General features: G+C 64.5%; 50 protein-coding genes (1 of these 50 only partly in view). 29 read left to right on the top strand and 21 right to left on the bottom strand.

Annotated elements, in window-relative coordinates; genetic code table 11:
* Positions 1 to 303: 303 nt before the first annotated feature.
* From ACTIFE_RS00005 to msrB, 5 genes are all read right to left on the bottom strand, one after another.
* Positions 304 to 810 carry a cation:proton antiporter domain-containing protein gene (locus tag ACTIFE_RS00005; protein ID WP_439527362.1) on the bottom strand — a complete coding sequence of 169 codons (507 nt, stop codon included), beginning with the start codon at positions 808 to 810 and terminating at the stop codon, positions 304 to 306.
* Between the two features lie 81 nt (positions 811 to 891).
* Complete coding sequence (locus ACTIFE_RS00010; RefSeq protein ID WP_439527111.1) at positions 892 to 2184, bottom strand: SH3 domain-containing protein; 1293 nt, start codon at positions 2182 to 2184, stop codon at positions 892 to 894.
* A 132-nt stretch (positions 2185 to 2316) separates the two neighbouring features.
* Entirely contained in the window at positions 2317 to 3813 is a 1497-nt protein-coding gene (locus ACTIFE_RS00015; protein WP_439527112.1) for a protein adenylyltransferase SelO, read from the bottom strand.
* Positions 3814 to 3969: 156 nt separating this feature from the next.
* On the bottom strand, positions 3970 to 4479 hold the full coding sequence (gene msrA, locus ACTIFE_RS00020) for a peptide-methionine (S)-S-oxide reductase MsrA (RefSeq protein WP_439527113.1): 510 nt from the start codon (positions 4477 to 4479) through the stop codon (positions 3970 to 3972).
* 1 nt (position 4480) lies between these two features.
* On the bottom strand, positions 4481 to 4927 hold the full coding sequence (gene msrB / locus ACTIFE_RS00025; protein WP_439527114.1) for a peptide-methionine (R)-S-oxide reductase MsrB: 447 nt from the start codon (positions 4925 to 4927) through the stop codon (positions 4481 to 4483).
* 144 nt (positions 4928 to 5071) lie between these two features.
* Between msrB and ACTIFE_RS00030 the strand changes: the two genes are divergently transcribed.
* From ACTIFE_RS00030 to modC, 4 genes are all read left to right on the top strand, one after another.
* Positions 5072 to 5494, top strand: a complete 423-nt coding sequence (locus ACTIFE_RS00030) for a winged helix-turn-helix domain-containing protein (RefSeq protein ID WP_439527115.1) — start codon at positions 5072 to 5074, stop codon at positions 5492 to 5494.
* 64 nt (positions 5495 to 5558) lie between these two features.
* Positions 5559 to 6368 carry a molybdate ABC transporter substrate-binding protein gene (modA, locus tag ACTIFE_RS00035; RefSeq protein ID WP_439527116.1) on the top strand — a complete coding sequence of 270 codons (810 nt, stop codon included), beginning with the start codon at positions 5559 to 5561 and terminating at the stop codon, positions 6366 to 6368.
* A 15-nt stretch (positions 6369 to 6383) separates the two neighbouring features.
* Positions 6384 to 7085 (top strand): molybdate ABC transporter permease subunit, encoded by a 702-nt coding sequence (gene modB, locus ACTIFE_RS00040; RefSeq protein ID WP_439527117.1) that lies wholly within the window; start codon positions 6384 to 6386, stop codon positions 7083 to 7085.
* On the top strand, positions 7082 to 8167 hold the full coding sequence (modC, locus tag ACTIFE_RS00045) for a molybdenum ABC transporter ATP-binding protein (protein ID WP_439527118.1): 1086 nt from the start codon (positions 7082 to 7084) through the stop codon (positions 8165 to 8167). The genes modB and modC overlap by 4 nt, the downstream gene beginning before the upstream one ends.
* Before the next feature lie 19 nt (positions 8168 to 8186).
* Here the strand turns inward: modC and ACTIFE_RS00050 are convergent, their stop codons facing one another.
* The 4 genes from ACTIFE_RS00050 to ACTIFE_RS00065 are packed head-to-tail and all read right to left on the bottom strand — an operon-like array spanning position 8187 to position 12191.
* Positions 8187 to 9317 carry a DmpA family aminopeptidase gene (locus tag ACTIFE_RS00050; RefSeq protein ID WP_439527119.1) on the bottom strand — a complete coding sequence of 377 codons (1131 nt, stop codon included), beginning with the start codon at positions 9315 to 9317 and terminating at the stop codon, positions 8187 to 8189.
* Between the two features lie 31 nt (positions 9318 to 9348).
* Entirely contained in the window at positions 9349 to 10173 is an 825-nt protein-coding gene (locus ACTIFE_RS00055; protein WP_439527120.1) for an ABC transporter permease, read from the bottom strand.
* A gap of 12 nt (positions 10174 to 10185) precedes the next feature.
* Complete coding sequence (locus ACTIFE_RS00060) at positions 10186 to 11085, bottom strand: ABC transporter permease (protein WP_439527121.1); 900 nt, start codon at positions 11083 to 11085, stop codon at positions 10186 to 10188.
* Positions 11082 to 12191 (bottom strand): ABC transporter ATP-binding protein, encoded by a 1110-nt coding sequence (locus tag ACTIFE_RS00065; protein WP_439527122.1) that lies wholly within the window; start codon positions 12189 to 12191, stop codon positions 11082 to 11084. The genes ACTIFE_RS00060 and ACTIFE_RS00065 overlap by 4 nt, the downstream gene beginning before the upstream one ends.
* Positions 12192 to 12382: 191 nt before the next feature.
* Here ACTIFE_RS00065 and ACTIFE_RS00070 point away from each other — a divergent pair, with 191 nt between their 5' ends.
* Positions 12383 to 13444 (top strand): polyamine ABC transporter substrate-binding protein, encoded by a 1062-nt coding sequence (locus ACTIFE_RS00070; protein WP_439527123.1) that lies wholly within the window; start codon positions 12383 to 12385, stop codon positions 13442 to 13444.
* Positions 13445 to 13525: 81 nt separating this feature from the next.
* Entirely contained in the window at positions 13526 to 14380 is an 855-nt protein-coding gene (locus ACTIFE_RS00075; RefSeq protein WP_439527124.1) for a MurR/RpiR family transcriptional regulator, read from the top strand.
* A gap of 39 nt (positions 14381 to 14419) precedes the next feature.
* On the opposite strand, the gene ACTIFE_RS00080 is transcribed toward ACTIFE_RS00075, so the two are convergent.
* Genes ACTIFE_RS00080 through ACTIFE_RS00095 form a run of 4 tightly spaced genes read right to left on the bottom strand, consistent with a single transcriptional unit; the run spans position 14420 to position 18512 of the window.
* On the bottom strand, positions 14420 to 15769 hold the full coding sequence (locus ACTIFE_RS00080) for an aspartate aminotransferase family protein (protein ID WP_439527125.1): 1350 nt from the start codon (positions 15767 to 15769) through the stop codon (positions 14420 to 14422).
* A 20-nt stretch (positions 15770 to 15789) separates the two neighbouring features.
* Positions 15790 to 16461, bottom strand: coding sequence for an HAD family hydrolase (locus ACTIFE_RS00085; protein WP_439527126.1), 672 nt, complete (start codon positions 16459 to 16461; stop codon positions 15790 to 15792).
* Positions 16458 to 17732, bottom strand: coding sequence for a Tm-1-like ATP-binding domain-containing protein (locus ACTIFE_RS00090; RefSeq protein WP_439527127.1), 1275 nt, complete (start codon positions 17730 to 17732; stop codon positions 16458 to 16460). Before ACTIFE_RS00090 ends, ACTIFE_RS00085 begins: the two co-directional genes overlap by 4 nt.
* A gap of 18 nt (positions 17733 to 17750) precedes the next feature.
* On the bottom strand, positions 17751 to 18512 hold the full coding sequence (locus tag ACTIFE_RS00095; RefSeq protein ID WP_439527128.1) for an IclR family transcriptional regulator: 762 nt from the start codon (positions 18510 to 18512) through the stop codon (positions 17751 to 17753).
* 140 nt (positions 18513 to 18652) lie between these two features.
* Here ACTIFE_RS00095 and ACTIFE_RS00100 point away from each other — a divergent pair, with 140 nt between their 5' ends.
* The 15 genes from ACTIFE_RS00100 (at position 18653) to ACTIFE_RS00170 (ending at position 35872) form a co-directional block, all read left to right on the top strand.
* Positions 18653 to 19609: a tripartite tricarboxylate transporter substrate-binding protein gene (locus ACTIFE_RS00100; RefSeq protein ID WP_439527129.1), complete on the top strand. Its 957-nt coding sequence runs from the start codon at positions 18653 to 18655 to the stop codon at positions 19607 to 19609.
* Between the two features lie 76 nt (positions 19610 to 19685).
* Entirely contained in the window at positions 19686 to 20225 is a 540-nt protein-coding gene (locus ACTIFE_RS00105; protein ID WP_439527130.1) for a tripartite tricarboxylate transporter TctB family protein, read from the top strand.
* 13 nt (positions 20226 to 20238) lie between these two features.
* Positions 20239 to 21726 (top strand): tripartite tricarboxylate transporter permease, encoded by a 1488-nt coding sequence (locus ACTIFE_RS00110; protein ID WP_439527131.1) that lies wholly within the window; start codon positions 20239 to 20241, stop codon positions 21724 to 21726.
* The gene (locus tag ACTIFE_RS00115) at positions 21719 to 23209 is read left to right on the top strand and encodes an aldehyde dehydrogenase (RefSeq protein ID WP_439527132.1); all 1491 of its coding nucleotides are present in this window, start codon (positions 21719 to 21721) and stop codon (positions 23207 to 23209) included. Before ACTIFE_RS00110 ends, ACTIFE_RS00115 begins: the two co-directional genes overlap by 8 nt.
* Positions 23206 to 24615 carry a transaminase gene (locus ACTIFE_RS00120; RefSeq protein WP_439527133.1) on the top strand — a complete coding sequence of 470 codons (1410 nt, stop codon included), beginning with the start codon at positions 23206 to 23208 and terminating at the stop codon, positions 24613 to 24615. The genes ACTIFE_RS00115 and ACTIFE_RS00120 overlap by 4 nt, the downstream gene beginning before the upstream one ends.
* Positions 24612 to 25424, top strand: coding sequence for an SDR family NAD(P)-dependent oxidoreductase (locus ACTIFE_RS00125; RefSeq protein WP_439527134.1), 813 nt, complete (start codon positions 24612 to 24614; stop codon positions 25422 to 25424). Before ACTIFE_RS00120 ends, ACTIFE_RS00125 begins: the two co-directional genes overlap by 4 nt.
* Entirely contained in the window at positions 25421 to 26194 is a 774-nt protein-coding gene (locus ACTIFE_RS00130; protein WP_439527135.1) for an SDR family NAD(P)-dependent oxidoreductase, read from the top strand. The genes ACTIFE_RS00125 and ACTIFE_RS00130 overlap by 4 nt, the downstream gene beginning before the upstream one ends.
* Before the next feature lie 289 nt (positions 26195 to 26483).
* On the top strand, positions 26484 to 28163 hold the full coding sequence (locus ACTIFE_RS00135; RefSeq protein ID WP_439527136.1) for an amidohydrolase: 1680 nt from the start codon (positions 26484 to 26486) through the stop codon (positions 28161 to 28163).
* Positions 28160 to 29302, top strand: coding sequence for a CobW family GTP-binding protein (locus ACTIFE_RS00140; protein WP_439527137.1), 1143 nt, complete (start codon positions 28160 to 28162; stop codon positions 29300 to 29302). The genes ACTIFE_RS00135 and ACTIFE_RS00140 overlap by 4 nt, the downstream gene beginning before the upstream one ends.
* Positions 29303 to 29352: 50 nt before the next feature.
* Complete coding sequence (locus ACTIFE_RS00145) at positions 29353 to 30540, top strand: ABC transporter substrate-binding protein (RefSeq protein WP_439527138.1); 1188 nt, start codon at positions 29353 to 29355, stop codon at positions 30538 to 30540.
* A gap of 57 nt (positions 30541 to 30597) precedes the next feature.
* Complete coding sequence (locus tag ACTIFE_RS00150; RefSeq protein ID WP_439527139.1) at positions 30598 to 31467, top strand: branched-chain amino acid ABC transporter permease; 870 nt, start codon at positions 30598 to 30600, stop codon at positions 31465 to 31467.
* Positions 31454 to 33187, top strand: a complete 1734-nt coding sequence (locus tag ACTIFE_RS00155; protein WP_439527140.1) for a branched-chain amino acid ABC transporter ATP-binding protein/permease — start codon at positions 31454 to 31456, stop codon at positions 33185 to 33187. The genes ACTIFE_RS00150 and ACTIFE_RS00155 overlap by 14 nt, the downstream gene beginning before the upstream one ends.
* Entirely contained in the window at positions 33184 to 33891 is a 708-nt protein-coding gene (locus ACTIFE_RS00160; protein ID WP_439527141.1) for an ABC transporter ATP-binding protein, read from the top strand. Before ACTIFE_RS00155 ends, ACTIFE_RS00160 begins: the two co-directional genes overlap by 4 nt.
* Before the next feature lie 60 nt (positions 33892 to 33951).
* Positions 33952 to 34929, top strand: a complete 978-nt coding sequence (locus tag ACTIFE_RS00165) for an NAD(P)/FAD-dependent oxidoreductase (protein WP_439527142.1) — start codon at positions 33952 to 33954, stop codon at positions 34927 to 34929.
* Positions 34930 to 35005: 76 nt separating this feature from the next.
* Positions 35006 to 35872, top strand: coding sequence for an aminoglycoside phosphotransferase family protein (locus tag ACTIFE_RS00170; protein WP_439527143.1), 867 nt, complete (start codon positions 35006 to 35008; stop codon positions 35870 to 35872).
* Between the two features lie 7 nt (positions 35873 to 35879).
* Here ACTIFE_RS00170 and ACTIFE_RS00175 read toward each other — a convergent pair whose 3' ends face one another.
* Complete coding sequence (locus tag ACTIFE_RS00175) at positions 35880 to 36680, bottom strand: DeoR/GlpR family DNA-binding transcription regulator (protein ID WP_439527144.1); 801 nt, start codon at positions 36678 to 36680, stop codon at positions 35880 to 35882.
* Between the two features lie 593 nt (positions 36681 to 37273).
* Here ACTIFE_RS00175 and ACTIFE_RS00180 point away from each other — a divergent pair.
* Entirely contained in the window at positions 37274 to 38230 is a 957-nt protein-coding gene (locus ACTIFE_RS00180; RefSeq protein WP_439527363.1) for an ABC transporter substrate-binding protein, read from the top strand.
* Positions 38231 to 38501: 271 nt separating this feature from the next.
* Here ACTIFE_RS00180 and xylA read toward each other — a convergent pair whose 3' ends face one another.
* From xylA to xylF, 5 genes are all read right to left on the bottom strand, one after another.
* Positions 38502 to 39818 (bottom strand): xylose isomerase, encoded by a 1317-nt coding sequence (gene xylA / locus ACTIFE_RS00185; protein WP_439527145.1) that lies wholly within the window; start codon positions 39816 to 39818, stop codon positions 38502 to 38504.
* 1 nt (position 39819) lies between these two features.
* Positions 39820 to 41265 carry a xylulokinase gene (gene xylB / locus ACTIFE_RS00190; protein WP_439527146.1) on the bottom strand — a complete coding sequence of 482 codons (1446 nt, stop codon included), beginning with the start codon at positions 41263 to 41265 and terminating at the stop codon, positions 39820 to 39822.
* A gap of 137 nt (positions 41266 to 41402) precedes the next feature.
* On the bottom strand, positions 41403 to 42191 hold the full coding sequence (locus tag ACTIFE_RS00195) for an ATP-binding cassette domain-containing protein (protein ID WP_439527147.1): 789 nt from the start codon (positions 42189 to 42191) through the stop codon (positions 41403 to 41405).
* 3 nt (positions 42192 to 42194) lie between these two features.
* Entirely contained in the window at positions 42195 to 43490 is a 1296-nt protein-coding gene (locus tag ACTIFE_RS00200) for a sugar ABC transporter permease (RefSeq protein WP_439527148.1), read from the bottom strand.
* Between the two features lie 154 nt (positions 43491 to 43644).
* Complete coding sequence (gene xylF / locus ACTIFE_RS00205) at positions 43645 to 44676, bottom strand: D-xylose ABC transporter substrate-binding protein (protein WP_439527149.1); 1032 nt, start codon at positions 44674 to 44676, stop codon at positions 43645 to 43647.
* A 334-nt stretch (positions 44677 to 45010) separates the two neighbouring features.
* On the opposite strand from xylF, the gene ACTIFE_RS00210 reads away from it, so the two are divergent.
* The 5 genes from ACTIFE_RS00210 (at position 45011) to preA (ending at position 52315) form a co-directional block, all read left to right on the top strand.
* The gene (locus tag ACTIFE_RS00210; RefSeq protein ID WP_439527150.1) at positions 45011 to 46180 is read left to right on the top strand and encodes an ROK family protein; all 1170 of its coding nucleotides are present in this window, start codon (positions 45011 to 45013) and stop codon (positions 46178 to 46180) included.
* Positions 46181 to 46239: 59 nt separating this feature from the next.
* Positions 46240 to 47709, top strand: a complete 1470-nt coding sequence (locus tag ACTIFE_RS00215) for a di-heme oxidoredictase family protein (RefSeq protein ID WP_439527151.1) — start codon at positions 46240 to 46242, stop codon at positions 47707 to 47709.
* Positions 47706 to 49352: a CRTAC1 family protein gene (locus ACTIFE_RS00220; RefSeq protein WP_439527152.1), complete on the top strand. Its 1647-nt coding sequence runs from the start codon at positions 47706 to 47708 to the stop codon at positions 49350 to 49352. The genes ACTIFE_RS00215 and ACTIFE_RS00220 overlap by 4 nt, the downstream gene beginning before the upstream one ends.
* Before the next feature lie 266 nt (positions 49353 to 49618).
* On the top strand, positions 49619 to 50977 hold the full coding sequence (locus tag ACTIFE_RS00225; RefSeq protein WP_439527153.1) for an NAD(P)-dependent oxidoreductase: 1359 nt from the start codon (positions 49619 to 49621) through the stop codon (positions 50975 to 50977).
* 27 nt (positions 50978 to 51004) lie between these two features.
* Complete coding sequence (gene preA / locus ACTIFE_RS00230; RefSeq protein ID WP_439527154.1) at positions 51005 to 52315, top strand: NAD-dependent dihydropyrimidine dehydrogenase subunit PreA; 1311 nt, start codon at positions 51005 to 51007, stop codon at positions 52313 to 52315.
* A 272-nt stretch (positions 52316 to 52587) separates the two neighbouring features.
* Here preA and ACTIFE_RS00235 read toward each other — a convergent pair whose 3' ends face one another.
* Together ACTIFE_RS00235 and hppD are read right to left on the bottom strand one after the other, a co-directional pair.
* Positions 52588 to 54891, bottom strand: coding sequence for a putative bifunctional diguanylate cyclase/phosphodiesterase (locus ACTIFE_RS00235; RefSeq protein WP_439527155.1), 2304 nt, complete (start codon positions 54889 to 54891; stop codon positions 52588 to 52590).
* A 189-nt stretch (positions 54892 to 55080) separates the two neighbouring features.
* Positions 55081 to 56193 (bottom strand): 4-hydroxyphenylpyruvate dioxygenase, encoded by a 1113-nt coding sequence (gene hppD, locus ACTIFE_RS00240; protein WP_439527156.1) that lies wholly within the window; start codon positions 56191 to 56193, stop codon positions 55081 to 55083.
* Positions 56194 to 56318: 125 nt separating this feature from the next.
* Here hppD and ACTIFE_RS00245 point away from each other — a divergent pair, with 125 nt between their 5' ends.
* Positions 56319 to 56792: an Lrp/AsnC family transcriptional regulator gene (locus tag ACTIFE_RS00245; RefSeq protein WP_439527157.1), complete on the top strand. Its 474-nt coding sequence runs from the start codon at positions 56319 to 56321 to the stop codon at positions 56790 to 56792.
* A 106-nt stretch (positions 56793 to 56898) separates the two neighbouring features.
* A protein-coding gene (locus ACTIFE_RS00250) for a tellurite resistance TerB family protein (protein WP_439527158.1) crosses the window boundary here: on the top strand, positions 56899 to 57120 show its start. The gene runs 588 nt beyond the window's last position; 222 of the gene's 810 nt are visible here — the first part of the coding sequence; its start codon is at positions 56899 to 56901; the stop codon falls past the right edge of the window.

Genomic DNA, 57120 nt, shown 5'->3' on the forward strand with positions numbered 1-57120 from the left:
AGCCCGGTAGCTCGTCAGGCTCATAACCTGAAGGTCGCAGGTTCAAATCCTGCCCCCGCAACCAAATCTCCCCAAAACAACCAAACACAAAAACCAACGCATCGACCCACCCAAACCTCATCAGAAAAAGAACAAAACAAGAACAAAGAAACAGCGCTAAAACAACAGGCCAATAAAAACACCCCGCCCCCTGTTGCCATGCCGGCGTCTCCAATGCCCTCGCAGGCAAACGCTCACCTCGAAAAAATGCGCCAAAAGGACAGGAACCACCGCTCGATGGTGCCAAACCCCAGCGCATTCGGCTCAGACCCGGCCCTCCTGCACGCCAAGCGGCCGATCAACCACGGCACACCCCTCCAATCCAACATCATCCCCCGACTTGCTGCCGATGCTGCGGTACCGCAAAAGCAGAGGCCCAACCATGGGCATCGTCAGCATCGTCGATCCAACCGCCATCAGCAAAAGAGCCGTGAACGTGCCCGGCGTGATGATCGCCTTGTCGAGCAGGATGTTCGCAAAAATAATCATGATCAATGCCTTCGTCTGAAGCAGCCACCCAATGATCAAAGCCTCGCCTCGTTCCCACCCCAGAAGCCGGCCCGCAATCTGAACACCAAGAAGCTTGCCGGACACCGAGGCAACAAGCAGGAAGCCACCCGCCGCTAGAACCCCAACGCCACCCATGTCCCAACTCGTCCGTAAACCCGTCGACAAGAAGAACACAGGCATCACGGTCATCAGCACCGTGCCGCGAAACGCATCCATCCGCTCAAGATTGTACCAGCGGCTGTCCAAAACAGAGCCGGACAGAAAGGCGACCGGTCGCTTCCGCCGAACCTGGCCCGGCCGTGTGCCGGGCCTTCCTTTTGGGCAGGTGCCAAATTGGCTTGTTCAGCCGCCGAAGGGCAGGGCGTCGGCGATTTCATAGCGTTCGCCGCCAATCCGGACCAACGTCAGGCCTCCGACCCGTTCGGCCGCGAAACTCAGTCCGGGATCTGTCGCCACGACCCGGCCGCCACGAAACTCGATGAAACGTTCACGCCCCGATGGCAGCGCGATCCAGACTGCCGCGTTGCCGGGTTCTCCGCGCTGCGCCCGGAACGGACAGGTTCCCGTTGGCTGGCCGAGGGTCGTTGCGCAGGGCAACAGGCCGGTGATCTCTTGCGGCGGTCGCGGGCGTTGTGGCTGCACAGGCACTGGCGCACCGGGGGCTACCGGAGACCCGGCTTCGACGAGAAAGCGCCCGCTGACCCAGCCGGTCATCCGTTCGTTCAGGCCCGTCGCAATCTGGCACCAGCGTCCACCACCGGCCATCCGGCACCCCAGGTTGCGCACCACCATGCCGTTGGCAAGCTTGCCGACGACAGGATTGCCCGCGCCCGGCGCGCTGCGCATGTTCAGCATGTCTGCGCCGGACAGACCAGTCACCATCCAGTAGTCGGGGCCTCCAGCCAGACCGTCGGCGAAGTCCGGTTGCGGTGCCGGTGCCGATGGCTGTGGCTGTGGCTGACCCGGCGCGTTGCGGATTTCGGCAATGAAGCGCCGGTTCACCCAGCCACTGATGCCTTGTTCATTGCCCAGTGAGACCTTGCACCATTCTGACTGGCCGCCGGCCTCGCAGCCGAGGTTGTGCAGCAGGGTTCCGTTCGGCACAGCGTCAATGATGCCAAAGCGTTGGCCTGGCCCGGCGCGCAGGTTCAGCCTGTCGCCTGGCTGCAGGCCCGTTACCATCCAGTTGCCGCGTCCGCCGATTCCCGGGGATGGACGGACCGGGCCGTCGCCGCGCACCGCCACCGCAAGGGTGAACCGGGAGCTTTCGCCGCGCCGGGCCGCGTTGCGCATCAGGTAGACCTGAATGCGGTACTCGCCACTCTGGCGCAGCAGGCCGGAGAACCGGTTGCCATCCGACGAACCGATGAAGATCGCGGTGTCGCCGCGTGGCGGCAGGATGTTGAAATAGGTCGACCCGTTGTCCGCACTGAGGTCGACATTGAGCCGTTGTCCGCCACGGGCGCTCAGAACGTAGTCGACGCTTTCCCGGCCACGCAGGCGCCCGGCAAACTCGGCCGAGGACTGGCCACGGGCAAACTCGACCCGCACGCTCCGTGTGTCTTGCGCCGTCGCGGCGGAAAAGGGCGCCATCAGCAGACAGGCGAGACCAAGAAGAATTGCGGCACGTGTCACGTCAGTCGCTCCGTTGCGCGATGGGAAAGGCGGTCAGGGAAGCTTACGCGAACGACCAGGTTGCAGCATGTCGGTTTTATCACAAATCATCGGCAGAATGCCGCGACGGTCATCATCCCCGGGTGTCCCCGGTCACGTGCCGCAAAACGTGCGATATGGCCCGAAGGTCATAGGTGCTGGTTCTGCATATGCCTCAAGACCGGCGCGCTCGGTAAAGGGATCGGACAGAACGTCCAGCAGGCGGTTGAACGGAGCCAAATCTCCCGCAACCGCTGCGGCCAGAGCTTCCTCGACCTTGTGATTGCGCGGGATATACAGCGGGTTGACCGCAAGCATTGCCGCCATGCGCCGTTCTGCCGGCATGGCGTCCCGGTCAAGCCGCGCCTTGTAGACCTGCGTGAAGGCTTTGAAGCGCTCGCTGTCTTCGCCTGCTGGACCGGGGTGCTCGGCCAGTCCGCCGGCCACGGCGGCGAGCTGGCGGAACGCCAGCGTGTAGTCGAGCGCTGGAGCCTGATCTGCCGCCTGCAGGCTTGCCAACAACTCCGCGCCCAGCGTTGCATCGCCGTCTTCCGCGCTTTCCAGCCCCATCTTGGCGCGCATGCCTTCTGCCCAGGCCGCTTCGAAACGCTCCGGAAACCCGTTGATCGCTTCGCTTGCCCGCTCGATAGCGGCGGACTCGTTGTCGTCGATCAGAGGCAGCAATGCCTCGGCAAGCCGGGCAAGGTTCCACTGAGCAATGGCCGGCTGGTTGCCGAAGGCATAGCGGCCGTGGGTGTCGATCGAGCTGAAGACGGTTCTCGGATCATAGGCGTCCATGAAGGCGCAGGGGCCATAGTCGATGGTTTCGCCGGAGACAGTCATGTTGTCCGTGTTCATCACGCCGTGGATGAAACCGGTCAGCATCCACTGCGCCACCAGTTTCGCCTGCCGGTCGATCACCCTGGACAGGAACCCGAGCACCGCCGCTCCCGTGATGTCGCCGTTCTCCAGAAGGTCGGGATCGTGGCGGGCAATCGTGTAGAGGGTCAGCTGGCGCAGACGGCTCACTTCGGATCTGGCCGCAAAGAACTGGAACGTGCCGACGCGGATGTGGCTGGACGCCACCCGGGCCAATACAGCCCCAGGCAGGATCGTGTCGCGCAGCACCTGTTCTCCCGTAGCAACCGCCGCCAGCGCCCGCGTCGTCGGAATGCCGAGCGCATGCATGGCTTCGCCGATAATGTATTCGCGCAGCACCGGCCCGATGGTTGCCTTGCCGTCGCCGCCGCGGGAAAACGGTGTGCGGCCCGAGCCCTTCAGATGAATGTCGCGCCGGTGTCCGTTGCGGTCGATGACCTCGCCGATCAGCAAGGCCCTGCCATCGCCGAGCTGAGGAGAAAAGCCGCCAAACTGGTGGCCAGCATAGGCCTGTGCCAGCGGAGCTGCGCCCTCAGGCATCTGGCTGCCGGAGAACAGCCGCGCCGCCTGATCGTCGTTCAGTTTGTCCGGGTCGATACCCAGTTCCAGCGCGAGGGCGCGATTGAGCTTCAGAAGGCGCGGAGCCGGGGCGACATCGCCTCGCCACGACACGTAGAAACCGTCGAGATCACGGGCGTAGCTGTTGTCGAAGACGAGTATGGCCTGCGTCATGCGGATGATCCGCTCCTTAAAATTCTCATCAAATCTAAGGCTTCTTTGCCGGCCGGTCACGCCTGCAAGTCCACATCGCGCCACCAGCGCACCCGCAATCGGTTGCGCTGATGAACGCCGTGTTAATTCACTCAGCTAAACTCGCCGTCCGCAAGGTCACTCGGCGGCTGCGTTTCGCTTGGGCAAGACCCAGCCCGGCCTGGGGAAATGGCAGGTGTAGCCATTGGGGTACCGCAGCAGGTAATCCTGATGTTCCGGCTCGGCCTGCCAGAAGGGGCCAGCCGGTTCGACTTCCGTCACCACCTTGCCGGGCCAGATCCCGGAGCCATCGACATCGGCGATGGTGTCCAGCGCGACCTGTTTCTGCGTCTCGTCGACGTAGTAGATCGCCGAGCGGTAGGACAGGCCGATGTCGTTGCCCTGGCGGTTCCGCGTGGTGGGGTCGTGGATCTGGAAGAAGAATTCGAGCAGGCGGCGGTAGCTGATCACAGCCGGGTCGAACACGATCTCGATTCCCTCGGCATGGGTGCCGTGGTTGCGGTAGGTCGCATTGGGCACGTCGCCCCCCGTATAGCCGACGCGGGTCGCGAGCACGCCGGGCAGCTTGCGGATCAGGTCCTGCATGCCCCAGAAGCAGCCGCCGGCGAGAATTGCAGTTTCGCGCATGTCAGATGTCCTCCACCTGGTCGAGATAGGCACCATAGCCCTCGCGGTCCATGTCATCGCGGTGAATGAAGCGCAAAGCAGCAGAATTGATACAGTAGCGCAGGCCACCCCTGTCACGCGGGCCGTCCGGGAACACGTGGCCGAGATGACTGTCGCCATGGGTCGACCGCACTTCCGTGCGGATCATGCCATGGGTCGTATCGGTAAGTTCGGTCACATGCGCGGGCTCGATCGGCTTGGTGAAGCTCGGCCAGCCGCAACCGGACTCATACTTGTCTGAGGAGGCAAAAAGTGGTTCGCCCGAGACGATATCGACGTAGATCCCTGGCTCCTTGTTGTAGAGATATTCACCGGTGCCGGGACGCTCGGTTCCACTTTGCTGTGTGACCCGGAATTGTTCGGCATTCAGGCGGGCAATGGCTTCTTCGGACTTTCTGTAGGACGTCATCGTCAAACCTCCGTCATCATGCCGCAAGATATGGTGCATTCGCGCTGCTTTGCCCAGATCCGGCGGAAACACCTCCGTGTGAGAGGCAGGTGAGCGTGATTTTCTCTTGCAAACCGCACCTTCTGCGGCAAAGGCTTCGGACCCATGACTGACCCTTATGCCCCTTCTTCCCTGCCGCCAGCCTACCACCTGGAAGAGGCTCCCGATGTGCCATGGCCGAAACTGCGACTGCGGCTGGTGTTTGGCAATGATGCCATGCTGGGCCCGGGGAAGGTTGAACTGCTTGAGTTCATCCGTGAAGAAGGCTCGATCGCGGGGGCTGGCCGGCGCATGAAGATGAGCTACAAGCGGGCGTGGATGCTGGTGGAGCATCTCAACGCCGCCTTCCGGGAGCCGCTGGTTGACAGCTCCCGCGGAGGCGCAAAAGGCGGGGGCGCACAACTGACACCCACAGGTGAGCGCATCCTTGCCGAGTACCGCAAGCTGGAAGACCGGATCGCGGAAGCCGGGTCCTCCGAAATCGATACGATCCGCTCGTTGTTGCGGGATATGTCCGATCAGAAATAACGCTTGCGAAGCTGCGATCAGCTTGCGATATTTCCAGGCGGATATAACGCATGCGGAGGATTTCATGCGCCCGCTCTCTGACGTCACCTCGTTCTTTGGCCGGAAGACGCTCACTTCCGTCTTCGCAGCAGCCCTTGCCGTCGCGATCAACTTCGCGCCCGTTGCCCCCGCGCAGGCGGCTGAAACCACTGTCTTTGCGGCTGCGTCGCTGAAAACGGCGCTGGATGACATCGTCACGGCGTATCAGGGAGCCGGCGCCGACAAGGTGACCGTGTCCTATGGCGGCAGCTCAGCGCTGGCCAAGCAGATCGAACAAGGCGCGCCGGCAGACATTTTCATCTCGGCCAGCACCGACTGGATGGACAAGCTCGCCAAGGCAAAGCTGATCAAGGAGGACAGCCGCGTCGATCTTCTCGGCAACACGCTGGTTCTCGTGGCCCATGGCACCGATGCGCCGAAGTTTGAGATCACTGGCAAGCTCGACCTCGCCGCTCTCCTGGGTAACAACAGGCTGGCAATGGCGCTGGTCGACAGCGTCCCGGCGGGTGTCTATGGCAAGGCCGCGCTGACGTCGCTCGGCCTCTGGCCGTCGGTTGAGGCCACGGTGGCGCAGTCAGATAACGTCCGAGCGGCCCTGGCGCTGGTTGCGACGGGCGAAGCGCCTTTTGGCATTGTCTATGCGACAGATGCGGTTGCGGAAAAGAACGTCAGCGTCGTTGGCACCTTTCCAGCTGGCAGCCATGACCCTGTCGTCTATCCGGCAGCCCTGACCGCCGAGGCACGCGACGGCGCTGCGGCGTTCCTTGCCTATCTCCAGGGGGAAGCCGCAAGGTCCGCCTTCGAACGGCAGGGCTTCAAGGTTCTGGGCAAGTGAGGGTCTGACAGGCGTATGGAACCGGGGTGGCTGAGTGCGGAGGAATGGCAGGCGGTGGTCCTGTCGCTCCGGGTATCGTTCTGGGCCACGCTGGTCAGCCTGCCGCTGGGCGTTCTCGTTGCTCTGGCGCTGGCACGCGGCCGATTTCCCGGGCGCCAGCTGCTCAACGGCCTCGTCCATCTGCCGCTGATCCTGCCGCCAGTTGTGACCGGCTATCTGCTGCTGCTGACCTTCGGACGCAAGGCACCGGTTGGCTCATTCCTCTACGAGGCCTTCGGCATCGTCTTTGCCTTTCGCTGGACCGGCGCGGCGCTGGCTGCCGGGGTGATGGCGTTTCCCTTGATGGTCCGGGCCATCCGGCTGTCCATCGAGGCGGTGGATCCGAAGCTGGAACAGGCGGCGGCTACCCTCGGTGCCTCGCGGATCTGGGTGTTCCTGACTGTCACCCTGCCGCTGATCCTGCCGGGCATCGTTGCTGGCTCCATTCTCGCTTTTGCCAAGGCGATGGGCGAGTTCGGCGCCACCATCACCTTTGTGTCCAACATTCCCGGTGAAACCCAGACCTTGCCCTCCGCCATCTATTCCTTCCTTCAGGTTCCTGACGGCGATGCGGCGGCCTTCCGGCTGGTGCTGATTTCTGTGGCCATCGCCATGCTGGCGCTGCTCCTGTCGGAAGTGGTTGCCCAGCGTGTGGCGCGGAGGATATCCGGACGATGACGCTCGATGTCCGCCTCAGACACCGCTTTGCCGGATTTGATCTCGATGTCGCCTTCCGCAGCCCGGGTGGTGTGACCGCCCTGTTCGGCCGTTCGGGCTGCGGCAAGACCAGCATCGTGCAGGCCGTTGCCGGTTTGCTAAGACCGGATGAGGGCGAGATCACGCTCGGACCGGTGCGGCTGCTCGACACGGTGAAACGCATCGAGGTTCCGGTGCATCGGCGGCGCATGGGCTATGTGTTCCAGGAAGGCCGCCTGTTTCCCCATCTCTCCGTGCGCCAGAACCTCCTGTACGGCCATTGGTTTACCGGCGGCGGCACGGCGACAGAGCTGTCGCGGGTGGTCGACCTTCTCGGGATTGCAGCCCTTCTTGACCGGACGCCGGCAAGTCTGTCCGGTGGCGAGAAGCAGCGGGTGGCCATTGGTCGGGCCTTGCTCGCGCGCCCGCGTCTCCTCCTGATGGATGAGCCGCTTGCCGCGCTGGACGAGGCGCGCAAGGCGGAGATCCTGCCTTATCTCGAACACCTTGTCCGCGAAAGCGCGGTGCCGATCCTCTATGTCAGCCACTCGCTGGCCGAAGTCGCGCGTCTTGCGGCGCATGTGGTGGTGCTGGATGCGGGCCGTGTGGTTCGCGCAGGGCCTGCAGCGGCAGTCCTCTCCGATCCGCTGGCAGCCGGAACGTTGGGCGCCGCCGGGAGTGGCGCATTGCTGGAAGGCGTCATCCAGTCACACACAGTCGACGGCTTGACCGAAGTCCGCATCGCGGCGGGGACCCTGCTGCTGCCGCAAATGACTGCCGCCCCCGGTTCTGCCGTGCGCCTGCGAATCTCGGCTGAAGACGTGATCCTGTCGCGGCAGGCACCCGTTGGCCTGTCGGCGCTCAACATCCTGTTGGCGGAAGTCCTGCGGCTTGAGCCCGCCGGGCCAGGCCGCGTTCTGGTGCAACTGCAGCTCGGGTCCGACCGGCTGCTTGCGTCCCTGACCGAGCGCTCCGCCCTTGCGCTGGGCCTTGCAAGCGGCGAGGCCTGCCACGTGGTGCTGAAGTCTGTCGCGCTGGCTTCGTCCGGTGATGCTTCGGGCTAGAACCCCGATTGGGCGGATGTCAGTCCTTCACCCGGCCATAGCGGCGCATGATCTCCACCAGGGCACCGTGGTCGATGGCTTTCACCAGCGCGATGTCATGCTCGGTGCCGCCCAGGTCTCGCGCTGCGATCATGGAGTTGAGCACGGCCTCTTCCACGCCTTCCACTGCTGCCTGATAGACGGGATCGAGCAGGTCGTCGTTCACCATCTCCAGCGCGTAGCGGGCAGGGGCCTTGTGCGGCAGCGGCCGGGCATTGGCCGTGGAGAAGGCGAGGAAGATGTCGCCGGAGGAGTTGCCGCCGGCGGTGCCGCCGCGCGCGATGCCGAGCGCCCCGCGCCGGGCCAGACGCTTCAGCTGATGCGGCGCGAGTGGCAGGTCCGTGGCGATGATGATGATGATCGAGCCACGTTCATGGTCGTCCGGCCCGTCGCTGTCTGCCATCGGCATGTGCCGGCCAACGGGCACGCCGAGCGGGGAAAACCACTCGCGGATGCCATGGTTGGCCTGCACCAGCACGCCGACGGTGAACTCGCTGCCGTCAAAGGTCACCTTGCGCGAGGCGGTGCCGGTTCCGGCCTTGAAGCGATAGGCGATCATGCCCGTGCCGCCGCCGACATTGCCTTCGGCGACCGGACCAGGCTGCGCCGCGTCCAGCGCCGCCCGGGCATCGGCCTCGGTCAGAGGCAGCCCGTTGATGTCGTTGAGCACGCCGTCATAGGTCTCGGCGACGACGGGCATCAGCCAGAGATGGTCACCGGCGTTGTAGGTTTCGGGATGGCTTTCCAGCATCCAGCGGATCGCGGCCTGATGGCACGCGCCGACCGCATGGGTGTTGGTGATCAGCACCGGACCGACAAAGAAACCACCGTCCTCGATCCAGTGGCTGCCGGTCATCTCGCCATTGCCGTTGAAGCGGTGAATGCCGGCATAGACCGGGGACGGATCGGCCCCGCGCGGGCGTGGCAGGATTGCGGTCACGCCGCTGCGCACCGGCCGGCGGCGTCCGGGACGCGGGACATCCTCGATCACGGTGCGGAACCCGACCTCGACGCCCGGCACATCGGTGATGGCGTTGAAGGGGCCAGGCGTGCCGGGCAGGTCGAGGCCAAGATCGCGCGCGCGGGGGCTGTGGGGCGCGGATTGGGACATGGGGCGTTTCCTTCCGGTTCTTCTTGTTGTCTCAGCGCCTGCGGTTGCGCAGATACAGCCCTGCAAAGGCCACGGCAAAGGAGAAGGTGAGCATCATCACCGCCAGCGCGTTGACCTCCGGCTTGATGCCCCGTCGCAGCATGCCGAAGATGTAGATCGGCAGGGTCTGCGTGTTGGTGCCGGAGATGAAATAGGTGATCACCAGATCGTCCATCGAGATGATGAAGGCGAGCAGCGCACCGCCCAGGATGCCCGGCATCAACTGCGGCAAGAGGATGCGGCGGAAGGTGGTCCATTCGCTGGCACCGAGGTCCGCCGATGCCTGTTCGAGGCTCCGGTCCATGCCGGCCAGCCGGGCCGAGACAACGATGAAGACATAGGACGTCAGAAACGTTGTCTGGCCGGTGATGATCGTGCCGAGCCCGAGTTGGGCGCCGGCACCGACAAAGAAGATCAGCAGGGCGATCCCGAGAACGATGTCAGGCATCAGTATCGGGACAAACAGCAGCACCCGGTAGAGCCGCTGCGCTGCAAAGGGATGCCGGTAAAGCGCCAGCGCGGCGCTGGTGCCGAAAAAGGTCGAAAGCGCCGTGGTTGAAAAGGCGACGATGAAGCTGTTCTTCACGGCCGCCAGCAGTTGTTCCGTTGTCTCGATGTAGAGCGCTGCCTCCGAGGCGACGTTGCGCAAGCCCAGGATCTGCCGGTACCAGTCCAGCGTGAAGCCGGACCAGCGCATCATGTTCACCGGATCCGAGTTGAACGAGTAGATGACGATCAGAGCGATCGGAACATAGATGAAGGCGAAGAAGAGGATTGTGAAAGCCAGAAGCGCCTTCGTGCCAAGATGTCTGAACATGGGTCCCCTCCCTCACGCGTGGCCAGGGCCGGCCGGATCGGATCGGTCCTGGCGAACGGCGATGAACAGGAGCACCAGCACCACAGCCATCACCAGCATGGCGAGCGCCGAGCCAAACGGCCAGTTGCGGGCGGCCAGGAACTGTTGCTCGATGAGATTGCCGAGCATCAGCGACTTGGCCCCGCCCAGCACCGCCGGGACGATGAAGTTTCCGAGCGCCGGGATGAAGACGATGATGCAGCCGGCGGCGATGCCCGGCAGCGTCAGCGGCAGGATGATGCGACGAAACGTGTCGAAGCTGCCGGCACCGAGGTCTTGCGAGGCGCGGATCAGGGTCCAGTCCAGTTTCTCGACGCTGGCATAAAGCGGCAGGAACATGAAGGGGATGAAGATATAGACCATCCCGAGGATCACGGCGCCTTCCGTGTAGAGCAGGTCAAGGGGGCGGTCGATCAGTCCCAGGGCCCCTAGTGTTTCATTGATGAATCCGGTCGGGCGAAGGATCAGCACCCAGATGAACAGGCGCACGATCAGGCTGGCGAAGAACGGCAATGTGATCAGGAACAGCGCAAAGTTCTTCCAGCGTTCGGGCAAGGCAGCGATCTGGAAGGCGGCCGGATAGCAGACCAGCAGCGTCACTGCGACCGTGATCAGCGCGATCGACACCGAACGGGCGAAGATTGCCAGGTAGACCGGGTCGAAATCCTCGAACTCGGGATCGGCAAAGCCGAGGATGCGGCCATAATTGTGCGGGTAATATGTCCATTCAACCCCGCCATAGAGACCAGGGGCGAGGAAGCTGTAAGTGACCATGATCGCCAGCGGTAAGAGCAGGAAAATGGCGAGAAACAGCGTGACCGGCCCGAGCAACAGCGCAAGCTGCTGCCGTTTGCGGGCCTTCAGCGTGCTCATGCCGCCTCGCTGACGGCTGGGAACAGATGCACCGATGCCGGGTCATAGGTCAGCACCGCGCTGCGCCGGCTTTCGGCTTCCGCGATCCGCGACTGCTGCGAGGCGGGCAGCGTCGCGACCACCTTCTGGCCATCGTCCGTGCGGCCGTGGATTTCGAACACCATGCCCATGAACACCACCTGGTCGATGCTCACCGGCAGTTCGGACAGGCCGTGGGTGCCGGTGTCCGGTGCCAGTGCAAACTGTTCCGGACGGATCAGCGCCGTCACCGGTCCGCTCGAGGGCAGGGCCATGCGGGCATGGACCGTCAGGCCGGCGCTGGTGCGCACGATGGTCTCGGCCCCGCTTCCCGATCCGCTGCCGGTGAAGAGATTGCTGGCGCCGATGAAGGAGGCGACAAATCCGTTGGCCGGGCGATTGTAGACCTCCCCGGGACTGGCCAGCTGCTGGATCTCGCCGCCATTCAGCACCGCGATACGGTCCGACATGGTCAGCGCCTCCTCCTGGTCATGTGTGACGAAGACGAAGGCGATGCCCAGTTCGTGCTGCAGGGTCTTCAGCTCGATCTGCATGGCCTGCCGCAGCTTGCGGTCCAGCGCTGACAGGGGCTCATCAAGCAGCAGCAGCTTCGGCCGGGCGACGATGGCCCTTGCGAGGGCGACGCGCTGCTGCTGGCCGCCGGACAGCTGGCGCGGCAGCCGCTTTTCCAGCCCGCCAAGGCCGACCATCTCCAGCGCTGCCCCGACGCGGGCGTTGCGTTCGAGCCGTGCAACACGGGCGATATCGAGGGCGTAGCCGACGTTGTCGCCGACACTCATGTGCGGAAACAGCGCGTAGCTCTGGAACACGGTGTTCACTGGCCGCTTGTTCGGCGGCCTGTGCGTCATGTCCTCGCCATCGATGAAGATGCGCCCGGCGTCCAGCTCGACGAAGCCGGAGATGGCATGCAGCAAGGTGGTCTTGCCGCAGCCAGAGGGGCCGAGGAGGGTCAGGAATTCACTTGGCTGGACGGCAAGGTCAATGCCGGCCAAGGCCGTGACTGTTGTTCCTTCAGGCGAGGCAAAACTCTTTCGTGCCCCGTCAAGCCTGACGCTGCTGTGGTCCATGGTCCGGACTCCGCCACTGATGTTCCCCTGGACAGGTTTTGTTATCGAAGTACCTGTTCCATATTTTAGTTATCATGATATCGTTTAGGTGCGGATGTCAATGCAGCGAGTTCGGTGAACCGGACCGCTGGCCCACCGGGGAACAGGGGCGGCACCCGCGACCGCTGACACCAACAGGGGAGTTTTACACCATGACCATGAACCGCCGCAGGTCCAGAAGCCTGCTCGCCTGTACCGCGCTTGGCCTCGGATTTGTTTTTGCCGGCACGGTTGCCACTGCCGCGCAAGGCGTGCTGAACGTCTACAACTGGGGTGAGTATATCAACCCGGAAGTGCTGAAAGCCTTCGAGGCGGAGACGGGCACTAAGGTCAATCTCGACACCTATGGCTCCAACGAGGAAATGCTGGCCAAGATCCAGGCCGGCGGCACGACCTATGACATCGTGTTCCCGTCCGTGCACATGCAGGACATCATGGCCAAGCTCGACCTGCTCGAGAAGACCGACATCAATACCTATGAGGGCTTCAGGAACATCGAGCCGTCGTTTCTGCGGGCAAAGTCCGACCCCAAGGGCGAATATTGCATGCCCTATGCCTGGGGCAGCGTTGGCATCGTCTACAACCGTGAGGTTCTCGGCAAGGACGTGACCGGCTGGAAGGATCTGATCGACACCGTCAGCGCCAAGAACCTCAAGTTCACGCTGCTCGATGACATGCGCGAAGTGCTGGGCGTCGGTCTCATCCTCAATGGCAAGTCGGTGAATTCCACCGATCCTGCCGATCTCAAGGCGGCGGCGGATGCGGTCATTGCCATGAAGCCGCATGTGGCGGCCTTTACCTATGATGCCCGTCCGATGGTCCAGGCTGGTGACGTCGCTGCCGGGCATTTCTTCGTGGGCGCGATGGTGGACGTCTTTGGCGCGCCGGAGAAGCTCGGCTACGTCATTCCCGAGGAAGGCGCGACCATGTACCAGGAGAACATCTGCGTCCTGAAGAGCGCGCCCAACAAGGAGAATGCGCGCCGGTTCCTCGAATTCTATACCAGGCCGGAAATCGTGGCGCTCAATATTGCCCAGCAGACCAACGGTACCGCCAATGGGCCGGCGCGGGCGCTGACGCCGGACAACATCAAGAACTCCAAGGAAATAAACCCGCCGGCCGAGGTGATGGCGAAGCTGCAGATCTTCGAGGATCTGGGGGCTGACCTGCGCAAGGTCGATCGGGTGTGGACGCAGGTGAAGACGGCGCAATAGTCTTTCGCCAAGGATGCAACATGTCAGCCGCGGCGGCGCGTCTGCCGTGGCTGACCTTTCAGGCAAGATCGAGAGTAGCCCATGACACCGGTCGTTCTGACAAGGCTGAGATCGCCCGACGCGCGTCAGACCAAGTCGGACATTCTCATTGCCAACTATCTGGAGCGGAACCTTGCCGAGGTTCCGTTCGAAACGGCCAAGTCGATTGCCGAGCGCGTCGGCGTCAGCCAGATGACCGTTGGCCGGTTCCTGCGCCGCCTCGGCTACAGCGGCCTTGAAGACCTGAAGCAGGATCTGCGCGAAGGCTCCGCCCGCACCGCCTGGGATGTGCGCGGTGGCTTTGACCGGCTGAAGGAGGACGCCCGCGATGGCCGGCTTCTGGCGCAGCTGATCCAGCAGCAGGTCGACGATCTCACCCGCATGTACGAGATCACCACCGCGCCGCAATGGCAGCAGGCGATTGAGGCCATTGTCGCGGCCGAAGAGATTTACGTCGCGGCCTATCAGAATGTGCGCGGCGTCGCCCAGTATTTCGCCGCGCAGCTGTCCTATGCCCGGCCACGCGTACAGTTCGTCGACGGGCTCAATGGCACCTATGCCGAGCTGCTGGATGGCAGCGTGCCGAACCGGCTGCTGATCCTCGCCGATGTTCGCCGCTTTGCCGCCAAGGCCCAGCCTTTGGCCCGCGCGGCGCGGGAGGCGGGCGTGACGGTCCTGCTCATTTCCGACGACGCCTGCACCTTTGCCGACGACTGCGCCGATATCCCGATCATCATGCCCGGCGCGCGCGGACCGCTCTGGGACGGCGCCGTGATGATGGTCGCCGTGTTTGATCTTCTCATCGCCAATCTGATCGTCGCCCTTGGCGACAGCGTCAACGCACGGGTCGACAGGCTGACCGCGCTGCAGGACACATTCGGCGATTTCGAGGATTGAGCCCGGGAGATCCGGGCTCTTGTTGCGCCAGCATGCCGCTCAGGCCTTGGAAAGGCCGGCCGCCAGACCTTCCGCGATCTGGGCGACATCGGCGGAGGTGATCACCAGCGGGGGCGACAGGATGATGTTGTTGCCCGACACGCGGATCATGATCCCCGCCTCGTAGGCCCCGTCTGCGACAGCGGCCATCACCTTCTTGTCAACCGGCTTCTTGCTGGCGCGGTCGCTGACCAGTTCGAGCGCCGCCATCAGACCCTTGCTGCGCACATCGCCGACCACGTCGTAGCGCGTCTTGAGGTCGGCGAGAACGGCGGCCAGTTCCTCGCCCCGGGCTGCTGCATTGCCGGCGAGGTCCAGGCGCTTCGTCTCAGCAAGGGCGGCAAGCCCTGCCGCGCAGCCGACCGGATGACCGGAATAGGTGTAGCCGTGACCGATGGCGCCGAAGGAGGTGCGGTCCGCCTCGAAGACGTCGGCGACCTTCTGGCTGATCAGGGTGGCGCCGAGCGGGAAGTAGCCGGAGGTGATGGCCTTGGCGATGGTCATCATGTCCGGCTTCACGCCCCACAGGCGCGAGCCCGACCAGGCACCGGTGCGGCCGAAGCCGGTGACCACCTCGTCGGCGATCAGCAGGATGCCGTGCCGGTCGAGCACCTCGCGCAACATCGGCATGAAGCTCTCGTGCGGGACGATGACGCCGCCCGCGCCCAGCACCGGTTCCATGATGAAGGCGGCAATCGTGTCGCCACCCTGGAAGGCGATCTCGTCCTCCAGTGCGCGGATGCAGAGCCTGGCGAGCTTCGCCGGATCGGTCTCGTCAAAGGGATTGCGATAGGTCCAGGGGGCGGGGATGTGGAAGCAGCCCGGCAGCAGCGGCTCGTAGTTGCGGCGGAAATTGGCGTTGCCGTTGACGGAGGCACCACCGAAATGGGTGCCGTGATAGCCCTTCTTCAGCGCCAGGAACTTGGTCCGGTCGGCCTCGCCCTTGATCTTCCAGTACTGGCGGGCAAGACGCAGGGCGGATTCCACCGAATCCGAGCCGCCGGAGGTGAAGAAGCTGCGCACCATGCCTTCGGGGGCGAAGAATTCCGCCAGCTCATAGGCGAGTTCAATTGAAGGGCCGGTCGAGGTGCCGCGGAAACCGGAGTAGTAGGGCAGTTCCGCGAGCTGGCGGGCAATTGCCTCCTTCACCGGATCGCTGGAATAGCCGAGATTGACGTTCCACAGGCCGCCGACCGCATCCAGCACTGACCGGCCGTCAAGGTCGGTCACGGTGACACCCTCGCCCTTCATGATGACGCGGGGCGGATTGGCCTGCATCTCGGCCGGATGGGCCATCGGATGCCAGATCGAGCGGGCGTTGTTTTCCGTCAGGAAGTTCATGTCGCGCATGGCGCACTCCTCTTGGAGGATCAGAAGGGGGAAGGGACGCCGAGGTGGCGAAGCGCCTCGGCGTAGGACTGGTCAGGGCGGGTGACATCGAAGTGCACGCAGATCATGCCGGCCGCCTCGCCGCCACGGATGTTGCGAAGCTGGTCATCGACGAAAACGCACTCGCCGGCCGGCAGCTGCAGCGCGTCCGTGACAGCGGCATAGGCGCGGGGATCGGGCTTCAGGATGCCGCTGTAGGTCGCGTCGACGATCACCTCGAAGTCGGCGAGGAACGGCAGCTTCTGCCGGAAGTCCGCGCCATAGAAGAGGTCCAGCTCGTTCGACAGGATGGCGAGCCGCTTGCCGGCCGCCTTGGCAAGGGCGATGGATTTCAGGGCCTCCGGCCGCATGACGGCTTCGGGATCGGCTCCTCGGGCGCGTTGGACGAAGGTTTCCATCTTCGTCCAGGTCTCACCCAGCAAGGCGCCGGTCTCGCGGGTGCGCGTCATCCAGTAGTCGCGTTCGGAAATCTCGTCGCGCTGCATCGCCTGCCACAGCGCATCGGCACGCGGCCCTTCGGCGGGGGCAAAGGGGCCGCGCCAGGTCAGGGTGCCAGATGGCAGGCCCAGAGCGCTTTCAGAGAGGTCATGCGTCTCGAACAGGGTGCGTGTGACGACGCCGCCGAAGTCGAGCACGAGAGCTTTTGCGCTCATGCTGCCGCCCCCTCTGCTGCCGGGGTTCCCGGCGCGATGACACCTGCCTCGACCCATCGATCAAACTGGGCGAGGGCTGTGCTGGTGAATTCTGCGCTGTTGATATGCCCGTCGATCTCGACAAGTGCCGCGTTGGCCGGAATAACCTTGCGCATTTCGTCGAGGAACGCGGCGAGGTTCTCAGGGTCGTGCAGCGGCTCACCTTCCTGGTCCCATTGCTGGATCCCGCCGTTCGGCAGCAGGAACGTGACCGGTCCGGTTGCCTTCGCCAGCTTGCGGGCAATCTCCCGGGCCACCTCCCGCCGGCCCTCAGGCCCGGTAGTGACGGAGGCCAGCAGGCGGTTGTGGGCATGGTAGGGCCTGTCATTGAACTGGCTCGGCACCGGTTGCCAGGTCGGGAAGTCGACCATGTCGATGGCGCCGGGGGCGACAATCTGCGGAATGCCAGCGAGCCCCGCATTTTCCAGCCGGTCGGCCCCGGATGTCACGACGGAACCGTTGAGGTGATTGGCGACTTCCTGCAGGCTGAAGTCGAGCACGGCGGCGAAGCGCTTTTGCGCAGCAAGGGCCTCCAGGGCGCGGCCGCCCATGCCTGTTGTGTGAAAGACGACGACTTCGTAACCACGCTTCTCCAGTTCGGGACGCAGGTGCACCATGTATTTCAGGCAGCTTTTGCCAAGCGAGGACAAGGCCACGACCGGACGGGCCTGTTGGGGAGGCTGGCTGCTTCTGGCCGCGCCCACCACGGCGCCGCACGCCTGCGAGAGCACCGCACGGCAGGTCTCGTTGAGACCATAGAGCCCGCCGGCCCAGAGAATCATCATCAGGTCGGCGGCCACCCGCTCCGGTGGGACGAGATGCGAATACGAAATGGTGGAGACAACAAACTTCGGCACCCCGAGCGGCAGGGCAAGGGCCACATCCAGCGCGAGGTCCGTCCCCATCGTGCCGCCAAGAATTAGCGCACCGTCGATCTCACCTTGATCATGAAGCTGCCGTGCCAGGGTGGACGCGCCGAGTGCCATGGCGGCCATCGCCGTGTTCTCGTCACCACTTGCGGCAATCGCCTCGATTGTAGTGGACGCGGCGGCGGCGACTGCGTGCTTGTCGAACTCGGGAATATAGGGCGGGTCCCCCAGGATGCTGACATCCATCAGAACGGCCCGGCCGCCTGCGTCCTGGATCCGCTCGGCCATGTAGCTGAGTTCTTCAGCCTTGGTGTCGCCGGTTCCGATCAACAGGATCGCGGGCGGTTTATCGCCTGTGGTCATGGTTCTAGGTCCCTCTGGTTACTTCTTTTGGCGGATGTCCAGTCCGTAAAGGGCCGCCGACAAGCGGCTGGCGGCATGGCGTGCTGCGGCATTGAGCTCTGTCAGACGCGCGTCATCGACGCGCACTTCCGGCGCGGCGATGGAAATGGTCCCGACCGGCAATCCGTCGGGGGATAGGATGGGGGCGGCGGTGCTGATCACGCCGGGCTCAAGGCCGTTGCGACTGATCGAAGTGCCGCGGGCACGGGTCTCGGTAATGCGGGCACGCAGTGCTGCGGGATCCGTAACGGTTTGTGCCGTAAAGGCTTTCAGCGGCTGCGCCAGGAAGGTTTCGCGCTGGTCTTCCGGCAGGAACGCAAGGAGGGCCAAGCCCGATGCGGTCGCATGCAGCGGATAACAGGAGCCAACCTCCACGATAACCCTGTTGGCGCGGGGTGATGTTTCCACATGGACGGTCCACAATTCGTGGCCTGAAAACTCGCTGAGGTGACAGGTCTCTCCCGTCTCCTCGTTGAGTGCCTTCACAATGGGAACGGCAGTGCGCAGGAAGGGGAACCGCGCTTCGCGGATGCGGGCGAGGCGCACCGGCGCCGCGCCGATGCGGTACCGCTTGGTCGCCTTGTCCTGCTCGATGAAGCCATGCGCCTCAAGATCGACAAGCAGCCGCCGGGCGGTCGCCTTGTCGAGGCCGGCCAGCCGGGCGATCTCCGTCAGGCCGGTGTCCTCGCTCAGCGAAGCCACAAGGTTCAGGAGCGTCAGCGCCTTGCCCACCGTACTCACATGGATCCTCCCAGATCAATAACATCGCAATTAACTTGACAGCGACCGCATTCCTTTGCAAGTCTATATTTGAAATGAAGGTTCGAATAATGAACCAATAAGGCCAAAGGCCATCGGGAACAGCAGAAGAGGACGGAACCATGCAGAAGGCATTTCTCGCCGCGCTCGCAGCGGCTGTGACTTTTTCAAGCTCAGCAATCTTCACCAGTGCCGCCCAGGCCGAGTATCCGGAGAAGCCGGTCAGCTTCGTCGTTCCCTTCCCTCCCGGGGACCTTGAAGACGTGCTGACCCGGATGATCGCCGAGGACTTCCAGGCGCAATACGGCGTCGCGGCAGCCGTCATCAACAAACCCAGCGACGGCGGCCCATTCCCGGGTGCGGTCGATGTGGCCGGAACCAAGCCGGATGGCAGCACCATCGGGTCGTTCGTCGTGGACATTCCGGTCATCGGGCCGGAGGTCGGCATTCCGGCGCTCAACCCGAACCCGTTCGAGCCGGTCGGCATCTTTCTGACCTATCCTTTCGTCATCGCGACGCTCAAGGATGCGCCCTATGACACGATGGAAGAGCTGGCCAAGCACGTGAAAGACACGGGCGACAGCGTTGCTCTCGGGCACTTCGGCTCGTTCCTTCTGCCGACCCAGGCAACACTGGCCGCAGCAAAGGTGATGGGTTTCGAGTGGGGCGCGGAAGCAGCCAATGATGCGCTCGATTGCAACACGCTTGCCTCGGGCGACTTCGATGTCGTCACCACCACCATGCAGCAGATCCTGCCCTGCCTCGACAAGGTGCAGATCCTCGCCACCCTCACGGACAGCCCCATCCCGGTCATCCCGGATGCCCCGCAACTGGCATCCGTTGCGCCGGAGTTGAAGCTGTCGCTGTGGAACGGCCTGTTCGTGTCCAAGGGCACGCCACAGGAGATCAAGGACAAGATTGCCGCCGTCGCCAAGGAGACCATGGTGTCTGAACGGGCGCGCAAGCTTTCTGCGGACACGGGTGCGATCCTGTACTGGAAGGACGCAGCTGCCTCCGAGGCGCAGATTGAGGCAGACAAGGCCGTCGTTGTGCGCGTCAACGGCCTTCTCGGTCAGTAAAGCGATCGGGCCGGCGGTCTGAATACTGTCCGGCCCGTCTCTTCGAACGCTCCCAAACCTCAGGGAAGGCCAGCTCATGCAGCCGGACGATCCGACCCCGCATGTCTTTCCAACGGCCCGCCGTCCCGGCGAGTTGCTGTTTGCGATGTTGTTCCTCGGACTGTCGGTTCTGCTCCTGGCGCAGATCGGATGGCAGACTGACTGGCTGCCGGGCAAGGGGCTGGCGGCCCAGCCGCGCACCTGGCCGTTCATTGGCCTTGCCGGGATGGTGCTGTTCGGGACGCTGCATCTGATTGCCACCAACCGGGTCCGGCGCACGCCGGGACGCTGGCAGGAGGCTGTGCTCTGGCTCCGCTCGCTCGAGTTCGTGGGCTGGTATCTCGTCTATGTCTTCAGCGTGCCCTACCTCGGCTATCTGCCGGCAACGCTTGTCTTCTGCCTCAGCCTCACTTGGCGATGCGGATATCGCAGCCGGATCGCACTGCTGGCTGCAGCGGGCTTCGGCCTGGGGGTCGTCCTGTTTTTCCGCACGCTCCTGTCGGTAAAAATCCCGGGAGGTGCGCTCTATGACGCGCTGCCGGCCCCCTTCGACGTTTTTTTCCTGACCTATTTCTGACCTGGGGCGGATCATGGACCTGTTTCTTGCCAGTCTTGATATTCTCGCCCGGTGGGATGTTGTCGCGGCGCTTGTTGTGGGCTCGGTCGGTGGCGTCATCGTCGGTGCGATGCCGGGTGTTGGCGCCGCAGTGGCCATCGCGATCCTGCTGCCTGCAACCTTTTCGCTGGAGCCGATTGTCGGCCTGACGGCGCTCCTCGGCATCTATGGTTCATCGATGTTCGGCGGGGCTATCCCGGCGATCCTGATCAACACGCCAGGAACCCCCGTCAACGCACTGACCACCTATGACGGCTATCCGATGACCCGGCGCGGCGAGGCGCGGCGGGCGCTCAGCCTTGCCTATTCGGCCAGCTTCTTTGGCGGCGTCTTTTCAATCCTTTGCCTGATGGCGCTTGCGCCCGTGCTGGCCTCCATCGCGCCGATGTTCGGCGCCCGGGAAATCTTCCTCGCCGCCCTCCTCGGCATTGTTCTCGTTGTGCTGACCCATCGCGGACAGATCCTGGCAGCCGCCATGCTGGTCTGTCTCGGGATCTTCCTCAAGACCGTCGGGCTCGAGGGGACCGCCTACACCCAGCGTTTCACGTTCGGCCAGACCTGGCTGGCTTCGGGCATCGACCTGATCGTTGTCGTGCTTGGGCTGTTTGCCCTGTCCCAGGCCTTCCTGCTCCTCACCCAGCGCGATACGACCTATGACCTGCCGCCGGTCACGGGCAAGTTCCTTCAGGGTCTGTCGGAGCTCTTCAAATACAAGCGCCTCGCCACTGTCGGCTCCAGTTTCGGCGTCCTCTGCGGCATGATCCCGGGTGTTGGCGAGTTCATGTCGCAGTTTTTGTCTTACAGCTATGCGCAGAAGACGTCCAAGACACCGGAGCTGTTCGGCAAGGGCAATCCGGAGGGCATCGTCGCCTCGGAAGCGGCCAACAATTCGGTGCCGCCGGCCGCCATGATCCCGTTGCTGGCGCTGGGCATTCCGGGCGAGGAACTGACCGCCATGATGCTGGCGGTGTTCTATGTCCATAATGTCATCCCTGGCCCGCAGCTGTTCCGGGACCAGATGGACTTCGTGCTGGCGCTCTATATCGCGCTGCTGGCGCTCAATGTTCTCGTCATCCTGTTCCTGATGTCGTCCACCAACATCCTGATGCAGGTGATGCGGATCCCCAGCCGGTTCCTCGGCATGATGATCCTGACGTTCAGCCTGATCGGGGTCTATTCCTTGCGCAATTCCCTGACGGATTGCGCAGTCGCCGCTGGCTTCGGCGTCTTTGGCTTCATCCTCAAGCGACTGGAACTGCCGACATCGCCCGTCATCCTCGGCATTGTCCTTGGCGGGCTGATGGAAACCAAGCTGCGAACGGCGATGGCACGCGTGAAGTCGCCATTCGATTTCATCGATCGTCCCATCGCGTTCATTCTGTTCGCGATGATCCTCCTCGCCATCGGGCTGCACATCACCGCCCATCTGCGCAACCGCGCCAAGGACAAGTCCCATGCTTGATCAGGCCCACATCGACGCCCTGAGACATCGCCCCGTTGCTCCGCAGCAGCTGTTCATTGACGGCCGCGAGGAAGTGGCCGTCGATGGCCGGCGGATGGACGTTGTGTCCCCGCTTGATGGAAAGGTCTTCACCAGTCTGGCGCTGGCTGGCGCGGCCGATGTCAACCGGGCCGTCGCCAGCGCCCGCGCCGCCTTCGAGCGTGGCAGCTGGTCGCGCGCGGCGCCGTCCGAGCGCAAGAAGGTGATGCTGCGCATCGCGGAGGCCATCGAGCGCGACGCGCTGGAGCTGGCCGTCCTTGGCGTGCGCGACAACGGCACCGAGATTTCCATGGCGCTGAAGGCCGAGCCGCTGTCGGCCGCCGCCACCTTCCGCTACTACGGCGAGGCCATCGACAAGGTCTATGGCGAGATCGCGCCGACGGCCGAGGGTGTTCTGGGCCTGGTCCGGCGCGAGGCGCTGGGCGTCGTCGGGGCCATCGTGCCCTGGAACTTCCCGATGATGATCGGGGCGTGGAAACTGGCGCCTGCGCTTGCTGCCGGCAATTCCGTCGTGCTGAAGCCGGCCGAAAGCGCGTCGCTGACGCTGCTCCGCCTTGCCCGCATCTGCGTCGAGGCCGGGCTGCCGGAGGGCGTGCTCAATGTGGTCACCGGCGAGGGGGCGGTCGCCGGCGAGGCGCTGGGTCTCAGCATGGACGTGGACGCACTAGCCTTCACCGGGTCGGGCGGCGTCGGCCGCCGGCTCATGGGCTATGCGGCGCGCTCCAACCTGAAACGGGTGCATCTGGAGCTGGGCGGCAAGTCGCCCAACATCGTCTTCGCCGATGCGCCGGATCTCGGCAAGGCGGCGAAGGCCGCCGCCAATGCGATCTTCCGCAATGCTGGTCAGGTCTGCGTCGCCGGTTCGCGGCTTCTGGTGGAGAACAGCGTGCGCGAGGACTTCCTGGCTGAGCTGGTGAAGGCGACCGAGGCCCTGCGCGTCGATGATCCGCTCGCCGTGACCACCGACATTGGTGCCCTGTCGAGTGCCGAGCATCTTGCCCGCGTCGAGGCGCATCTGGCTCGCGCCACGCAGGAGGGCGCTGAATGCCTCACCGGCGGGACGCGCATCAGGACAGAGACGGGCGGCTATTTCCTGTCGCCGGCGGTGTTTGCCGGCGTCACGCCCGTCATGTCGCTGGCCAGGGCCGAGGTCTTCGGGCCCGTGCTGGCCGTGCAGGGCTTTGACAGCGAGGACGAGGCCGTGCGGCTTGCCAATGACACCGACTATGGCCTCGCTGCAGGGGTCTGGACGGCCAACCTCGGCCGGGCACACCGGATGATTGCCCGGGTCCGTGCCGGGCTCGTGCATGTGAACACCTATGGCGGCTCGGACCTGACCGTGCCGCTCGGCGGCTTCCGCCAGTCCGGCTTTGGCCGGGACAAGTCGCTGCACGCCTTTGACAGCTACACCGATCTCAAGAGCGCCTGGATTTCCCTGACATGACCACCGATCTTGCCTCAACGGCCTTTGCCGCCGACCGCGCTGCCACCATTGACCGCCTGATCGAGGCGGAGCAGGCCCGTTTTGCTGCCCGGCATCCGAAGTCTGCCGCCGCCTGGGCCAGGGGGAGGGAGCACTATCTCTATGGCGGCCCCTCGCACTGGATGCGCCGCTGGGCCGGCGGCTTTCCGGTCTATGCTGAGGCGGCCAGCGGCGCGCGCATCCGGGACATCGATGGTCACGACTATGTCGACTTCTGTCTGGGCGACACCGGCGGCATGTGCGGCCATGCGCCGGAGCCGGTGACCCGGGCCGCCCTGCACCAGCTGCAACGCGGCACCACCATGATGCTGCCGACGCTGGACAGTCTCTGGGTCGGCGAGGAACTTACCCGCCGCTTCGGTCTGCCTTACTGGACGCTGACCACCTCGGCAACCGATGCCAACCGCGGCGCGATCCGCATCGCCCGCATGATCACCGGCCGCGACAAGGTGCTTGTCTTCTCCGGCTGCTATCACGGCGGCGTCGAGGAGGCCCATGTCGAGATCCGCAACGGCAAGATCGGCATGCGCAACATGATCCATCCGAATGCGGTCGACCATGCGGCCGTGTCGCGGGTGGTGGAGTTCAACGATGTCGCGGCGCTGGAACAGGCGCTGAAGGCCGGTGACGTCGCCTGCGTGCTGACCGAGCCGCTGATGACGAATTTCGGCATGATCCCGGTCGAACCCGGTTTCCATGACGCGCTGCGGCGGCGGACGCGCGAGACCGGCACGCTGCTGGTGATCGACGAGACGCACACCATCTCCTGCGGCCCCGGCGGCTACACCGCGCTGCACGGCCTTGAGCCCGACATGCTCGTGGCCGGCAAGGCCATCGCCGGCGGCATTCCGGCCGGGATCTTCGGCCTGAGCCAGGCGGTTGCCGAGCGCATGTGGCAGATCGTGCCCCACGCCAATCCGAAGCTGCGCCAGTCGGCGCATCTGGGCATCGGTGGCACGCTGGCCGGCAATGCGCTGACCGTCGCCACCATGAAGGCGGTGCTGGAAGAAGTGCTCACCGAGGCGAACTACGCCCGCATGATCGCGCTGGCAACGCGGCTGGCCGACGAGGCGCGGGCGTTGATCACGCGCAGCGGCCGGCCCTGGCACGTGACCCAGATCGGCGCGCGCGCGGAGATCATGTTCACGCCGAAGGTGCCGCGTTGCGGTGCCGATGTGATCGCCACGCGGCAGGGCGATCTGGAGACGCTGCTGCATGCCTTCTACATGAACGAGGGCATCCTGGTGACGCCGTTCCACACCATGTTCCTGATGTGCCCGGCCAGCACCGACGAGGATGTGGCGCGGCACACCGAGGTGTTCGCCCGCTTCATCGAGCTCCTTGACCGGGAGGGCATTGCCGGATGACGACGCCCCCCTTCCGCCTCGACGGACAGGTCGCGCTGGTCACCGGCGGCGCGCGCGGCATCGGCGCGGCCATCGTCACGCGACTGGCCGAGGCCGGGGCGCGGGTCATTCTTGCCAATCGCACGCTTGATGTCGCCGAAGAGCTGGCCCGGACGCTCGGCGGACGGGGCCTTTCCGCCGCCGCCGTGCCACTTGCCAACCTGTCGCGGGCCGGGCTCGCCCGGCTCGTGCAGGAGACCGCAGCGCGCGAGGGCCGGCTCGACATCCTGGTGCACAATGCCGGCGGTTGTCCCTGGGCGGGCATCGAGGAGATGACCGAGGATCAGCTGGACGAAGCGCTCGACATCAACCTGAAGGCGGCCGTGTGGCTGACCCAGGCGGCCGTGCCGGGGATGCGGGCGGCCGGCCATGGCCGGCTCCTGTTCACCTCGTCCGTGTCCGCGCGGGTGGCCATGGCCGGCGGGGCGCATTACTCGGCGGCCAAGGCCGGGCTCAATGCCTTCATCCGGGGTGCGGCCTTCGAGCTGGCGCGCAGCGGCATCACGGTGAACGGCGTCGAGCCGGGCTTCATCGCCAAGCCGGGGCGCGGCACGCTGAGCACGCCGGAAAAGCAGGCCGAGATCGGCGCCGCGATCCCCATGGGCCGCATGGGCGAGGCCGACGACATCGCCTGCGCCATGCTCTATCTCGCCTCGCGCGAGGCCAAATACATCACCGGCCAGACCATCGTCGTCGACGGCGGTTCCACCCTGCCGGAGACCGGCTATGCGGTGACGAGCCATTTCGCGGCAGGGGAGGGCGCGGCATGAGCGGCGCATTGTCAGGTCTCACCGCCCTGATCACGGGGGCTGCCACCGGCATGGGGGCGGCAACGGCCGAGCGCTTTGCCGCCGAGGGCGCGCGGCTCGTGCTGTTCGGGCTCGGCGGCAACGCGCTCGACCGGATGGCGGCAACGACCGGCGGCGTTGCCGTGCATGGCGACGTGACCAGCACCGCCGACATCGAGAGGGCGATTGCGGCCTGCGGCGGGCGGCTCGACTGCCTCGTCAATGCCGCCGGCCTCATCGTGCCGGACCGGCCGGACAGCATCGAGGATGCGGTCTGGGAGAGCACGCTTTCGGTAAATCTCACCGGCACCATGATGGTCTGCCGCGCGGCGCTGCCCCTTCTGAAAAGACAAGGCGGCACCATCGTCAACATCGCATCGGTCGCCGCCTTCAACGCCAGCCCGGACAGCGCCAGCTATGCCGCCAGCAAGGCGGGCGTCGTCGCCCTGACCCGGTCGCTTGCCTATGCCCATGGCAGCGACGGCATCCGGGTGAATGCCATCGCGCCGGGCTGGGTGCGCACGCCGATGAGCGAGATGGAGATGGACCTTGCGGCCAGGGCCGCCGGGACCACGCGGGAGGAGGAGTTTGCCGCGCTCACCCGCCGGATCGCGCTTGGCCGCATTGCCGAGCCGGAGGAGATCGCGGCCTGCTGCCTGTTCCTTGCCAGCGCCCAGTCGTCCTTCGTCACGGGCACCGTGCTCGTGGCGGATGGCGGCGGCCGCTCGCCGACCCAGAACAGGGCCGTCTGATGCGTCCGCCGCGTCTCTTCCGGCTGGAGGGGACGGGACGGATCCGGCCCTTGATGCCGGATGAACTTTTGTTTGATCCAGCGTGTAAGGCTCTCAAGCCTGCCTTGAGCTGGACGAGCACCACAAATACGGCTGGGCTGGGGTCTTTTACCCTCGGCCCCCAAGAGCGAAAACCATCCTGGCCACCACTGACGCTGGCCTTCCAAAATCAAGACCAAGTCGCGGCGTCGCTGCCGCCCCAGGGATCTGTCCGGGCCTGTTTCATCTTCAAGTGGGGGGAGGATCACCCATGTCCGTAGTTCACGCCGTCGCCGATCTGGTTCTGACCAACGGCCGCATCTACACGATTGACCCGGCGCGCAGCACTGCTGCGGCGCTGGCCGTGCGCAATGGCCGGATCATCGCCGTCGGCACCGAGGCGGACGTGCGCCCGCACATGGGGCCTGAGACGCAGGTCGTCGATCTCGGCGGCCGTCTGGCGATGCCCGGCATTGTTGACATCCACACGCACATGATGATGGGCGGTCAGGCGGAGCTGTTCGAGCTGCGCTTCGGCAACACGCTGCGCCGCGAGGCCATTCTGGATCAGGTGCGCGCGGCGGCGGAGACGACGCCCGAGGGCAAGTGGATCATCGGCGCGCAATGGGGCAGCGATCTCCTCGCCCTGTTCAACAGCGACGAGTCCCTCGCCCTGCTGGACGCGGCCAGCCTTGGCCGTCCGGTCATGCTGCGCGACGACACCTATCACAACCGCTGGGTCAACACGGCGGCCCTGCGGCTGGCCGGGATCACTGCGGACACCCCCGATCCGGACCAGGGCAGCTTCGGCCGCGACCCGTCGTCCGGCCGCCTCACGGGCATCATGATCGAAGCCGCAGCCGGCCTGATCGAGCGCACCATCGTCGCCAGCGGCCATTACACCGAGGACATGGACCGGGCCGCCGTTGCCCATTCCATCGCCACGCTCAATCAGCATGGCGTGACGGCCTTCCTCGATGCGGCGGCGATGCAGCCCGTGCTGGCGGCGCTGAAGGGACTGGACGATCGCGGCCTGCTGACCGCCTGGGCCAGCGGGGCGATGCCGGTCACCGAACCGTCCTTCCTGTTCGGCGTGGCGGGCGAGGAGCTGTTTGCCCTGCGCGACACGTTCCGCAGTCGGCACGTGCGGCCCGATTTCACCAAGATCTTCCTCGACGGCGTGCCCGGTGCGCGCACCGCGGCCTTCCACGAACCCTACACGCCCGATGCGGTCTTCGGCTGCTGTTTCCGCGGCACGACGCTGGCGACCGTGCCGGAACTGGTGCGCTGGATCGGCCGCTGCGAGGAACTTGGCTTGTCGGTCAAGATCCACTGTGCGGGCGATGCCGCCGTGACCATGGCACTGGACGCGCTGGACGTGGTGCGTTCCTTCAACGGCCCGACGCGGCTGACGCATCACATCGCCCATGCCAGCTACATCCGGGACGCGGACATCCCCCGCTTCCGCGAGCTGGGGATGGGGGCCGACCTGTCGCCCTTCATCTGGTTCCCGACGGCCTTCCTCGAGGGCCACAAGCAGACCATGGGCGTTGAACGCGCCACCCGCTTCTGGCCCAACCGTGACCTGCTCGACGCCGGTGCCCTGATGGCCGGCGGCAGCGACTGGCCGGTGATCCCGAACCCGAACCCCTGGACCGGCATTGAGGGGCTGGTGACGCGCCAGAACCCGCATGGCGATTTCCCGGGCGAGAGCCTGTGGCCGGAGCAGGCGCTCGATATCGCCACCGTGCTGGAGATCTTCACCATCAACTCGGCCCGCATGATGGGTCTGGGCGATGTGGTCGGCTCACTGGAGATCGGCAAGTCGGCTGACATCATTGTCCTCGACCGGGATGTGCTGAGTTGCCCGCCGCGAGAAATCGGCAAGACGCGGGTGCTGCAGACCTGGTTCGAGGGGCGGCTGGTGCATGGCACGGAGGCGCTGGCATGACCAGTGCCGCTCCCCTGCCGCTCACGGTCCTGACCGGCTTCCTCGGGGCAGGCAAGACGACGCTCCTCAACCGGCTCTTGCGCCAGCCGGCGCTGGACGGCACGCTGGCGATCATCAACGAGTTCGGTGCCATCGGCCTCGACCACCTGCTGGTCGAGACGAGCGAGGAACGTTTCGCCCTGCTCGACAACGGCTGCATCTGCTGCACCGTACGGGATGATCTCGTCACCACCCTGACCGAGATCCTCTCCCGGCGCGACACGGGCGAGCTGGCGTCCGTCACCCGCATCCTGATCGAGACCACCGGTCTCGCCGATCCGGTGCCGGTGCTGCATACGCTGCTGGTTGCCCCCGCGCTGTCGGGACGGCTGGCGGTGGAAGGCGTTGTCACGGCCGTCGATGCCGTCAACGGCCTGGCCACCCTCAACGCCCATCCGGAGGCGGTGAAACAGGTCGGCCTTGCCGAGCGTATCGTCATCACCAAAACGGATCTGGCGAGCGACGCCGAGTTGGAGCGCCTGCGCATTGCTCTGGGCCTCATCAATCCGGCCGCGCGGGTGCTGGAGGCCGACATGGGGCATGTTGCGGCCGCGCGTCTCCTCGGCACGGGCTTCGATCCGGACGCGCTCGGCCGGGCTGCCGTCGAATGGTTCGCGTCCGCCACAGCGCCGGCCGGCTTCGTCTGCAGCGATCCGCGGGCAGGCGATCCGGGCCACGTGCATGGTCCGGGCTGCGGCCATCATTTCCCGGCTGGTGTTGTGAGGACCGGACATGCCGGCATCGAGACCCATGCCTTCGTCATCGATGAGCCGCTGTCGTCGCCCGCCTTCTTCCGCTGGCTGGAGTATCTGACCCTGCTCAAGGGCGAGAGCCTGTTGCGGATGAAGGGGCTCGTCGAACTGGACGACGACCGCGACCGTCCGCTGCTGGTGCAGGGCGTGCAGCATGTGCTGCATCCGCCTGTGCGCCTTCCGGCCTGGCCGGACCAGACCCGAGGCACCCGCCTCGTCTTCATCGTGCGCGGCATTGCGCGCGACGTGATCGAGCGAACCCTGGCCCGGTTCGCCGACGTGGATGCGGCCGCCATCAAGAACCCGGCAAGGGACGCGATGGCCGCATCGGGGAACATGGCCGCCTGAACTGCTGTTTCTGGATCAACCGCGATCAACGCGATTGGGAGGGTTATCACATGAAGTCCATTTCGATGCTTCTGGGCGGCGTCGCCCTTGCCGGCCTCGCCGGCCTGTCCGCAACGACCGCTGCCGAGGCGGCCGGTCCCACCTGCAAGGACGGCGTGATCCGTCTGGGTGCCGTCTCCACCATCACCGGCCCGGCCGACTTCAGCGAGGTTCCCGAGGCTGCCGCTGCCGTCTTCGATGCAGTCAATGCCAAGGGTGGGCTCAACGGCTGCAAGATCGAGTACACGATTTCCGACGACAAGGCCGATCCGGCCGTGGCGGCCCAGGCGGCGCGCGATCTCATCGACAACAAGGAAGTGGTGGCTCTGGTCGGCTCGGGCAGCCTGCTCGACTGCGCCGTCAACGCCACCACCTACAAGCGCAAGGGCGTCCTGTCGGTGCAGGGCCTTGGCGTCGACGCCGCCTGCTTCAATGCTCCGTCGGTTGCCCCGGTCAACGTCGGGCCCTATACGCTCTCGACCGCGATGGCCTATTACGCCACTAACCAGCTCAAGGCCGAGAAGGTTTGCGCCTTCTTCATCATCATCGGCGGCACCCAGGAAGCCTATAAGGGCGCCATCGAGACCTGGGAAAAGATCTCGGGCAAGAAGATCCACCTGCTCGACATGACCCTGCCGTTCCAGGGGGACCTGACGCCCTATGTCATCAAGGCGCGCGATGCGGGCTGTGATGCGGTGATCCAGAATGCGGTCGAGCCGGGCGTGGTGCAGTGGGTGAAGACTGCGGACGCGCAGAAGATCACCGGCATCAACTGGCTGTTCCTTGCCCCCGGCTACACCCAGGAAGTCGCCAAGGCGCTGGCCGACAGCACTCAGCCGGTCTACGTCGGCACCGAGTGGGAGCCCTTCACGGAAACCGGGTCTGCGGCCAACAAGGACTGGATCGCCACCATGACGGCGGCCGGCAAGCCGCTGACGGCCTTCTCCCAGGGCGGCTATCTCGCCGCCACGGTGATGCTGGATGTCCTCTCCGGCATCAACGGAGAGGTGACGCGCGAGAGCGTGACCGAAGCCCTGCAGAAGATGCAGCCGAAGCCTTATGAGCTGGCCGGCACGCCTTACGTCTTTGGTGAGGGGGACCGTCACGCCCCGATGCAGGCGACCAAGGTGATGAAGCTCGACAAGGGCAAGTGGACCGTCGAGACGCCGGACTGGGTCGTTCTCCCGTCCGCCAACTGACCGACACCGGTGGCACGGCGTTCGCCGTGCCACCGTCCTGCAGCGGGAACACTTGCCATGAATGCGCTTCTCACCTCGGCCGTGGCCGGGCTGACTGCCGCCGGCGCCTATGCGCTGCTCGGGGTCTGCGCGGTCTTCACCTTCCGTCTCGTCGCCGTGGTCAACTTCACCGGCGCGGCCATCGGCACCGCCGGAACCTTTTCCATGATCGGCTTCATCTCCCTCGGCGTGCCCCTGTGGCCGGCCGTGGTGCTTGGCATTCTTGTCGGCACGCTGGCCGGCGCGCTCATCGGCCTTGTCATGACGCAGTGGTTCTCGGAAGCCACCGCGACCACGAAGGCGGCGGTCACGGCGGCCCTGCTGGTCGGCATTGTCGCACTGGGGCTGCGGCTCACCGGCGGCCAGAGCCCAAAAGAGTTCCCGACCCTGTTCCCCGGCTCCGCCTTCCGTCTGGCGGGGGTGGAGGTGACGGTTGCCTCCGTCCTCACCGTCGTGTTGGCGCTGGTGTTCACCCTGCTTGCCGACGCCTTCCTCAACCGCACCCGTACGGGCCTGCACCTGCGCGCCCTGTCGGAACGGCCCATGGCGGCCGAACTCTTGGGCGTGCGCGTGCGGATCCTCGCCCTGCTGGTCTGGGCGGTGACGGGGGCCTTCACCACTTTTGCGCTGATGATCATCGCGCCGCAGCGCTCGCCCGACTTCATGTCGCTGTCGCTGCTGGTGGTTCCCGCCCTGGCGGCGGCACTGGTCGGGGCCTTCCGCTCCTTTCCGCTGGCGCTGGCCGGTGGTCTCACGATCGGCCTCGTCGAGGGCATGAGCAGTGCCATCGACGGCATCAGCCAGTACCGGGGCATCCTGCCCTTCTTCGTCATCCTGGCCGTTCTTCTGTGGTCGCAACGTGGAGCCCGCTGGGATGAAGCGCGCTGATCTCACCTCCTGCCTCGCCCTTGTCGTCACCACCGCCGTGGCCGGCCTTGCGGTCTACGGCCTGCTGCCGGCCTACTGGGTGTTCCTCGCCACCGCCGTCATCATCACGGCGATCTCGCTGCAGGGCCTCGGTCTGGTGACAGGCCGAGCGGGCATGATCGCCCTGTGCCAGATGTCCTTTGCAGGTGTCGGCGCCTGGACCGTCGGCTGGCTCAATGTCGTCGAGGCTCCGGGCGGCCTGCCGGTCTGGGTTGTGCTCGGCGGTCTGGCGGCGGTGCCGTTCGGCGTCGCCATCGGCCTGCCGGCCCTGCGCCTGCGCGGCATCAACCTCGCCATCGTCACGCTCGCCTTTGCGGCGGCCTTCGACGTGATCCTGGCGACGATCACCTTCCCCGGACAGACGAGCTTCCTGTCGGTTGCCCGGCCGGAGCTGTTCGACAGCGACGAGGGCTACTTCGTCTTTGCGCTGCTGTTCTATCTGGCGGTCGCGCTCGGCCTCTCCGTCCTGTCGCGCTCCCGGCTCGGCAGCGCCTTCCTCGCCATCCGCCACTCCGAGCGGGCCGCAGCGGCGCTCGGCGTGTCGATCCCGCTGACCAAACTGTCGGCCTTCGCGATCTCGGCCTTCATCGCCGGGCTGTCGGGCGGGCTGCTGGCTGGCTATCTCGGCACGCTCGTCTCGGAAAACTTCTCGATGATGCAGTCGCTGGCGCTGTTTGCGGTCGCCACCATGGCCGGTGCCCAGCTGGCCGAGGGCGCGATCATCGGCGGCATGCTGGTGACGCTGTTCCCTGAGCTGCTGCGCCGCCTCGGCCTGCCGCAGGATGTCGGCAACGTGCTCTTTGCCCTTGGGGCGGTGCAGGCGCTGGCCAGCGGCGAGACCATGGCCGAGACCTTGCGGCGCACTCTTGCCAGCCTGTCTGCACGGCTCGGACTGCCGCGCTTGGCACCGTCCGCACTCGTTGGTACCGTTCTGCCTGCTCCCCGCAGCCGGCGCGACCCGGCGGCGGGCCCGACGCTGGTCATCGACCGGCTCGGCGTGCGCTACGGGCAGGTCGTCGCGCTGTCGAACGTCAGCCTGAGCGTGCCGGCCGGAACCGTGGTCGGGCTGATCGGCCCCAACGGCGCCGGCAAGTCCACCTTCATCGACGCGGTCACCGGGTTCCTCCCGGCCTACGAGGGGTCGGTGCGGCTGGAAGGGCGGCCGCTTGAAGGACTTGCCGCCCATGAGCGCGCACGCCTCGGTGTTCGCCGCACCTGGCAGACCACCCGCATTCCGCCCGATCTCTCGGTGGGGGCCTATCTCGATCTCGCCGCGCCTGGTCTGAGCCCCGAGGAAAGCGCCGCCGTGCTGGCCTGGATCGGCTGTCCTTCGCCTGACACCCTGGTGCAGGCGGTGGATGCCGGTACCCGGCGGCTGCTGGACGTGGCCGGGGTCGTCGCCGCGCGGCCGGCGGTGGTGCTCCTCGACGAGCCGGCGGCCGGCCAGTCCTATGACCAGGCGCTGCGGCTTGCGCAGCGTATTGCCGAGATCCCGAAGCTGTTCGGCTCGTCCGTGCTCCTGGTGGAACATGACATGGATCTGGTGCGCGGGGCCTGCTCGCAGATCACGGTCTGCGACTTCGGCCAGGTCATCGCCTCCGGTCCGCCAGCGCATGTGCTGGAGGAGCCCGTTGTGAAGAAGGCCTATCTCGGCATTGCCCTGGAGGAGGACGCGGCATGACCAACACACTCGACGTCTCCGGCCTCGTCATCAACCGCGCCGGTCTGCCGGTGGTGCGCGGGGTCAGCCTGTCTGCCGATAAGGGGCGGATCAGCGTGTTGCTCGGTGCCAATGGGGCCGGCAAGACGACGCTGCTGGAGGGGCTGTCGGGCATCATCCCGACATTCGGGGGCGACATTGCCCTCAATGGCCGGACGATGACCGCCGCCCGCGCCGGTGAGCGGGCCCGGGCCGGGCTCTCCCATGTCGAACAGGGACGGAGCGTGTTCCGCCAGCTCTCGACCGAGGAGAACCTGCTTGTCGGCATGGCACCGGGCGCTGATATCGCTGAAGCCTATGACCTCTTTCCAGAGCTGCTCACCCGGCGCGGCGTCAGGGCTGGGCTCCTGTCCGGCGGCGAACAGCAGATGCTGGTGATCGCCCGCTCGCTGCTCACCCGTCCCGAGGTGATCCTGATCGACGAGATGTCGGCAGGCCTTGCTCCGGTCGTGGTGCAACGGCTGATGGCGGCGGTGCGAAGGCTGGCGGATGCCGGCCTTGCCATCCTGCTGGTGGAACAATTCGCGGCGCTGGCGCTCAGGATCGCCGACCATGCCTATGTCATGCGGCGGGGCGAGCTGGTCTATGACGGTCTGCCGCAGCCGCTGCTGGCTGATCCGGACCGTCTGCATCATCTCTACCTGGGGGATGTCCAGACCGCCTGAACCGGCACATTTCCATGGGAAACGGGTGGTCCAGCGGCTTCAGGGCAGCGTAGACCCATCATGAGCACGTTAAGCCCACGTTCCACCATTGCGATCATCGGTGCCGGTATGGCCGGCCTCGCGGCCGCCCTGCGTCTCGATGCGGCGGGATACACCTGCCGCATCTTCGAAAAAAGCCGTGGTGTCGGCGGGCGCCTTGCGACCCGGCGGGCCGGCGATTTCCGGTTTGACCACGGTGCGCAGTTTTTCACCGCGCGTGGCACGTCGTTTCGCAAGGCGATCGCCAAATGGTCTGGCGAAGGCTTCGTCGCACCCTGGTTCGAGGACAGTTATGTTGGCGTGCCGGCCATTGGTGCGCCGGTCCGGGCCATGGCGAACCGGTTCGAGGTGGTGCTGGAAACTCAGATCACCGCGCTGCAGTCGGTCGAGGGGGGCTGGCTCCTGCATGACGCCTTGGGAACGGTCCATGGTGGTGCAGGCCAGCCGTTTGCTGGTGTGGTTCTTGCTCTGCCCGCACCTCAGGCGATCCCGCTTGCCGAAAGCGCCGGGGCGTCGTTTCCGGGCTTGCAGGAGGTGCGCTACGCGCCGTGCTGGACCCTGATGGCGGCCTTCGAAGAGGTGCTTCCGGGCCCGGACAGGTATTCGTTCCCGGAAGGTCCCCTCTCCTGGCTCGCCCGCAATTCAGCCAAACCCGGGCGGGATCCAGTCCCCGAGGCCTGGGTTATCCATGCCTCGCCGGCTTGGTCGCGGGAACATCTGGAGCTGTCTGCAGACGAAGTTGCTCCCTTGTTGTGGCAGGAGGCCCGCTCGGTACTGGCAACCCATGCAGAGCCTGGCTTCATGGCCGCGCACCGCTGGCGCTATGCCCGGGTCGAGCAGACTGCTCCGCAGCCCTTTGTCTGGGATGCCGATCTGCGCATAGGGGCCTGCGGCGACTGGGGGCTTGGTCCCCGGGTCGAGGCGGCCTTTGACAGCGGCGAGGGCCTTGCCCGGATCATGGCGTCGAGCCTGTCCCAGATCCGTACCGCAGCCGAATAAACCTGGCGGATTTGTCGAAGCTTCATGGTCGTGCCATGAACCTCGCCTAGCGCTGTCGGCGAGGCGGAGAAGGTACATGGAAGCAACTGTCGATCTCGTTCGGGCTCTCGTTGCCGAGCAGTTCCCGCAATGGTCCCATCTGGCCGTTGAACCTGTGCCACAGGGCGGGTGGTGCAATCGGACGTTTCGGCTCGGTCCGGACATGCTGGTTCGTCTGCCGAGTGCAGACCGCTATGCGTCGCAGATCCCGAAGGAATGCGAGCTGCTGCCGCAGCTTGCCTGCCATCTGCCACTCGGTATTCCTCCCGTGCGGGGTCTCGGGCAGCCTTCCCTCGGATATCCTTTCCCCTGGAGCATTCTTGACTGGATTGACGGCGACCGACTGCCGCTCGATGGTTCCGTCGAGCTGAATGCCATGGCAACGGATCTCGGGGCCTTTCTGAAGGCCCTGCAGGTGGCCCCAGTCGAAGGGCCGCCTCCGGGTCCGCATAATTTCTGGCGCGGCGGTCCACTTGCGACCTATGACCGGGAAACGCGCGATGCCCTTGTCCGCCTTGGAAACAAGGTACCTGGCGGGACTTGCCTGGCATTGTGGGAGGAGGCGCTCGACACGCCGTTTTCCGGCCCGGATGTCTGGCTGCATGGCGACATCAGTCCGGCAAACCTTCTGGTGCGCGACGACCGGCTCGCCGCCGTGATCGATTTTGGCAACTGCGCCGTCGGCGATCCGGCATGTGACTATTCGATTGCCTGGACGAGCCTGCCGCCTGCAGCCCGGCGCCGCTTGCGCCAGTCTGTCGGAGGTGATGCCGGCACCTGGCTCCGGGCCCGTGGCTGGGCGCTCTGGAAGGCGCTGATCTCGCTGGCGGGAGAGCCTGGCAATCTGGGCGAGGCGCAGCACCGGGCGACCTTGCAGGCCATTCTCGACGATCCGGTGTTCTGATTGCCGCTCAGTCCTGATCCGGGGCTGCGCCGATGAGCACCTTGGTGCCACGCACCGCGAGCAGTGTGTTCAGTTCCGCCGGTATTGGCGCATCGCAGACGACATGGCTCACATCACTGATGTGGCCCCCGCGTACATGGGCGGCGCGGCCGAACTTGCTGTGGTCGAGCACAAGCAGCGACTGCCGGCAATTGGCCAGAATCGCCTGACGGGCCGCGACTTCCTCTTCGTGGAAGTCGAGCAACGTGCCGTCTTCGTCGACACCGGCCACGCCGAAGATGCCGAAGTCGACCTTGTAGCTGGCAAAGAAGTCCTGCGTCCCGGCCCCCAGAATGTCCCGGTCGCCTGAGCGAAGGCGGCCGCCGGCAATGGTGACGTCGACCGTGGGGTTCTCGGATGCGGTGAAGGCAACGTTCAGGTTGTTGGTGAAGACCTTCAGCCCCGTATGCCGGATCAGCGCCTGCATGACGATTTCCGGCGTGGTGCCAATGGAAAAGGCCACGGAAGCGCCATCGGGGATCAGTGTTGCAACGTGGTTTGCGATCAGGCGCTTGGCCGGCAGGTTGAGGATGCGGCGGGTGCTGTAGTGAACATTTCCGGTCGGGACCGGAGGTTCCACACCGCCATGGGTGCGCCGAAGGATCCCCAGTTCGCACAGGCGGTTGACATCGCGGCGAATGGTCTGGGTGGTGACATCAAACCGCTCGGCGAGACTGTCAACCGACATGAAGCCGTTGGCCTGCACGAGATCGGCGATTTCCGCCTGCCGCTCCGAGATGTCGCCTTGCCCCAGCATCGCTATTGTCATTCCCGATTGCCGCTCATCCCGCTGGTTCGCCTGCCGTGCCAGAAGCGTGGCTTGCACAACCCATATGCCCATTCATCCGCATGACAGGAGTAATTGGCTCATATGAAACTAGAACGACGTTCATATGAACATAAAATGACAGGGGCCGCCATCGCTGTTTCGGCAGTCCCGGTCGTGGGTCTGGTCCCGATACGACATGGGCATGCCGCAAAACTAACCGTCGCTGTTTAAATAATCACCTTGACCGGAAGGGGCGGCAGTCCCTACGTTTTTTTGACCATTTGGTCAGCATGCGTCGGCTGTGGCGGAAGGCGTCAAGCCGTGGCAGGCTGTCGATGGATACCGCGTCCTGCGGAACAGTCAAGAGAATGGACCCGGGCAAAACCGGGCCGGAAGGGGAATGGCAACAGGAAGGCTGCATCATCGCCGGCACATTTGAACAGGTCCTGGCAACCGGACCGGCTCTGCGTGTCGCGACACTGCCCCTGCTCCATGATCCCCCGCTTTCCAGAACCGGCGGCGAAAATCGTCGGCAGATCAAGAGGAGAAGGGGAATGGCGAATTTCGCAGTAAGGGCCCTGGCAGCAGCCACGATGCTCGCAGGCGTTCTGTCTGCTGGTGCGGCGTCCGCGGCCGACCAGCTTACCCTGCAGCTTAAGTGGGTGACCCAGGGCCAGTTTGCCGGATACTACGTGGCCAAGGACAAGGGCTTTTATGAAGCTGAAGGGCTGGACGTCACGATCAAGCCGGGCGGCCCGGACATTGCCCCGCCGCAGGTGATCGCCGGTGGTGGCGCAGACGTCATCATCGACTGGATGCCGTCGGCGCTTGCCTCGCGCGAAAAGGGCGTGGCGCTCGTCAACATTGCCCAGCCGTTCAAGAAGTCCGGCATGATGCTGACCTGCCGCAAGGACACTGGCATCACGTCTCCGGCTGATCTCAAGGGCAAGACCCTCGGCGTCTGGTTTTTTGGCAATGAATATCCGTTCCTGTCCTGGATGAGCCAGCTCGGCCTGTCGACAGCAGGCGGAGCGGATGGCGTGACGGTTCTGAAACAGGGCTTCAACGTCGACCCGCTGCTGCAGAAGCAGGCGGATTGCATTTCGACGATGACCTACAACGAGTACTGGCAGGTCATTGACGCTGGCATTTCGCCGGATGACCTTGTGGTCTTCAAGTATGAAGACCAGGGTGTCGCGACCCTCGAAGACGGTCTCTACGTGCTGGAGAGCACGCTGCAGGATCCGGCCATGGTCGACAAATACGCCCGCTTCGTGCGTGCCTCGATGAAGGGCTGGGCTTATGCGGCTGAAAACCCGGACGAGGCGGCCGACATCGTGCTCGAAAACGATGCGTCGGGTGCCCAGACCGAAAAGCACCAGAAGCGCATGGTCGGCGAAATCGTCAAGCTGGTTGACGGCTCTGACGGCAAGCTCGACATGACCGCCTATGAGCGCACCGTCAAGTCGCTGCTGTCCGGCGGCTCGGATCCGGTGATCTCCAAGGAGCCCTCGGGCGCGACCACGACGGCCGTGACCGACAAGCTCTGAGCTGAAACAAAAAGGCCCCGCCCGGGTTACGGGCGGGGCCTTTTCTGAACTGACGCCTGTACCACGCTGTCCCGGCCTTGTGCCGGGACCCGTTGTGGACACTCGGACCTTCGTCTTTGTTCTCGTCATCGGCAAGCGTCCTGCCTCACGAGAGATCCAGCTTCAACGTTGCGCCGCTCCGGAAACAGCACCAGGTCCCGGCACAAGGCCGGGACGGTGCGGAGGAAGCGCGGATCGGGCCCGCGAGCTCGACGTTCAAGCAACCGTTTGATTACACAAACAGGTTGACCAGGCTTTCCAGATATTCCTGGCGGCCCGACTTCGGCTGAGGCTCGAGGTTGGCCCCGTGCACGCGGTCGGCCAGGGCTTCCAGCGTCACGTTCCCCTTCAGGATCTCGGCGTTCTCCGGCTTGCCCCAACCGGCGTAGCGGTCCTTGACGAAGCCGCCGAGACGGCCATCCTCGATCATGGCAGCGGCCGCCAGCAGGCCGCGCGCGATGGCGTCGGCCGAGCCGACATGGGCCTGGATCAGGTCGATCGCGTCGATCGACTGACGACGGATCTTGCTGTCGAAGTTGGTGCCGCCGGTGGTGAAGCCGCCACCTTTCAGGATCTCGTAATAGGCCAGCGCCATCTCCGGCACGTTCATGGCGAACTGGTCCGTGTCCCAGCCCGACTGATAGTCGTTCCGGTTCATGTCGACCGAGCCGAAGATGCCCAACGCGTTTGCAAGCGCCAGCTCATGCTCGAAGGAGTGGCCGGCAAGGATTGCGTGGCCCTGTTCAATGTTGACCTTGACCTCGTTCTCCAGGCCATAGGCCTTGAGGAAACCGAAGACCGTGGCGACGTCGAAGTCATACTGGTGCTTGGTCGGCTCCTGCGGCTTGGGTTCGATCAGGATCGTGCCCTTGAAGCCGATGCGGTGCTTGTACTCCACAACCATGGTCAGGAAGCGGCCGAGCTGGTCCAGTTCGCGCTTCAGATCGGTGTTGAGCAGGGTCTCATAGCCCTCACGGCCGCCCCACAGCACGTAGTTCGCGCCACCGAGGCGATGCGTCACGTCCATCGCGTTCTTCACCTGGGCCGCGCCATAGGCGAAGACATCCGGGTCCGGGTTGGTTGCGGCGCCACCCATGAAGCGGCGGTTGGAGAACAGGTTTGCCGTACCCCAGAGCAGCTTGACGCCGCTGTCCGCCATCTTGCGCTCGAAGATGTCGGCGATGGCGTTCACATTGGCGTTGCTCTCGGCCAGCGTTGCGCCTTCCGGCGCGATGTCGCGGTCGTGGAACGTGAAGAACGGCATGTCCAGCAGCTGGAACATCTCGAAGGCGACATCCGCCTTGAGCTTTGCCTGTGCCATCGGATCTCCGGCAGCCATCCACTTGCGCTGGAACGTATCGCCGCCGAACGGGTCACCACCCGGCCAGCAGAAGGAATGCCAGTAGCAGATGGCCAGACGCAGGTGGTCTTCCATGCGCTTGCCCAGGACCATGCGGTCCTTGTCGTAATAGCGATACCCGTAGGGGTCGCGAGCGTCCGGGCCGACAAAGCGGACCGGCTCCAGGCCGTCGAAAAATCCAGTGGCCACGTCAGATCTCCTTCATTGCAGGATAGAGGTTCCGCCAGCGCCGATAGGCATCGGCATAGGCGGAACGGAGGTTGGGATTGGGGTCGATGCTGGCCGCCAGCGGCGGCGCGAAGAAGGTGGCCGGGTCGTAGCCGTCGGCCGCTGCCTGTCCGAGGCGGGCAGCGCCCAGGGCCGCGCCGAAATCGCCATCCTGCGGCACGTCAACGGTGACGCCGAGGACGGTGGCGATGATCTCCAGCCACGTGCGCGAGCGGGAGCCGCCGCCAACAGCCGTCACGCGCGTGACGCTGTTGCCGGCCGAAGTCAGGGCGCCGAGGCAATCCATCAGGGCGAAGGTGACGCCATCGAGCACCGCATGGGTCAGATCCGCCTCGCCGGTCTCATGCGCCAGACCCTGGAAGCCGCCGCGGATCGCCACATCATTGTGCGGGGTCCGCTCGCCACCAAGATAGGGCATGAACTGGACTGCCGACGGGCCATTGAGGTCGGTGACCATGGCCGTCAGCTCGGCGGCCGGTCGGCGCAGGATCTTCGACAGCCAGTTGAGGCTGTCGGTTGCCGAGAGGATCACGCCCATCTGGTGCCAGGTATCGGGCACCGCGTGGCAGAAGGCATGCACGGCGCTGCCGACATTGGGCGAAAAACGGTCGTTGGTGACAAACAGCACGCCGGAGGTGCCGAGCGAGACGAAGGCCGAGCCCGGCTTGACGGCGCCGACGCCGCAGGCCGAGGCGGCGTTGTCGCCGCCGCCACCTGCCACCACCGGGGCCTGTGTCATGCCCCAGCGCGCGGCCAGCTCCGGTCGCAGGCGGCCGCTGGCATCCGATCCTTCGACGAGCCGGGGCATGTGCGCGCGGCTCAGACCGGTTGCCGCCAGCAGGGGGGCCGACCAGTCGCGGGCGGCTACGTCCAGCCACAGGGTGCCGGCGCTGTCGGACATGTCGCCGACATGTTCGCCGGTGAGGCGCAGCCGCACGTAGTCTTTCGGCAGCAGCACCTTGGCGACCTTCGCGAAGATGTCCGGCTCGTTCTCGCGCACCCATTGCAGCTTGGGCGCGGTAAAGCCAGGCATCACGCGGTTGCCGCCGAGGGTCAGGAAACGGGGCTCACGCGCCTCCAGCTCGGTGCACTGGCTGGCCGAGCGTCCGTCGTTCCACAGGATGCAGGGGCGCAGCGGCCGGTCGGTGGCATCCAGCAAAGTCGCGCCATGCATATGGCCTGAGAGGCCGATGCCGCGAACGGCCGCCATCTCGCGCGGGAACCGGTGGCTGAGGTCATCCAATGTCGCCTCGACGCCGGTCCACCAACTGTCCGGATCCTGTTCCGACCAGCCGGGATGAGGGCGGGAGACGTCAAGGGGAGCGCTCGCCGAGGCAACGGGATGCTGGTCGTCATCCAGCAGCACTGCCTTCACCGAACTGGTGCCAATATCGAGACCGATAAACATGAGGTGCGTTCCTCAGAACGGGTCCAAGAGAACCCCGGGCCTGCGAACCACTGCGGGATCCGGCGCCGGGGAGCCTTGTCTTAGCGGATTTGGCATCAGCCGGAAAGTCCGGCTGACGGGGTTCAACAGCGCTGCCCTCAGGCGGCTTCAGCATCCTCTGCCATGGCACCAGGGCCAGGCTTGGCACCCGGAGGGCACTTGCCGAGGATGATCATGCCGAGCACTTCGTCCTTGGTCACGTCTTCTGTCCGGGCTGTGCCCACCACTCGGCCGTTCTTCATCACGGTCAGACGGTCGCAGAGTTCGAACACGTCTTCGATGTCGTGGCTGATGAGGAAGATGCCGAGGCCCTGGCGCTTCAGCTCCTGGATCAACTCCCCGACCATCTGCGTTTCGTGCACGCCGAGCGCCGCAGTCGGCTCATCCATGATCAGGATGCGCGCGTTGAAATAGACCGCCCGGGCAATGGCCACCGACTGGCGCTGGCCACCGGAGAGCGCCTTTACCGGCACCTTGAACTTCTTGAAGTTCGGGTTGAGCTTGCTCATGATCTTGCGCGTTTCGGCTTCCATCTGGTCGTCATTGACGAAGCCGAATGGTGTCACCAGTTCGCGGCCGAGGAACAGGTTCGATGCCGCGTCGAGATTGTCCGCCAGCGCGAGTGTCTGGTAGATCGTCTCGATGTTGAAGGCGCGGGCATCGCGCGGGCTGTTGATCGTGGCGGGCTTGCCGTCGATGCGGATCTCGCCGCTGTCCGGGCGGTAGGCGCCGGACAGGATCTTGATCAGCGTCGACTTGCCGGCCCCATTGTGACCGAGCAGACCCACCACTTCGCCGGGATAGAGATCCACATAGGCGTGGTCCACGGCATGCACCCCGCCGAACGAGATGCAGATGTCTTTCATTTCCACCAGAGGCGTGGCCATGGCTCAGTCTCCCGTGCGCTTACGATAGAGGATGTCGACGAGGACGGCGAGAACCAGCACGATGCCGACGACGATGCTTTGCAGCGGGGCGTCGACACCGACCATGGCCATGCCGGATTGCAGCGACTGCATGATCAATGCGCCGAGAATGGCGCCATAGATGGTGCCGATGCCGCCCGAGAGAGCCGTACCGCCGATGACGGCTGCGGCGATGACGCGCAATTCGTCCAGCGTGCCGATATCATTGGTCGAGAATCCAAGCCGGGCGGAGGCTACGGCTGCGGACAGGGCGCAGAGGCCGCCCATCAGGGCAAACACCTTTACCGTCAGCAGGCGGGTGTTGATGCCGGACAGTTCAGCCGCATCCGGATTGCCGCCAGTGGCAAAAACGTAGCGGCCAAAGCGCGTGCGCCGGGCGACGATGGTCATCGCAATGGCGACGATGATCAGCAGCAGGACCGAAATCGGAATGCCGTAGCCCATGACCAGGCCCTCGGGCATGGTCTGCCCTTGCGCGGCGAACATCCGCTGCAGGCGCTGCGTCGGGATATCTGCGGCGTTGAGTACCGCCACGAAGCCCAGGATGGCGCCGCTGATGATGATGGCCATGGTCACTTCGGCCCAGACCGGCTTGATCGGGAAGCCGTGCGCGGCACGGCGCCGGCGAGCGGACAGCAGCAGCCAGATCGATGCAGCCACGGCAACAAGTCCGATGATCCACGACCAGGTTTCACCGAGCGTGCCGCCGGCCCCGCCCATCATGGCGAAGGTCTCGTCCAGCGGGCCTATGGTCTGGCCATCGGTAATGAACCAGGCCGCATTGCGCCAGACGAGCAGGCCGCCGAGTGTCACGATGAACGCCGGGATGCCGAGATAACCGACCATCCAGCCCTGGAAGGCGCCGATCACAGCGCCGACAATCAGGCCGACGACAAGGGCGATGATCCAGATCGACGGATTGCCAAGACCCAGGCCAAGCGCTGTCGGAAGCATCTGCGTCTGCATCACGGCCATGACAGCCGCGACTGTGGCCAGCAGCGATCCGACCGACAGGTCAATGTGCCGCGTGACAATAATGAACACCATCCCGGTCGCCATGATCGCGACGGAAACGGTCTGGATCGTCAGGTTGAAGATGTTGCGCGGCGTCAGGAACCGGCCATCCGTGAAGATGTTGAACGCAATGCACAGCACCACGAACGCTCCGATCATGCCGAGCAGCCGGGTGTCGAGTTGCAATGCGGATACGAGGGATCTGGCTGTCGGGGTCTTGGACCCGGACAGGGTGGCATCGGACATCGGAATGCTCCTGAATATCGCTGGTCGCCGGTGGCCTGATAAGAGCGCGTGACGCAAGGGCAGTCAACACGGCACTGGTGCTTGAGTTCAGGCACGTCCGGATATCACGCTGCCCCGGCGCGAGCCGGGGCAGCGGAAAAAGACCTGGAAGGTCTTAGTTGCAGGGCGCCGGGCCGCCCGACACGCCCTGGCACAGGGCGTCCTTGGTAATCCAGCCGGCGTCGACGACGACGTTCAGATTGTCCTTGGTGACGGCGATCGGGGTCAGGAAGCGGGCGGTCAGTTCGTTGCCGCTGCCCGACTTCCACATGGTTGCGCCGGCGACGTCGCCGAGCTTGCCGCCCTTGGCCAGAGCCACGGCGATTTCAGCAGCTGTCTTGCCGAGTTCGCGTGCGTCCTTCCAGACGGACACGGTCTGGGTGCCCTTGGCGATACGGTTCAGGGCGGCGGCATCGCCATCCTGACCGGAGACTGGGGTGCCTTCCATGCCCTGAGCCGCAAGCGCTGCCACGGCGCCGCCAGCGGTGCCGTCGTTCGATGCCACGACCGCATCGACCTTGTTGTCGTTGGCGGTGAGGATCTGCTCCATGTTGCGCTGGGCATTGGCCGGCAGCCAGCCGTCGGTGTAGGCTTCGCCGACGATCTTGATCTTGCCGCTGTCGATTGCTGCCTGCAGGACTTCCTGCTGGCCGCCACGCAGGAAGTCTGCGTTCGGGTCAGTGGCCGAGCCCTTGATCATGACGTAGTTGCCTTCCGGCTTCGCCTTCAGGATCTCGCGAGCCTGCATGCGGCCGACTTCAATGTTGTCAAAGGTCAGGTAGAAGGCGCGCGGATCGTCGATCAGACGGTCATAGCCGACGACCGGAATGCCTTCGTCTGCAGCGGCCTGAACGGCCGGGCCAATCGCCTGGGCGTCCTGTGCAAGGATGATCAGGGCGGTGGCGCCCTGTGCGATCAGGGCTTCGACGTCAGACAGCTGCTTGGCTGAAGAGCTCTGAGCATCTGCGGAAATATACTTGGCACCAGCGGCTTCGAGGGCAGCCTTGATGGCGGCCTCATCGGTTTTCCAGCGCTCTTCCTGGAAGTTGGACCAGCTCACGCCGACAACGACATCCTGGGCATTGGCAGCAGTCAGAGCGGTCGCAGACAGAAGCGCTCCCGCGACGAGTACGGCAATCTTGCGCATAGCGGTGTTTCCTCCTAAAGGCGCCGCCCTTCTCCCGGCAGCACCCCCTTTTTTCCCTGAGGGATTGAGAGCACCCTCCTGTGCTCAGGCGCTTCATCTATTTTTTTTGGCGCCCGAAAAAAAGTTGCTCCATCTCTTTGCTCCTGTCAACATGCTTTTCGAAACGGTACATCCGTTTCAGAACTCAACGACCATGCCGGCAAACAGAATCGGCAGGACACGGGCGGAAACACGAGGGAAGAAACGTCATCCCATGACGCAGACAGCGAACAGGGACCAGGTCCGCCTGCGCAACCGCAGCTTGATCCTGCAAACCCTGCGACGAGAAGGGCAAATGGCCAGGATCGATCTCGGACGGGCAACGCAGCTCAGTCCGGCGACGATCACCGCGATCACGTCCGATATGCTGGAGGAGGGCCTGATTGTCGGCATTGATGCTGACGAACCCAGGGCGCCCCTGGCGCGCGGCCGTCCGCGCAGCCTGCTTGCCATCGATGGCAGTGCCGCAAATGTGATCAGCGTGCGGATATCCGTCAACCGGATCGACCTCGCCATGGCCGGTTTTGCCGGCCACATTTTCCACAGCCGCAAGGTGTATTACGACGCCACCCTGGCCGACCGAGGCTCCTTCCCGGCGACCCTGACCGATGCGGTTCGGGACTTCGTCGCCGCGGCCGGCATTGACCCGGAAAGCGTGCTCGAGATCGGGGTTGCCTCCCAGGGTATCGTCGATACCAACAAGGGCGAGGTTGTCTGGAGCCCGGCGTTTGCCGGTCGCGACATTCCGGTGGTCGGTCCGTTGCAGGAAGCGTTTTCCGCAAGGGTGACCCTGTCCAACGACACCAACATGATCACCGAGGCGCTGCACTGGTCCGATCCGGAGCGCTACAGCGGCACCTTTGCCGTCATCATGGTCGACTACGGCGTCGGCATGGGGCTGTTTCTGGATGACCATCTGTTTGTCGGGGCCAGTGGTGCGGCAGCCGAAATCGGTCATGCCAACCACATTCCGGGCGGTGCCCGCTGCCGCTGCGGTCGCAGCGGTTGCCTTGAGGCCTATTTGGCCGACTACGCCTTGCTACGCATGACCCAGAACCTGCCTGACTTCACCGACCCGGCGTCCATGACGGTCACCGCGAACACCTTCGAGGAATTGCACGAGCGGGCGGAGGCAGGCGATGCGCAAGTGATCGGCGCGTTGCTTCAGGCGGGAACGGCGCTTGGCTACGGCATTGCGCGGCTGCTGGCCGTCATTGATCCGGCCCGCATCGTGCTCACCGGTGCCGGCATTCGGGCCTATCCCTTCATGGAAAAAGCCATGCACACAGCTTTGGAGGACGCGCTGGTGGAGGACCTGCGCCGTTCGCTGACCATCGACGTTGTGCCCTGGAACGAGGATTTCATCCGCCGTGGCCTGATTGCCCAGGCCATGCGGCGGCTGGACGAGACACTTGTGATCGCAACACGCCGCGTCCGCACGGGCCGCAGTTCCCTGGCTCCATAAGGCAGAGGAACGCCAGAGAGCCCTGATCGACGCCGGCTGCAGGGGAGGAGACTGCTGCCATGAATCGATACATGACCCGCGAGATTGTCAGACGCGGCCGTGACCACCTGATGGCGCTCCTGTGCGCCGGGGTGCTGATGTCGTTTGGTCCAGTGTCGGCGCAAAGCTGGAGCGAGCGGCATCTGGATCGCCCGCTGTCCTTTGATGAATTGCGTGAGGACCTCAAGTCCGAAGCCGCACGGCAAGACACAAAACGGCTGGAGGACCTGATTGCCGAAGGTCAGCGGCTGTTCGAGGCCCGGTTTATCCGGGCAGAGGGCGCGGGCCGGCCAATGGCGACACAGGCCATAGTTCCGACACGGCGCAAGCGGCCGGCCGAGACGACCTTCAACCGGCTTCCCGGTCCTGATGCCAGCGCCTGTTCGGGCTGTCATAACCAGCCGGTCACGGGCGGGGCCGGGGATTTCGTCGCCAATGTCTTCGTTTCCGAAGGCTTCGAAAGTGCCGATTTCGACACGACCGATCCGCAATTCTCCAATGAGCGCGGCACCAACATCCTGCAAGGGGCAGGGCTTGTCGAACTGCTCGCCCGTGAAATGACCGTGGACCTGCAGGGTCAGCGGCGCGAAGCCCTGCGGCAAGCGCGGCAGTCTGGCGAGCCGGTGACGGTCGCCCTCTCCACAAAAGACATTGCCTTTGGCAAACTCACCGCCCATCCCGATGGCACGCTGGATGTGATCGCCATCGACGGCATCGATCCGGACCTGGTGTTGCGTCCCTTTAGCCAGAAAGGCGTCTTTGCTTCCCTGCGCCAGTTCACGGTCAATGCCCTCAACGTGCATCATGGCATCCAGGCAAGCGAGCGCTTCGGCGCACAATGGACCGGCAGTTCCGACTTCGACATGGACGGCGTTCCTGACGAAATTGATCCAGGACATGTGTCGGCACTCGTCGCCTTTCAGGCCGCGCTGCCGGCGCCGGGGCGTCGGACGGATCTGCCAGACGATTGGTCGGTGGCCGCTGCCGATGGCGAGAAGGTCTTCGCCGACATCGGCTGCGCGTCCTGCCATCGTCCGGCATTGCCGCTCGAAAGCCTGGCTTTCTCTGATCCCGGTCCATTCGAGGGTGCGGGGACTTTGCGAGCGCAGGATGTGAGCGATCCTCTTGTCCTGAATCTTGCCGGGCTGGACTGGGTGAAGCGCCTGCCCCGCGACGACAAGGGCCGTGTCCTGGTGCCGCTGTTCGGCGATCTCAAGCGTCACCGTATTGCGGACGCACAGACAGACGAACTCGGCAACGAACTCCTGGGGCAGCGTTTTGTCGACCGCGACGTGTTCATCACCGCCGAATTGTGGGGCGTTGGCAACACGGCGCCCTACGGCCATCGCGGCGATATCACCACTCTCAATGAAGTGATCCTTGCCCATGGCGGACGTGCTGCTCCGGTCCGGGATGCCTATGCGGCGCTTGCCGACGTCCAGCAGCAGTCGATCATTGCCTTTCTGCGGACGCTCGAGGTGGCCAAATGAGACCCTCTTTCCTGACCTTTCTGGCTGCCTCTCTGGCCTTGGCCGCACTGCCCGTTCGGGCCGAGGATCGTGCCGTATCGCTCGCCCCGGTGCCGGCCTTTGTCGAACAGGCAGAGGCCGCCGGGATCACACATCATTATGATGGCCCTTGGGAGTATTTCGTGGGGGGCGGCGTCGCGATCGCCGATTGCAACGGCGACCGGCGTCCTGACCTGTTTCTCGCCGGCGGCAAGAACCCGGCCGGGCTTTACATCAACGAAAGCCCTACCGGCGGCGCTCTGGCCTTCCGCAAGGCTGATATGGGGCTTGGCGAGAAGGACCTTGTCCGCGCCACGGGGGCCTATCCGCTCGACTTCGACAATGACGGCAAGGTTGATCTGGTTATCCTTCGCGTTGGCGAAAATCTCCTGTTGCGCGGCCTTGGCGAGTGCCGCTTCGAAATTGCCAACCGTCAGGTCAAACTGGATGGTGGCAACGCCTGGAGCACGTCCTTTGCCGCGACATGGGAGCCAGGCCAAGCATTCCCGACGCTTGCCTTCGGCAATTATGTCGACCGGTCGCAGCCTGGATCGCCCTGGGGCACGTGCCATGACAATATGCTACACCGGCCGGCCGCCGGGCCTCGCCCGGACTACAGCCAGCCCCAGGCCCTGACACCGGGCTACTGCAGCCTGTCGATGCTGTTCACCGACTGGAACCGGTCCGGCGAACCGGCGCTGCGTGTTTCCAATGACCGCCAGTACTATCGTGGCGGTGAAGAGCAGCTCTGGGCCGTGCCGCCTGGACGTCCGGCGCAGGCCTACCGGCGGGCCGATGGCTGGCGCAAGCTGACCATCTGGGGCATGGGCATTGCCAGCATCGACCTCGATGTCGATGGCCTGCCGGAATATGCGCTGACGAGCATGGGCGATACCAAGTTGCAGAGCTTAGAACAGGAAGGGGACGAACTCGTCCCGGTCTATGCCGACATTGCCTTCGACAAGGGCGTGACGGCGCACCGGCCCTATACGGGGGACGATCTGCGCCCCTCCACCGGCTGGCACGCGGAATTCCAGGACGTCAACAACGATACCTTGTGGGATCTCTACATCGCCAAGGGCAATGTCGAATCCATGCCCGATTTCGCTGCCTTCGATCCGGACAACCTTCTGCTCGGCCAGTGGGATGGCAAGTTCGTGGAGACGGGCGACGCCGCCGGCATCGCCATGCCCCGGCGCGGCCGTGGCGGCGGGCTTGCCGATTTCAACGCCGACGGTCTGCTGGATCTCGTCGTCGTCAACCGGGGCGAGCCGGCCAGCCTGTTCCGCAATGTCGGGGCCGGGGATGCGGCGCAGGCGCGGCCACTCGGCAACTGGCTGGCAGTTGAGCTCGTCCAGCCCGGCAAGCCCAACCGGAATGCGGTCGGCGCAAAAATCAGCGTGCGTGTCGGGACGAAATCCGTCGAACGCGACGTGCTCATCGGCGGTGGCCATGCCTCCGGCCAGCTCGGCTTTGTCCATTTCGGCCTTGGCGTTTCGGAACGGGCCCAGGTGCGTGTGCGCTGGCCAGATGGCGAGTGGAGCCATTCCTACCGCGTCTTTGCCAACAATCACGTCGTGATCGAGCGCGGTGCCGAGGCGGCCAAGCTCTGGTTCCCGGAGTGATGCAGTCACCGATCCCCGAACTTCGTCACCTTATTCCTCTGCCCGGCTCGTGCTGCCGGGCGGAGACGCCTTGTCATGCCGTAAGCTCCCTTGAGGAATTTCAGCAACTTAGCAGGCGCAAAAATCTGACTATCATGTTCATATAATTATCCTTTCGAAAAATATTTGACTGTTTGGACAAATTTTCCTTCAATGCTTTCAGGAAAGCCTGTTCGAGACAAGAAACGGGCACCAGACATAGGTCGCCACCTTCCGGAGATCCATTCATGACTCAGACCAAGACAGGTCCTGACATCGCGCCTGCGCGCCTGTCGATGGATCAATACGCCAGAAATTTCTGCGACCTTCACCCGCGGCTTGATCCGCATGAGGCGAGGGTCGAGTCGGATCGCTGCTACTTCTGCTATGACGCGCCCTGTGTCACGGCCTGTCCGACCAGCATCGATATCCCGCTGTTCATCCGCCAGATCTCGACCGGCAACACCAACGGCGCCGCGCGGACCATTTTTGCCGAGAATATTCTCGGCGGCATGTGCGCCCGCGTCTGTCCGACTGAAACCCTGTGCGAGCAGGCTTGCGTGCGCAATGATGCGGAAGACAAGCCGGTGAAGATCGGCGAGCTGCAGCGCTACGCCACCGATCACTACATGGACACGCACGACACCACGCCCTTTACCCGGGGCGAGCCGACGCTGCGCCGCATTGCGGTGGTAGGTGCCGGCCCGGCCGGCCTGTCCTGCGCCCATCGTCTGGCGTCCTATGGCCATGACGTTGTGCTCTACGATTCCCGCTCCAAGGCTGGCGGCCTGAACGAGTACGGCATTGCCGCCTACAAGTCGGTCAATGATTTTGCGGCCCGCGAGGTCCGCTTCATCCTGTCGATCGGCGGCATCTCGGTGGTCAATGGCCAGACGCTGGGCGAGGACTTCTCGCTGCATCAGCTGCAGCAGGAATATGATGCGGTCTTCCTCGCCATCGGCCTGGCCGGAGTGAATGGCCTCTCCGTTCCCGGTGAAGATCTGGCAGGCGTCGTCGATGCAGTCAGCTACATCGCCGATCTGCGCCAGGCACCGGATCTGTCCCGCTTGCCGGTTGGTCGCCGCGTTGTCGTCATCGGCGGCGGCATGACCGCCGTCGACATTGCAGTCCAGAGCAAGCTGCTCGGTGCGGACGACGTGACCATCGCCTATCGCCGTGGCAAGGAAAACATGAACGCCAGCGAGTTTGAGCAGGATCTTGCTCAGACCAATGGCGTCCGCATCCTGCACTGGGTCGCACCGAAGGCAATCATCGGCACGGACGGTAAGGTCACCGGCATCGATCTCGAACGCACCCGTCTCGACAGCGCCGGCAAGCTCTCCGGTACAGGCGAGATCGTCCATCTCGATGCCGACATGGTGTTCAAGGCGGTTGGACAGAAGCTGGAACCTGCAGGGCTCAACGGTTCGGCTGCCGGCCTCACTCTCGACAAGGGTCGCATCGTCGTTGACGCCGACCGCGCCACCTCGCTGCCCAAGGTTTGGGCCGGCGGCGACTGTGTCGCCGGGGGCGAGGACCTGACGGTCGCCGCAGTCGAGGACGGCAAGATTGCCGCCGAAGCCATTCACCGGGCGCTCAGCGCCTGAGCCAGCCGTTTTTCGGGAGATCCCATCATGGTTGATCTGAGATCAGATTTCGTCGGCATCAAGTCGCCCAACCCGTTCTGGCTGGCCTCCGCGCCGCCGACCGACAAGGAATACAACGTCGTCCGCGCCTTCAAGGCAGGCTGGGGCGGTGTGGTCTGGAAGACCCTTGGCGAGGACCCGCATGTGGTCAACGTCAACGGCCCGCGCTATGGCGCGATCCACGGCAAGGACCGTCAGCTGATCGGCCTCAACAACATCGAGCTGATCACCGACCGTCCGCTCGAGGTGAACCTTCAGGAAATCAAGCGCGTCAAGCGCGACTGGAAGGACCGGGCGCTTGTCGTCTCGCTGATGGTTCCTTGCGAGGAAGCAAGCTGGGCCTCGATCCTGAAGCGCGTCGAGGAGACGGAAGCAGATGGTGTCGAGCTGAACTTCGGCTGCCCGCATGGCATGAGCGAGCGTGGCATGGGCGCGGCCGTTGGCCAGGTTCCGGAATATATCGAGATGGTCACCCGCTGGGTGAAGCAGTACACACGCATGCCGGTGATCGTGAAGCTGACGCCAAACATCACCGATGTCCGCAAGCCCGCCCAGGCGGCCAAGCGTGGCGGTGCGGACGCAGTCTCGCTGATCAACACGATCAACTCCATCGTCGGCGTTGACCTTGACCGGATGGCACCGACGCCGACCGTCGATGGCAAGGGCTCGCATGGTGGCTATTGCGGCCCGGCCGTGAAGCCGATTGCGCTCAACATGGTCGCCGAGATTGCCCGCGATCCGGCCACACGCGGCCTGCCGATTTCCGGCATCGGCGGCATCACCACCTGGCGCGATGCGGCCGAGTTCATCGCCCTCGGCGCCGGCAACGTGCAGGTCTGCACCGCCGCCATGACCTATGGCTTCAAGATCGTCGAGGAGATGATCGAAGGCCTGAAGGACTGGATGGGCGAGGCCGGCTACGAGCGCATTTCCGACTTTTCCGGCATGGCCGTGCCGAACGTGACCGACTGGCAGTATCTGAACCTGAACTACATCGCCAAGGCGAAGATCGATCAGGATCTCTGCATCAAGTGCGGCCGCTGCCACATCGCCTGCGAGGACACCTCGCATCAGGCGATCACCAACCTGGTGGACGGCGCACGCAAGTTCGAGGTCATTGACGAGGAATGCGTCGGCTGCAACCTCTGCGTTTCGGTCTGCCCGGTCGAGAACTGCATCACCATGGAAGCGATGCCCGCCGGCAGCGTTGACCCGCGCACGGGCGAGACCGTCGAACCGGACTACGCCAACTGGACGAGCCACCCGAACAACCCCAACGCCCTGCAGGCGGCGGAGTAAGCGGGTCAGCCAGACCGTTTAATGGGAAGGGTGCACCGGTTGTCGGTGCGCCCTTTAGGCTGCCGACAAACCTCTCGTCGTCATCCCGGACGCAGCGAAGTGGAGATCCGGGACCGGAGAGCCTGGGCTTTGCAGGCCATAACTGATCGAAATTTTGACGCCTCGACTCTTCGGTCCCGGCTCTCGCGTTGCTCGGCCGGGATGACGCCGCTGGCCCGGTTTTTTGAGCTCGGCAAATGCTCCGCGTCAGCAAAGCCCAGTTTCTGCGCCAATCAGCCTGCCAGTGCGCCCGAGGAACCTGCCGAAACTTCGGGCCCGGCATGCTGTCCGGTCCGCAGGCGAATGAATCCCTCGCTCGCAAGGTCCAGCAGCGGCTTGGGTCGGCTGAACAGATAGCCCTGCAGCATCTGGCAACCGGCGCTCGCCAGCATCACTTTCTGTTCTTCGGTTTCCACCCCCTCGGCAACGACGGACATGTCCAGGGTGCAGGCGAGGTCAACCAGCGAACCGATGATCGCCTGTGCCTTGGGGTCAGTGCCGAGGCGTGCAACGAAGCTGCGGTCGATCTTCAGGATGTGGAAGCGATACTGATGCAGGTAGCTGAGGCTTGAGTAGCCCGTGCCGAAATCATCGATGGCGATCCCGACCCCAAGCCGTGACAGCCGGCTGATTGCATCGTCGATGACGCCGGACCGGTCCATCATGACGGTCTCGGTCACTTCCAGCGTCAGGCGGGAGGGAGGCAGCCCGGTTTCCGCCAGCAGGGCCTCGATCTGCTGCGGCAGCGTGCCGGAACCAACCTGCGTGGCGCAGACATTGATTGAAACGCCGATATCGTCCCAGGTACTGGCATCGCGGATCGCACGCTGCAGGACCCAGCTGCCGATCATATTGATGAGGCCGGTTTCCTCTGCGACATCCAGAAAGGCTCCCGGTGGCAGCAGGCCCCTTTCGGGGTGATGCCAGCGCAGCAAGGCCTCCAGATGGCGCACCTTGCCATTCCGTGCGTCAACGATGGGCTGATAGAACAGGTCGAACTCGTCCCGCTCCAGCGCTTGCCGCATCCCGTCGCGCAGCCGGCGGCGCTCCCGCATTTCTTCGTCCATAGCCCTGTCAAAAAGCTTGAACTGCCGCCGTCCCCCGGCGCGGCAACGCTGCAGGGCGACGTCCGCAGCCCGCAGCAGGGACGGCATCCGCGTGCCGTGATCAGGGCGCAGCGCCACGCCAATCGAGCAAGAAACCTCGATGGCGTGATCGTCCAGCATGGCTGTCCTGTTGAGGGCGGCCGTCAGTGCCTTCACGTCGTCCATCAGCGCATCGGATGATGCCCGTCCGCTCAGGATCAGCACAAACTCATCGCCACCCATCCGTCCGATGATGTCGGTTCCCCGGCATGTCCGCTGCATCACGGTGACAATATGCTGGATCAGGTGGTCGCCGACCACATGCCCGAAGGCATCGTTGATCTGGGTCAGGTCGTCAATATCAAGGTAGATCACCCCCAGAGTTCCGGTGCTGGCGGGCGCCTTGTCCAGCAGTTCGTCCGCCGCAGCCAGAAAGAAATCCCGGCGCAAGAGCCCGGTCAGGCCATCATGCCGTGCGGCCTCGAGGACATCGCGCTTGCGCATCTCCAGTTCCCGGTAGGCTGCCGTATTCCGGCGCAGGATCAGAAGCGCGATCCCCAGAATGACGAAAAGCGCGATGGCAAGCACGGGGGCAGAGGCCAGAATGAGCTGTGACGCCCGCGCCATCGGATCCCAGGTCAGATAGGCGAGGGCGGCGCCATCCTCATCCCGGATCGCGGTTCCGTTCATGCCGGCGGGAATGGTCTGTTCCAGGAACAGGTTTGTCAGCGACAGCGACGACAACATGTCGGACAGGGCCTGGGCATCGATCTGTTTGACGGCCAGAAGCACGAGCGGCGCGCCCCGGCGCATCGGAATGCCGCCAGGATCCGGGATGATCGCCATGGCGGTCACAATGGCGAGGCGTCCGCCGATCTGGACTTCCGTTACCGCAGATACATCGTTCATCTTGCCTGAAAAATATGTGTCGCCATTGCGGGCAGTCACAAGGCCCGTCACATAGTTTTGCCGGATATCGCTGGTGAGCTTGGCAACTTGCGGAGACAGGATGGAGGCAAGAGCGAGTTCCGACGGTGCGCCTTCAGGATGGTACGAGAAGGCTTCGTTGAAGTCCCGGTCAAGGATGACGACCAGGTCATAGCCTTCGCGCACAGCCAGGCCACGGCCGAAGCGTGATCTCACCCACTCGGGGTCAAAGGCCGTGTCGGTGTTCGCATAGGCGGCGTTGGAGGCCGCATAGCGCTCGATCCGCTCGAGCAGTCGCAGCTTGTGGTTTTCATAGGCACGCTCGACCGAACTGGCTTCCCGTTTGGCCGACTCGCGCTCATAGATCAGGATGGCTGACAGGACAAAGATGAAGGCGGCAACGATTGCAGCGAACATGCCAACCAGCAGGACGACAAACGAATAGTTGCCCAGTTTCGCTGGCTTGAGGTCCAGCGTTCTTGCCAGAGGCGAGGCGAGAACTTCTGTCTCTGTCGTGGTTTTCATGCGGATCTGCGGGCTTTTCAGCTTCCGTTGGCGTTCTGATCAAGCCTCTCCGCTAAGGCTTAATTTTCTCTGGGTTTTTCCGGGCGTATTCGCTGTACCGAGCAAAGGTTGTGCTGAAACGACCCGTCGCACGCAAAAAGGGGCGCGAAAAATCCGCGCCCCTCGTAAAACTTGCAATGCCGATCTTGCCTATTCGGCCGCGTCGACCTTGATCACGCCGCGGCGGATCTGGTCTTCCTCAATCGATTCGAACAGGGCGCGGAAGTTGCCCTCGCCGAAGCCTTCGTCGCCCTTGCGCTGGATGAACTCGAAGAAGATCGGGCCGATGACGGTCTTGGAGAAGATCTGCAGCAGGATCTTGGTCATGCCGCCGTCGATGACGCCTTCGCCATCGATCAGGATGCCGTGCTTCTTCATGCGGTCGAGCGGCTCGTCATGGCCGTTCACGCGGGCATGGGAGCGCTCGTAATAGGTCTCCGGCGGGCCCGGCATGAACTTCAGGCCGTTGTCGGCCAGCTTGTCCGTCGAGCCATAGATGTCATCCGTGCCGACGGCGATGTGCTGGATGCCTTCGCCCTTGTACTTGCGCAGATATTCCTCGATCTGGCTGGTGTCGTCCTTGGACTCGTTCAGCGGGATGCGGATCTTGCCGCAGGGCGAGGTGATGGCACGGCTGACCAGACCGGTGATACGGCCGTCGATGTCAAAGAAGTGGATCTGCTTGAAGCCGAACAGGTTGCGGTAGAAGTCCCACCACTTGTCCATGTTGCCGCGATAGACATTGTGGGTCAGGTGGTCGAGATAATAGAAGCCGACGCCTTCCGGCTTCGGGTTTGCGCCGTCCAGCCAGTCGAATTCGGCAGAATAGGCCGAGCCCTTGTCGCCATAGGTGTCGACGAAATACAGCAGCGAGCCGCCGATGCCGATGATGGCCGGCACGTCGAGTGCCTTGTCGTCGCCCTCATAAGGCGTCGCGCCCATCTTCACCGCATGGTCAAACGCCTTCTGCGCGTCGACAACGCGCCAGGCCATGCCCGGAGCGCAGGGGCCATGCGCCTCGACGAAACGCATGCCGAAGGAGCCCGGCTCGGCATTCAGCACATAGGTGACGTCGCCCTGACGGTAGAGGGTGATGTTCTTGGTCTTGTGCTTGGCGACCGGAACATAGCCCATCTTGCGGAACAGCTCGTCCAGCTTTTCCGGTTCCGGGTGCGAGAATTCGACAAATTCGAATCCATCGGTGCCAGCTGGATTTGCGTCGCTGATCACAGCCGGGGGGGCGTCGTGCGGAAAGGGTCCCATGGTGTCTCCTCCTCTGGACTTACACGTAGGTCCAGAGTGCGCTTTGCACCGCGCAAGGTGTGTGCAAAGAAGGTGACAGTCGGACGCGCTTCGCACATTATGTGCTTTAAACCTCGCTTTGGTGCATGAATATGGAACTCGACAGCTTTGATCTGCGCCTTCTTGGTGCGCTGCAGGAGAATTCCGCACTGACCAACCAGCAACTCGGTGAGCGGATCGGCCTCTCGGCGAGCCAGGTGTCGCGCCGGCGGCAGTCTCTGGAAGGGGAGGGGATCATCCGCCGCTATCGGGCGGATCTGGCTACCGAGCGGCTTGGTTTCGCGGTCACCGCCTTTGTCGGTGTCACGCTGGGGGCGCATAGTCGCGAGAACGCCCGGCGCTTTCGTGCCATGGTGCAGGCCATGCCGGAGGTGCAGGAGGCGCATACGCTGACCGGCGATGTCGACTACATGCTGAAGATCGTCGTGCCGGACCTGAAGGCGCTGAGCCGGGTGATCAACGACGACCTGTTGCCGCATGAGGCGGTGCAACATGTGCGCTCGTCCATCGCCATGGACACGCTGAAGGATGACAACCAGCTGCCGCTTGGCAGCCGCTGAGAGCCCTTCGCGGTTGCTGCATGACATTTCGGGCAGGTTGCTTGTATCCGGCGCTCCGCGCTCCCATGTCAGCGTCATCTGACCTGACCGCAGCCGGAGTGCCCCGATGTTTGATGCCAAGTCGCTTCTCGACCAGTTCCTCGGTTCCGCACAGGGCCAGCTTGACCCCCGCAAGGGCGGTGCAGGTGGCTCCGGCGACCTGATGCAAAAGGGCAAGGATTTCCTGTCGTCCAACGCCGGCGGCCTGGCCGCTGGTGGCCTTGCGGGCATTCTTCTGGGCAGCAAGACCGGCCGCAAGATTGGCGGCAAGGCACTGACCTACGGCGGT

The sequence above is a fragment of the Pannonibacter sp. genome, assembly GCF_051860505.1.
In the GTDB taxonomy this organism is placed as follows: domain Bacteria; phylum Pseudomonadota; class Alphaproteobacteria; order Rhizobiales; family Stappiaceae; genus Pannonibacter.

Bases quoted from the DNA above. Each gene is read 5' to 3' on its own strand.
- ACTIFE_RS00015 (WP_439527112.1), bottom strand. From the start codon at position 3,813: ATGACGCAGGCCATACTCGTCTTCGACAACAGCTACGCCCGTGATCTC.
- msrA (WP_439527113.1), bottom strand. From the start codon at position 4,479: ATGCGCGAAACTGCAATTCTCGCCGGCGGCTGCTTCTGGGGCATGCAG.
- msrB (WP_439527114.1), bottom strand. From the start codon at position 4,927: ATGACGTCCTACAGAAAGTCCGAAGAAGCCATTGCCCGCCTGAATGCC.
- ACTIFE_RS00030 (WP_439527115.1), top strand. From the start codon at position 5,072: ATGACTGACCCTTATGCCCCTTCTTCCCTGCCGCCAGCCTACCACCTG.
- modA (WP_439527116.1), top strand. From the start codon at position 5,559: ATGCGCCCGCTCTCTGACGTCACCTCGTTCTTTGGCCGGAAGACGCTC.
- modB (WP_439527117.1), top strand. From the start codon at position 6,384: ATGGAACCGGGGTGGCTGAGTGCGGAGGAATGGCAGGCGGTGGTCCTG.
- modC (WP_439527118.1), top strand. From the start codon at position 7,082: ATGACGCTCGATGTCCGCCTCAGACACCGCTTTGCCGGATTTGATCTC.
- ACTIFE_RS00050 (WP_439527119.1), bottom strand. From the start codon at position 9,317: ATGTCCCAATCCGCGCCCCACAGCCCCCGCGCGCGCGATCTTGGCCTC.
- ACTIFE_RS00055 (WP_439527120.1), bottom strand. From the start codon at position 10,173: ATGTTCAGACATCTTGGCACGAAGGCGCTTCTGGCTTTCACAATCCTC.
- ACTIFE_RS00060 (WP_439527121.1), bottom strand. From the start codon at position 11,085: ATGAGCACGCTGAAGGCCCGCAAACGGCAGCAGCTTGCGCTGTTGCTC.
- ACTIFE_RS00065 (WP_439527122.1), bottom strand. From the start codon at position 12,191: ATGGACCACAGCAGCGTCAGGCTTGACGGGGCACGAAAGAGTTTTGCC.
- ACTIFE_RS00070 (WP_439527123.1), top strand. From the start codon at position 12,383: ATGACCATGAACCGCCGCAGGTCCAGAAGCCTGCTCGCCTGTACCGCG.
- ACTIFE_RS00075 (WP_439527124.1), top strand. From the start codon at position 13,526: ATGACACCGGTCGTTCTGACAAGGCTGAGATCGCCCGACGCGCGTCAG.
- ACTIFE_RS00080 (WP_439527125.1), bottom strand. From the start codon at position 15,769: ATGCGCGACATGAACTTCCTGACGGAAAACAACGCCCGCTCGATCTGG.
- ACTIFE_RS00085 (WP_439527126.1), bottom strand. From the start codon at position 16,461: ATGAGCGCAAAAGCTCTCGTGCTCGACTTCGGCGGCGTCGTCACACGC.
- ACTIFE_RS00090 (WP_439527127.1), bottom strand. From the start codon at position 17,732: ATGACCACAGGCGATAAACCGCCCGCGATCCTGTTGATCGGAACCGGC.
- ACTIFE_RS00100 (WP_439527129.1), top strand. From the start codon at position 18,653: ATGCAGAAGGCATTTCTCGCCGCGCTCGCAGCGGCTGTGACTTTTTCA.
- ACTIFE_RS00105 (WP_439527130.1), top strand. From the start codon at position 19,686: ATGCAGCCGGACGATCCGACCCCGCATGTCTTTCCAACGGCCCGCCGT.
- ACTIFE_RS00110 (WP_439527131.1), top strand. From the start codon at position 20,239: ATGGACCTGTTTCTTGCCAGTCTTGATATTCTCGCCCGGTGGGATGTT.
- ACTIFE_RS00115 (WP_439527132.1), top strand. From the start codon at position 21,719: ATGCTTGATCAGGCCCACATCGACGCCCTGAGACATCGCCCCGTTGCT.
- ACTIFE_RS00120 (WP_439527133.1), top strand. From the start codon at position 23,206: ATGACCACCGATCTTGCCTCAACGGCCTTTGCCGCCGACCGCGCTGCC.
- ACTIFE_RS00125 (WP_439527134.1), top strand. From the start codon at position 24,612: ATGACGACGCCCCCCTTCCGCCTCGACGGACAGGTCGCGCTGGTCACC.
- ACTIFE_RS00130 (WP_439527135.1), top strand. From the start codon at position 25,421: ATGAGCGGCGCATTGTCAGGTCTCACCGCCCTGATCACGGGGGCTGCC.
- ACTIFE_RS00135 (WP_439527136.1), top strand. From the start codon at position 26,484: ATGTCCGTAGTTCACGCCGTCGCCGATCTGGTTCTGACCAACGGCCGC.
- ACTIFE_RS00140 (WP_439527137.1), top strand. From the start codon at position 28,160: ATGACCAGTGCCGCTCCCCTGCCGCTCACGGTCCTGACCGGCTTCCTC.
- ACTIFE_RS00145 (WP_439527138.1), top strand. From the start codon at position 29,353: ATGAAGTCCATTTCGATGCTTCTGGGCGGCGTCGCCCTTGCCGGCCTC.
- ACTIFE_RS00150 (WP_439527139.1), top strand. From the start codon at position 30,598: ATGAATGCGCTTCTCACCTCGGCCGTGGCCGGGCTGACTGCCGCCGGC.
- ACTIFE_RS00155 (WP_439527140.1), top strand. From the start codon at position 31,454: ATGAAGCGCGCTGATCTCACCTCCTGCCTCGCCCTTGTCGTCACCACC.
- ACTIFE_RS00160 (WP_439527141.1), top strand. From the start codon at position 33,184: ATGACCAACACACTCGACGTCTCCGGCCTCGTCATCAACCGCGCCGGT.
- ACTIFE_RS00165 (WP_439527142.1), top strand. From the start codon at position 33,952: ATGAGCACGTTAAGCCCACGTTCCACCATTGCGATCATCGGTGCCGGT.
- ACTIFE_RS00170 (WP_439527143.1), top strand. From the start codon at position 35,006: ATGGAAGCAACTGTCGATCTCGTTCGGGCTCTCGTTGCCGAGCAGTTC.
- ACTIFE_RS00175 (WP_439527144.1), bottom strand. From the start codon at position 36,680: ATGACAATAGCGATGCTGGGGCAAGGCGACATCTCGGAGCGGCAGGCG.
- ACTIFE_RS00180 (WP_439527363.1), top strand. From the start codon at position 37,274: ATGCTCGCAGGCGTTCTGTCTGCTGGTGCGGCGTCCGCGGCCGACCAG.
- xylB (WP_439527146.1), bottom strand. From the start codon at position 41,265: ATGTTTATCGGTCTCGATATTGGCACCAGTTCGGTGAAGGCAGTGCTG.
- ACTIFE_RS00195 (WP_439527147.1), bottom strand. From the start codon at position 42,191: ATGGCCACGCCTCTGGTGGAAATGAAAGACATCTGCATCTCGTTCGGC.
- ACTIFE_RS00200 (WP_439527148.1), bottom strand. From the start codon at position 43,490: ATGTCCGATGCCACCCTGTCCGGGTCCAAGACCCCGACAGCCAGATCC.
- xylF (WP_439527149.1), bottom strand. From the start codon at position 44,676: ATGCGCAAGATTGCCGTACTCGTCGCGGGAGCGCTTCTGTCTGCGACC.
- ACTIFE_RS00210 (WP_439527150.1), top strand. From the start codon at position 45,011: ATGGCCAGGATCGATCTCGGACGGGCAACGCAGCTCAGTCCGGCGACG.
- ACTIFE_RS00215 (WP_439527151.1), top strand. From the start codon at position 46,240: ATGAATCGATACATGACCCGCGAGATTGTCAGACGCGGCCGTGACCAC.
- ACTIFE_RS00220 (WP_439527152.1), top strand. From the start codon at position 47,706: ATGAGACCCTCTTTCCTGACCTTTCTGGCTGCCTCTCTGGCCTTGGCC.
- ACTIFE_RS00225 (WP_439527153.1), top strand. From the start codon at position 49,619: ATGACTCAGACCAAGACAGGTCCTGACATCGCGCCTGCGCGCCTGTCG.
- preA (WP_439527154.1), top strand. From the start codon at position 51,005: ATGGTTGATCTGAGATCAGATTTCGTCGGCATCAAGTCGCCCAACCCG.
- ACTIFE_RS00235 (WP_439527155.1), bottom strand. From the start codon at position 54,891: ATGAAAACCACGACAGAGACAGAAGTTCTCGCCTCGCCTCTGGCAAGA.
- hppD (WP_439527156.1), bottom strand. From the start codon at position 56,193: ATGGGACCCTTTCCGCACGACGCCCCCCCGGCTGTGATCAGCGACGCA.
- ACTIFE_RS00245 (WP_439527157.1), top strand. From the start codon at position 56,319: ATGAATATGGAACTCGACAGCTTTGATCTGCGCCTTCTTGGTGCGCTG.